The 57,257-nt window shown below is 67.4% G+C and carries 55 protein-coding genes and 1 pseudogene (1 of these 56 running past the window's edge); 41 read left to right on the forward strand and 15 right to left on the reverse strand.

From position 1 onward, the window contains the following. Window positions 1–12 precede the first annotated feature (12 nt). On the reverse strand, window positions 13–207 hold the full coding sequence (locus IPN47_14625; GenBank protein MBK9409249.1) for a hypothetical protein: 195 nt from the start codon (window positions 205–207) through the stop codon (window positions 13–15). Window positions 208–623: 416 nt separating this feature from the next. Here IPN47_14625 and IPN47_14630 point away from each other — a divergent pair, with 416 nt between their 5' ends. The 10 genes from IPN47_14630 (at window position 624) to IPN47_14675 (ending at window position 9,085) form a co-directional block, all read left to right on the forward strand. After that, a complete protein-coding gene (locus tag IPN47_14630; GenBank protein ID MBK9409250.1) occupies window positions 624–1,136 on the forward strand; it encodes a hypothetical protein in 513 nt (170 codons plus the stop codon). Window positions 1,137–1,435: 299 nt separating this feature from the next. Then, complete coding sequence (locus IPN47_14635) at window positions 1,436–1,816, forward strand: DUF4145 domain-containing protein (GenBank protein ID MBK9409251.1); 381 nt, start codon at window positions 1,436–1,438, stop codon at window positions 1,814–1,816. Between the two features lie 809 nt (window positions 1,817–2,625). Beyond that, window positions 2,626–2,754, forward strand: a complete 129-nt coding sequence (locus IPN47_14640) for an addiction module protein (GenBank protein MBK9409252.1) — start codon at window positions 2,626–2,628, stop codon at window positions 2,752–2,754. 170 nt (window positions 2,755–2,924) lie between these two features. Next, complete coding sequence (locus tag IPN47_14645; protein ID MBK9409253.1) at window positions 2,925–3,113, forward strand: type II toxin-antitoxin system RelE/ParE family toxin; 189 nt, start codon at window positions 2,925–2,927, stop codon at window positions 3,111–3,113. A 104-nt stretch (window positions 3,114–3,217) separates the two neighbouring features. Then, entirely contained in the window at window positions 3,218–3,409 is a 192-nt protein-coding gene (locus tag IPN47_14650) for a DUF4304 domain-containing protein (protein ID MBK9409254.1), read from the forward strand. Window positions 3,410–4,860: 1,451 nt separating this feature from the next. Continuing rightward, complete coding sequence (locus IPN47_14655; GenBank protein MBK9409255.1) at window positions 4,861–5,607, forward strand: hypothetical protein; 747 nt, start codon at window positions 4,861–4,863, stop codon at window positions 5,605–5,607. Window positions 5,608–5,615: 8 nt separating this feature from the next. Continuing rightward, window positions 5,616–7,121 carry a CHAT domain-containing protein gene (locus tag IPN47_14660; GenBank protein ID MBK9409256.1) on the forward strand — a complete coding sequence of 502 codons (1,506 nt, stop codon included), beginning with the start codon at window positions 5,616–5,618 and terminating at the stop codon, window positions 7,119–7,121. After that, a complete protein-coding gene (locus IPN47_14665; protein ID MBK9409257.1) occupies window positions 7,082–7,711 on the forward strand; it encodes a hypothetical protein in 630 nt (209 codons plus the stop codon). Before IPN47_14660 ends, IPN47_14665 begins: the two co-directional genes overlap by 40 nt. Window positions 7,712–8,300: 589 nt before the next feature. After that, on the forward strand, window positions 8,301–8,645 hold the full coding sequence (locus IPN47_14670) for a hypothetical protein (GenBank protein MBK9409258.1): 345 nt from the start codon (window positions 8,301–8,303) through the stop codon (window positions 8,643–8,645). Then, window positions 8,642–9,085, forward strand: coding sequence for a hypothetical protein (locus tag IPN47_14675; protein MBK9409259.1), 444 nt, complete (start codon window positions 8,642–8,644; stop codon window positions 9,083–9,085). The genes IPN47_14670 and IPN47_14675 overlap by 4 nt, the downstream gene beginning before the upstream one ends. Before the next feature lie 867 nt (window positions 9,086–9,952). Here IPN47_14675 and IPN47_14680 read toward each other — a convergent pair. Beyond that, window positions 9,953–11,506: an IS1182 family transposase gene (locus tag IPN47_14680; GenBank protein ID MBK9409260.1), complete on the reverse strand. Its 1,554-nt coding sequence runs from the start codon at window positions 11,504–11,506 to the stop codon at window positions 9,953–9,955. Between the two features lie 840 nt (window positions 11,507–12,346). Here IPN47_14680 and IPN47_14685 point away from each other — a divergent pair. Both IPN47_14685 and IPN47_14690 read left to right on the forward strand, forming a co-directional pair. After that, window positions 12,347–12,718: a lipocalin-like domain-containing protein gene (locus tag IPN47_14685; protein MBK9409261.1), complete on the forward strand. Its 372-nt coding sequence runs from the start codon at window positions 12,347–12,349 to the stop codon at window positions 12,716–12,718. Window positions 12,719–12,817: 99 nt separating this feature from the next. Then, window positions 12,818–13,012 (forward strand): annotated as a pseudogene (locus IPN47_14690) (HipA domain-containing protein). A 165-nt stretch (window positions 13,013–13,177) separates the two neighbouring features. Here the strand turns inward: IPN47_14690 and IPN47_14695 are convergent. Both IPN47_14695 and IPN47_14700 read right to left on the reverse strand, forming a co-directional pair. After that, on the reverse strand, window positions 13,178–15,937 hold the full coding sequence (locus IPN47_14695) for an ABC transporter permease (GenBank protein MBK9409262.1): 2,760 nt from the start codon (window positions 15,935–15,937) through the stop codon (window positions 13,178–13,180). Beyond that, on the reverse strand, window positions 15,921–16,289 hold the full coding sequence (locus IPN47_14700) for a PadR family transcriptional regulator (protein ID MBK9409263.1): 369 nt from the start codon (window positions 16,287–16,289) through the stop codon (window positions 15,921–15,923). The genes IPN47_14695 and IPN47_14700 overlap by 17 nt, the downstream gene beginning before the upstream one ends. A 342-nt stretch (window positions 16,290–16,631) precedes the next feature. On the opposite strand from IPN47_14700, the gene IPN47_14705 reads away from it, so the two are divergent. The 8 genes from IPN47_14705 (at window position 16,632) to IPN47_14740 (ending at window position 22,692) form a co-directional block, all read left to right on the forward strand. After that, window positions 16,632–16,856, forward strand: a complete 225-nt coding sequence (locus IPN47_14705; protein MBK9409264.1) for a hypothetical protein — start codon at window positions 16,632–16,634, stop codon at window positions 16,854–16,856. Window positions 16,857–17,484: 628 nt separating this feature from the next. Then, the gene (locus IPN47_14710; GenBank protein MBK9409265.1) at window positions 17,485–17,784 is read left to right on the forward strand and encodes a HigA family addiction module antidote protein; all 300 of its coding nucleotides are present in this window, start codon (window positions 17,485–17,487) and stop codon (window positions 17,782–17,784) included. A 91-nt stretch (window positions 17,785–17,875) separates the two neighbouring features. Beyond that, window positions 17,876–18,253, forward strand: a complete 378-nt coding sequence (locus tag IPN47_14715; protein ID MBK9409266.1) for a lipocalin-like domain-containing protein — start codon at window positions 17,876–17,878, stop codon at window positions 18,251–18,253. Between the two features lie 1,150 nt (window positions 18,254–19,403). Continuing rightward, window positions 19,404–19,661: a VOC family protein gene (locus IPN47_14720; GenBank protein ID MBK9409267.1), complete on the forward strand. Its 258-nt coding sequence runs from the start codon at window positions 19,404–19,406 to the stop codon at window positions 19,659–19,661. 638 nt (window positions 19,662–20,299) lie between these two features. After that, window positions 20,300–20,674, forward strand: coding sequence for a hypothetical protein (locus tag IPN47_14725; GenBank protein MBK9409268.1), 375 nt, complete (start codon window positions 20,300–20,302; stop codon window positions 20,672–20,674). Between the two features lie 164 nt (window positions 20,675–20,838). Continuing rightward, entirely contained in the window at window positions 20,839–21,270 is a 432-nt protein-coding gene (locus tag IPN47_14730) for a hypothetical protein (GenBank protein MBK9409269.1), read from the forward strand. 250 nt (window positions 21,271–21,520) lie between these two features. After that, a complete protein-coding gene (locus tag IPN47_14735) occupies window positions 21,521–22,306 on the forward strand; it encodes an alpha/beta hydrolase (protein ID MBK9409270.1) in 786 nt (261 codons plus the stop codon). A gap of 44 nt (window positions 22,307–22,350) precedes the next feature. Then, window positions 22,351–22,692: an alpha/beta hydrolase gene (locus IPN47_14740; protein ID MBK9409271.1), complete on the forward strand. Its 342-nt coding sequence runs from the start codon at window positions 22,351–22,353 to the stop codon at window positions 22,690–22,692. A 101-nt stretch (window positions 22,693–22,793) separates the two neighbouring features. Here the strand turns inward: IPN47_14740 and IPN47_14745 are convergent, their stop codons facing one another. Beyond that, window positions 22,794–23,885 (reverse strand): hypothetical protein, encoded by a 1,092-nt coding sequence (locus IPN47_14745; protein ID MBK9409272.1) that lies wholly within the window; start codon window positions 23,883–23,885, stop codon window positions 22,794–22,796. Window positions 23,886–24,100: 215 nt separating this feature from the next. Here IPN47_14745 and IPN47_14750 point away from each other — a divergent pair, with 215 nt between their 5' ends. Beyond that, window positions 24,101–26,047 (forward strand): CocE/NonD family hydrolase, encoded by a 1,947-nt coding sequence (locus IPN47_14750; GenBank protein MBK9409273.1) that lies wholly within the window; start codon window positions 24,101–24,103, stop codon window positions 26,045–26,047. Between the two features lie 222 nt (window positions 26,048–26,269). Here IPN47_14750 and IPN47_14755 read toward each other — a convergent pair whose 3' ends face one another. Beyond that, window positions 26,270–27,742 (reverse strand): beta-lactamase family protein, encoded by a 1,473-nt coding sequence (locus tag IPN47_14755; protein MBK9409274.1) that lies wholly within the window; start codon window positions 27,740–27,742, stop codon window positions 26,270–26,272. Between the two features lie 739 nt (window positions 27,743–28,481). Between IPN47_14755 and IPN47_14760 the strand changes: the two genes are divergently transcribed. The 6 genes from IPN47_14760 (at window position 28,482) to IPN47_14785 (ending at window position 32,725) form a co-directional block, all read left to right on the forward strand. Then, window positions 28,482–29,198, forward strand: coding sequence for a hypothetical protein (locus IPN47_14760; GenBank protein ID MBK9409275.1), 717 nt, complete (start codon window positions 28,482–28,484; stop codon window positions 29,196–29,198). Window positions 29,199–29,487: 289 nt separating this feature from the next. Next, window positions 29,488–30,318 carry a methyltransferase domain-containing protein gene (locus IPN47_14765; GenBank protein ID MBK9409276.1) on the forward strand — a complete coding sequence of 277 codons (831 nt, stop codon included), beginning with the start codon at window positions 29,488–29,490 and terminating at the stop codon, window positions 30,316–30,318. A gap of 353 nt (window positions 30,319–30,671) precedes the next feature. Beyond that, on the forward strand, window positions 30,672–30,848 hold the full coding sequence (locus tag IPN47_14770) for a hypothetical protein (protein ID MBK9409277.1): 177 nt from the start codon (window positions 30,672–30,674) through the stop codon (window positions 30,846–30,848). Window positions 30,849–31,033: 185 nt separating this feature from the next. Beyond that, a complete protein-coding gene (locus tag IPN47_14775; GenBank protein ID MBK9409278.1) occupies window positions 31,034–31,243 on the forward strand; it encodes a hypothetical protein in 210 nt (69 codons plus the stop codon). 70 nt (window positions 31,244–31,313) lie between these two features. Then, on the forward strand, window positions 31,314–32,186 hold the full coding sequence (locus IPN47_14780) for a CPBP family intramembrane metalloprotease (protein MBK9409279.1): 873 nt from the start codon (window positions 31,314–31,316) through the stop codon (window positions 32,184–32,186). Between the two features lie 77 nt (window positions 32,187–32,263). Further along, window positions 32,264–32,725 (forward strand): VOC family protein, encoded by a 462-nt coding sequence (locus IPN47_14785; protein ID MBK9409280.1) that lies wholly within the window; start codon window positions 32,264–32,266, stop codon window positions 32,723–32,725. Between the two features lie 563 nt (window positions 32,726–33,288). Here IPN47_14785 and IPN47_14790 read toward each other — a convergent pair. Next, on the reverse strand, window positions 33,289–34,824 hold the full coding sequence (locus tag IPN47_14790; protein ID MBK9409281.1) for a serine hydrolase: 1,536 nt from the start codon (window positions 34,822–34,824) through the stop codon (window positions 33,289–33,291). 277 nt (window positions 34,825–35,101) lie between these two features. Between IPN47_14790 and IPN47_14795 the strand changes: the two genes are divergently transcribed. From IPN47_14795 to IPN47_14815, 5 genes are all read left to right on the forward strand, one after another. Further along, on the forward strand, window positions 35,102–35,437 hold the full coding sequence (locus IPN47_14795; protein MBK9409282.1) for a hypothetical protein: 336 nt from the start codon (window positions 35,102–35,104) through the stop codon (window positions 35,435–35,437). A gap of 485 nt (window positions 35,438–35,922) precedes the next feature. Next, window positions 35,923–36,291 carry a hypothetical protein gene (locus IPN47_14800; GenBank protein ID MBK9409283.1) on the forward strand — a complete coding sequence of 123 codons (369 nt, stop codon included), beginning with the start codon at window positions 35,923–35,925 and terminating at the stop codon, window positions 36,289–36,291. Between the two features lie 184 nt (window positions 36,292–36,475). Further along, a complete protein-coding gene (locus tag IPN47_14805) occupies window positions 36,476–37,021 on the forward strand; it encodes a beta-lactamase family protein (GenBank protein MBK9409284.1) in 546 nt (181 codons plus the stop codon). A 203-nt stretch (window positions 37,022–37,224) separates the two neighbouring features. After that, window positions 37,225–37,599 carry a hypothetical protein gene (locus IPN47_14810; protein ID MBK9409285.1) on the forward strand — a complete coding sequence of 125 codons (375 nt, stop codon included), beginning with the start codon at window positions 37,225–37,227 and terminating at the stop codon, window positions 37,597–37,599. Between the two features lie 125 nt (window positions 37,600–37,724). Further along, complete coding sequence (locus IPN47_14815; GenBank protein MBK9409286.1) at window positions 37,725–38,261, forward strand: dihydrofolate reductase family protein; 537 nt, start codon at window positions 37,725–37,727, stop codon at window positions 38,259–38,261. Here IPN47_14815 and IPN47_14820 read toward each other — a convergent pair. The 3 genes from IPN47_14820 to IPN47_14830 are packed head-to-tail and all read right to left on the reverse strand — an operon-like array spanning window position 38,258 to window position 39,970. Then, window positions 38,258–38,749, reverse strand: a complete 492-nt coding sequence (locus IPN47_14820; GenBank protein MBK9409287.1) for a hypothetical protein — start codon at window positions 38,747–38,749, stop codon at window positions 38,258–38,260. The genes IPN47_14815 and IPN47_14820 overlap by 4 nt on opposite strands. After that, window positions 38,718–39,545: a hypothetical protein gene (locus IPN47_14825; GenBank protein MBK9409288.1), complete on the reverse strand. Its 828-nt coding sequence runs from the start codon at window positions 39,543–39,545 to the stop codon at window positions 38,718–38,720. The genes IPN47_14820 and IPN47_14825 overlap by 32 nt, the downstream gene beginning before the upstream one ends. A 5-nt stretch (window positions 39,546–39,550) precedes the next feature. After that, on the reverse strand, window positions 39,551–39,970 hold the full coding sequence (locus tag IPN47_14830; GenBank protein ID MBK9409289.1) for a hypothetical protein: 420 nt from the start codon (window positions 39,968–39,970) through the stop codon (window positions 39,551–39,553). 478 nt (window positions 39,971–40,448) lie between these two features. Between IPN47_14830 and IPN47_14835 the strand changes: the two genes are divergently transcribed. Continuing rightward, the gene (locus tag IPN47_14835; protein ID MBK9409290.1) at window positions 40,449–41,078 is read left to right on the forward strand and encodes a dihydrofolate reductase family protein; all 630 of its coding nucleotides are present in this window, start codon (window positions 40,449–40,451) and stop codon (window positions 41,076–41,078) included. Between the two features lie 49 nt (window positions 41,079–41,127). Here IPN47_14835 and IPN47_14840 read toward each other — a convergent pair whose 3' ends face one another. From IPN47_14840 to IPN47_14850, 3 genes are read right to left on the reverse strand one after another with little or no spacing between them, the layout of a single operon-like run. Next, window positions 41,128–41,277, reverse strand: a complete 150-nt coding sequence (locus IPN47_14840) for a hypothetical protein (protein MBK9409291.1) — start codon at window positions 41,275–41,277, stop codon at window positions 41,128–41,130. A 2-nt stretch (window positions 41,278–41,279) separates the two neighbouring features. Beyond that, window positions 41,280–41,615 (reverse strand): SRPBCC domain-containing protein, encoded by a 336-nt coding sequence (locus IPN47_14845; GenBank protein MBK9409292.1) that lies wholly within the window; start codon window positions 41,613–41,615, stop codon window positions 41,280–41,282. After that, window positions 41,612–41,953: a helix-turn-helix transcriptional regulator gene (locus IPN47_14850; protein ID MBK9409293.1), complete on the reverse strand. Its 342-nt coding sequence runs from the start codon at window positions 41,951–41,953 to the stop codon at window positions 41,612–41,614. Before IPN47_14850 ends, IPN47_14845 begins: the two co-directional genes overlap by 4 nt. A gap of 206 nt (window positions 41,954–42,159) precedes the next feature. Here IPN47_14850 and IPN47_14855 point away from each other — a divergent pair, with 206 nt between their 5' ends. The 4 genes from IPN47_14855 to IPN47_14870 all read left to right on the forward strand — a co-directional run bounded on the left by IPN47_14855 (window position 42,160) and on the right by IPN47_14870 (window position 47,188). Next, complete coding sequence (locus IPN47_14855; protein MBK9409294.1) at window positions 42,160–43,089, forward strand: alpha/beta hydrolase; 930 nt, start codon at window positions 42,160–42,162, stop codon at window positions 43,087–43,089. Window positions 43,090–43,287: 198 nt separating this feature from the next. Further along, on the forward strand, window positions 43,288–44,934 hold the full coding sequence (locus tag IPN47_14860) for an ABC-F family ATP-binding cassette domain-containing protein (GenBank protein ID MBK9409295.1): 1,647 nt from the start codon (window positions 43,288–43,290) through the stop codon (window positions 44,932–44,934). A gap of 238 nt (window positions 44,935–45,172) precedes the next feature. Continuing rightward, on the forward strand, window positions 45,173–46,315 hold the full coding sequence (locus IPN47_14865; protein MBK9409296.1) for a beta-lactamase family protein: 1,143 nt from the start codon (window positions 45,173–45,175) through the stop codon (window positions 46,313–46,315). Between the two features lie 324 nt (window positions 46,316–46,639). Then, window positions 46,640–47,188, forward strand: coding sequence for a sigma-70 family RNA polymerase sigma factor (locus IPN47_14870; protein MBK9409297.1), 549 nt, complete (start codon window positions 46,640–46,642; stop codon window positions 47,186–47,188). On the opposite strand, the gene IPN47_14875 is transcribed toward IPN47_14870, so the two are convergent. Then, the gene (locus tag IPN47_14875; protein ID MBK9409298.1) at window positions 47,185–49,980 is read right to left on the reverse strand and encodes a protein kinase; all 2,796 of its coding nucleotides are present in this window, start codon (window positions 49,978–49,980) and stop codon (window positions 47,185–47,187) included. The two genes, IPN47_14870 and IPN47_14875, sit on opposite strands and share 4 nt — an antisense overlap. 265 nt (window positions 49,981–50,245) lie before the next feature. Then, window positions 50,246–51,331, reverse strand: coding sequence for a hypothetical protein (locus IPN47_14880; protein MBK9409299.1), 1,086 nt, complete (start codon window positions 51,329–51,331; stop codon window positions 50,246–50,248). A gap of 280 nt (window positions 51,332–51,611) precedes the next feature. On the opposite strand from IPN47_14880, the gene IPN47_14885 reads away from it, so the two are divergent. The 4 genes from IPN47_14885 to IPN47_14900 all read left to right on the forward strand — a co-directional run. Continuing rightward, window positions 51,612–53,348, forward strand: a complete 1,737-nt coding sequence (locus IPN47_14885; protein MBK9409300.1) for a hypothetical protein — start codon at window positions 51,612–51,614, stop codon at window positions 53,346–53,348. A 1,320-nt stretch (window positions 53,349–54,668) separates the two neighbouring features. Continuing rightward, entirely contained in the window at window positions 54,669–55,259 is a 591-nt protein-coding gene (locus IPN47_14890) for a PadR family transcriptional regulator (protein MBK9409301.1), read from the forward strand. Window positions 55,260–55,333: 74 nt separating this feature from the next. Further along, window positions 55,334–55,831, forward strand: a complete 498-nt coding sequence (locus IPN47_14895; GenBank protein MBK9409302.1) for a hypothetical protein — start codon at window positions 55,334–55,336, stop codon at window positions 55,829–55,831. Between the two features lie 306 nt (window positions 55,832–56,137). Further along, a protein-coding gene (locus IPN47_14900; protein ID MBK9409303.1) for a hypothetical protein crosses the window boundary here: on the forward strand, window positions 56,138–57,257 show its 5' portion. The gene runs 203 nt beyond the window's last position; 1,120 of the gene's 1,323 nt are visible here — the first part of the coding sequence; the start codon lies at window positions 56,138–56,140; its stop codon lies off the right edge, out of view.

Below are 57,257 nucleotides of genomic sequence, written 5' to 3' on the forward strand. Positions count from 1 at the left end.
CTGCCAGAGTATTCAGGCATCGCATACCAGCATATCTGGAACAAGCTTCAGCGCGAGCAGTTCGGAGCGCGCCTTCTCGGCAATTGTTGAGGGCGCCACGGTCGCTTCTTCGCGCAATCCTTTATCGAGCCGATCTCGAACCTGGCGACTTTTTAGGAGGCCGTATCGGCCCTGAGCCAGATAACTAAGATCGAGGCTACGGTCCATCCGCCGAATCCTCTGTTCGGCCGAAGCTGGCGGGACTTCGAGAATACATGAGGTCCGACGCACTTCCGAGGTCCATGTCCGTGAGGTCGCGCTCCCCGAGAGTCGCCTTCAGACCTCTGTGCCGCAGATTGCGTCGAGCCTTCAGGGCACAACCGAAGGCGAGGCGCGAGCCGCACCCCTCGCACCACTCGGCAACTACGATAGCATGTTCGCCGATGCGGCAGTCTTGATGGCAGCGGACGGCTACGGGAAGGCTAGGGTCGAGGGCCAGCGCGCTGGCCGAAGAGTTGTAGTCCGCACACTTGATTCTCAAGTTTCCGAACAGATTGAGCGCGAGATCGAGCCGGAGATGCTGTATGAGCGCGTCCGACCGATCTTCGCACGCATAAGCGAGGACCGCTACATGGAGCACAGTAGTGAAGAAGGTCCTTGAGTGGGCGCGCGCCCTAATTATCTCGCCGGAGTCCGTCGCGGTCGGCTGCGTCGCGCTCGTGTCCTACTACCGGCCTGACTTGACTCAAAGGGTTGGCGCGATCGGTCAGTTCGACAAGCTAGACGGGTGGGTGCTTGCCCTAGCGGCCGCACCGCTCCCGCTTGTCGGCCTCACGTACAGCGCTGCCATGAAGGTGCTCAGACCGGAGATCGGTAGGGCCGACCTGATCAGCTGGCCCGATTACTGGCGACTTCGCATTCAAGTTCTCTCCGCTCTCACGTGGGTGTGCGTAGGTGTGCTCGCGTGGCTCGGAGGCGGCCTTTTGATCAAGCAAGGTGCAGTCGTCGTCGGTACCGCGATATGTGTCAGGATTGCAGCCGCCGCTATCGCTACCGTCACTACTTCGCTTGCGCACCTAGACGTGCAGGACGCGCTTGAAGGTGCACCACCGGCGACACCTAACCTTGGTTCGGTGTACCACATACTCCGCGTATGACGGACCTCAGAGACGACGAGAGCATTCACGCTGCAGCGCCCCGCTACATCGAACGCGTGTACTGTAACGAGTGTGGACAGGACACGAAGCATGCGCGGCTCCAGAAACGGTCGCAGCACGGCTCCGAGCCATACGAGGAGGGGTACTCCGTCTCCTGGACGACCGTCTACACGCTCTATGAGTGCTGCGGCTGCGAGGCAGTTTCACTCAAAAGGGAGTTCTTCTTCTCCGAGTGGAACCGGGAGGATTCTCAAGTCGACTTCTATCCTCCGAGAACGTCGCGGAAGCCACCGTCATGGATGAAGGATCTTCCTGACCTCGAGCAGAAGTTGCTTCAGGAGGTATATCGTGCGATTGCGGCGGACAGCCCGCGGCTCAGCTTGATGGGCGCGCGGGCTCTCGTTGACATGCTCATCGTTCGAACGATTGGCGATACGGGAACGTTTGCCCAGAAGCTCATGAAGCTTGAAGCCGATGGCTTCGTTAGCCGTGTGAATCGGGAGGTTCTTGACGCAGTTCTGGAAGCAGGGAACGCGTCAGCGCATCGAGGATTCGAGCCCTCCTCTCGACAGCTACAAACTGTAATGGACATAGTTGAGAACCTGCTGCAAAGCCAACTCCTCCATGGCAGCGCGCAGGAGCTGAAGAAGACGGTCCCTCCGCGGCCGCCGAGGGCATAGTCCGGCACGCGGACACCTAACGGTAGTTGGAGCAGACGGCCGGATGGAACGCTCGCTTCGCTCGCTCTATCTGATCCGGCCGCAGCTCAACATTGGCGTTAGGCGCACCACCCTGCGAACGCGGAGAGCATGTCATGGCGACGTTTACCGTGACGCTTCACGGGCGCCCATCGCGACGGTTGATCTTCCCGTCGATCGCATCTGGGCAGGCGGGCGCGTCACGCCGCTACCCTCCTTCGATCAGGTCGCCCCCCTCCTCGCGGCGGCGGCCGAGGCTCCGTCGCTCGTGGCCATGCTGCTTGACCTTCCCAGCGGCGACGCCTTCCCCTCTCCGCTACTAACCGGATGGCGCCGGCCGCGGCCGCGGCGTATGAGGCACTGGCCGCGATGACGTTCGACCTGCTGGATGAAGCCGGACTGCCCGCCGGCGCCGAACTCGTGCGTCTCGGACCGAGCGGCGCCGGGACCAGCGCCGTCGTCCGCGTCTATTTTCGCCATGCGCCTGGTCGCGTCGTTGCCCGCATATCGACCGCACCGCACGTCGATGGGGGGGCCGGCGATGCACCGGGCGCTAACTTAGTTGGAGCAGACGGCCGATCTGTTGAACGCGCGCTGCGCGCAGCTCTGCTTTCTTCGGCCGCAGCTCAACAGGAACGTTGGGCGTCCACTCCGTCCGGAAGCTCAGCACGACCGGATCCCGTTGCCCACACATCGGTTTCCGCCGCCGGGGCGCGCAGACACGACCTTGATCCCGCAGCGCCTCCGTAGCAGACTACCAGCGTGGCCTCCCCCGCCTTCGACTACTCCCACTGACCATCGCAGAACGCCTGCAGTTGGTCGAGGAACTCTGGGACAGCATCGCGGCCGACGCCGATGCCGAGGCCCTGCCGCTCACAGACGCTGAGCGGGCGCTGATCGACGAGCGCCTCGCGGACTAGGCGCGAATCCGGCGACAGGGCGTCCGTGGGCCGACGTCCGCGCCGGCATCGTCGGCAAGCACCGGCAGTGACGGCGCTCGTCGTTCGTCCGCTCGCCGAGGCGGACCTCGACGAAACCTTCGCGTGGTACGAGAGCCGCTCGGTCGGCAGGCGTTGATTTCTTACGTGCCGTGGATACGTGCTTCGCCGCGATCGAAGCGACGCCGCTCGCCTATCCCGTGGTGTATCGTGGCGCTCGACGCGCCCTCCTCCGGCGATTTCCGTACGCCATCCTGTACCTCCTCGACGGGGAGCGCCTTCATGTGCTGGCGTGTACCCACACCAGCCTTCATCCGCGGCGCTGGCGACAGCGCGCGTGACGCCCAACAGCGCATGCAGCAGACAGCCGCGCTGTTGTATGCTCGCTTCGCTCGCGTGATTTTATGCGGCCGCAGCTGATGCTCAACGTTAGGCGCACCGACTGATGGCATCCGATAACTCCAAGTGGCTTCAGCATGCTCTCACGCCGGCGCTCAAGGCGGCGGGATTCCAGGAAGGCAGGGAGCAACTTTGGCGGAGGACCAACGCCACGACGGTGGGCGTCCTTAGTCTCCAAGGGTCTCAATGGGGGCCGTCGTTCTACGTCAATCTTGGCGTCTACTTTCGCGCTGGGTGACCGCGAGCAGGCAGCCGAGCAGACCTCCTGCCCATCCGCATCCGCCTCCAGCAAGGCTCGTGCCGAACCGGGAGCGCTTCAACTCCTGCTCGACCGAGAAACCGATGCAGCAGAATGTCAGGGCGCGGGGCTGGAGACTCTTGTGATTGAGCACGCAGTGCCAGCTGGCTGGACGCATTGTCGACTATATCGTGCGCGCGTCAGTACTTCAGCGTCCAGCGCCCAGCCGCAGCTTGGGTCACGAATGAGGCCACAGCCCTGTTGGCTTCGTCAGAGGGCGCCTAACATGGGGTTGGAGCTGACAACTGGCAGGTTGTGCGGAAGGCGGCTACGCCGCCTCTGCTATACGCCAGTTGCAGCTCAACCCGGACGTTAGGCAGTCCGACACATCTTTGTCAGCATGGATTCCCCCCGCCTCTCACCGCCTGCTGACCTGTTGATCCGTCTCGATGCGCTCCTCGAGCGCGAGCAAGGCGATCCAGCCTCCCGGGTGACGCGAGACGACGTGCAGACGTGTCGCATGCGGCTGGTCTCCCAACCGACGAATGGGCTCCGCTTCCGTGGAGCAGGTCAGGTGTCCCCTCCTCGCGCACCTCCGTGCCTGCGCGGCCTGTGAGCCAAACGCCGGGACAGGGAGCCCTCGTCGACAGCCTAGTGGGGCCGGCGTCGCCCACCGCTCGTCCGCCGACGCTCCGTATCCTCCGAGTAGGCCGACCCTACGGTCAGCGAGGGGCACCGGCCCGGCGCGGACACGTCGTCGCCCACTCGCGGCTGCTCGCGAAGCAAGGGATCGGGCCGACACTCGGCGCAGCCCGGCCGAAGTACCAGCCAAGGCGGGGCATTCTTTGGTGACGTCGGACTCGCGTTCCTAGTGCGGTCGCACGATCCGATCGCTGGATTGCGCATCGCCATTGTCCCCCTCGCGCGCGGAGGATACGTACGCGAACGCGAGCGAGGGTTGCAGCCGGACGTCACGAGTTCCCGACGTCGCAATGCACTGGACACGATAGTGTCGCGTCACGAGCACGTTGGGCATGAGCGTCGTTTCGTACGCCGTCCATACGCGCACGATCACGATCTGCAGCCGGGGTGAGGTGGGAACTTGAAGACTTGGTCGCGATGTGTCGCGCTTGTCGCGAGGTTAACTGCTGTCGTTGCAGCTGAACCGTCACTTCTGCGTTCCCAAACTCCACACCCAAGCCACCAGCAACGCGCAAGGCGCCTGCGAAGAAGGACAGCCCCGCTCCGTCAACTGGCGCGAAGGCAGGGCGTGCGACGGAGGAGCAGGCTCCCGTGCTCCTCCTTTCCGAGGAAGAACGGGGGACATCAGCGCGACTCGATGTTCGCCGCGCTCGCCAACGATGTCAGCCTCCGATTCCTGCGCAGCATGGCGAAGGACCGGCGCGAAGGGACGCCACTCTCGCTCTGGCTGGACTCGACCTCCGCGCGATGTGGCCGCATGGACTGCGTCAGGCACGTCGAACTCCCGCTCAATCCGATCAATCGCGCTCGCCTCGAGGCGTCGCCGCCTGCCGTGCCTGCAGCCGTTTCGGCTGATTCAGGTCGCGTGTCGGCAGCTGCTCGACGTCAGCAGCAACTACGAGGGCACTCAACCGCTCGCGTTTCTGGCGGCACATCGCCTGCTCAGCACGTTCGACACAAGAGAGCAGAACGAAGCGCTGTCGATGCTCGACGCGCGTGTCGAAAGCTCAGAGCGGCCCGGCTATCCTTCGCGCAGGCTTTGGCTTCGAGCCGCGACGCAGAGTCACGACGAGCCCGATCGCTTTCGCAGGTACCGCGAACTCCTTGCCAAGGCGCTGAGCGATGCATCCGCTCCACCTCTGGCCGTGCAGCAGATCAAGACTGCCACGTTCCCTGATGAACTCTGGCAGTCGGATTCGACGCGAGTACTGCGTCACCTCTCCGACTCGGTGAACTCGACGCCGCGACAAGCGCTCGCCGACGACTGGGAAACGGCCCAGCGCATCATTGCCGCACGCGGTGGCGCGATCGATCTCGCCATCACCATGGAGACGACGATCTCGACGATCGAGTCGGCGTTCAGCGATCGCTTGCGCTGGCTCTTCGGTGGAGGAGGACAACTCACGCGTCCCAACGCGAACGCCGAACGTGAACCGGGCTTGAACGCGCCATCGAGTCTGCGAAGTACCAGGTGTCAGGGCAGTTCACGCGACTGATGAGCGAGGTGAGCGCCCTCACCTTCCTGCGGGGAGCGCCTAAGGGTAGTGCGATTGAGTTTCTGGAGTTTCAGAACGCACTCCTCACGCGCTACATCCTCGATCGTTGCGGAGGCAACGCACGGTGCGTTGATGCGCTCTACGAAGTGGTACGCTCGAACAAGGGCATGCTCGCCATCGCGTATGGTTCGCGCCTCCCCGCGTCTCGCGCAGTGATCAAGGCTCTCCCGGAGGACGAGCAGGCGGTCACTCGCGCGTATCGCTCGCTTCTCACGAGCGGCAGGGGGTGGGAGAACGCCGATTCGCAAAGATTGCGGGAGCAACTGGCGCCCTTCGCAAAGGCGTTCGGCGGCAACTCACGAAGTGACTCGAGTCGGTCGATGCAACGTGACCGTCTGCTGCTCCGCGATGGTGAGGTGGTGGTCGACATCATGCGTACCACTCCGCTGGTTCGCGGAGAGGCGAGAACATACAACGCGTTCATTGTCTCCAGGGACTCGATGACGCGAGTGGTCGACCTCGGACGCCAGGGAGCGGTCGACTCGTTGGTCGAGGGGTGGCGACGCGCGGCGACGCTCACGGTTCCCGATTCCGCCCGCTGGGCGCAAGCCACGCAGTCGCTTGCAGACTCCATCTGGCGAAAGATTGCTGCCGCGCTACCTCCCAGGACCGCGCAGGTGTTCGTCTCACCCGACGGTCGCATGCTTCGCGCCAACTGGCCGATCATCGCCGCCGCCGGTGGCACGTCGCAGCCGGTGGCCGTCCTCCCGTCGTGGGCGCATCTGGTAGGAGCAAGGCGCACGCAACCTCCTGCCCGCGATCCCGTGGCCTACGTGGCTTCGGCCCCCGCCTTCGGCGAACGCGGGCAGTTTGCCCCCGTCGCGGCAAGGCCAAGCGTCTCGCCGTCGCTAGGAAAGGCACGACTACGTGTCGATTCGGTGCGCTCCGACCTCGTGACGCGAGAATCGATCACGCAAGGGCTGGAGCGTGCGCGCGTTGGCATGCTCGTGACGCACGGCACCACGCCCCAGAATCTGCGCGACTCGCTGTCCACATTCCTGGATCGCACCTACGTTGCGCTGAGTGGAGCGAACACGGATCCCACCGCACGACTGACCGCCACGGATTTCGCGAGGCTCGATCTCCGCGGACTGCAGTTGCTGCTGCTCGTGGCCTGTCGCATGGCGGACGGTGCGGTCGTCGAAGGGCAGGGGATGCTGGGATTCCCCCTCGCGCTGTCAGCGGCGGGTGCGCCGACGTCGCTCGTCTCGGTCTGGCCGGCGCCCAACGATTCATCGACGACAATGCTGGTCGAATCCTTCATGCGCGGAGTGGCTGAAGAGAGCCGCAGCTTCGACGACGCACTGCGCAATGCACAGGACGTCGTACGCAGGAAAGTACCCCGAGCCGAAGTACTGGGCAGGATGGGTGGTGTTCGGCGATGCGTTCGGACGGTTACGGGAGGGAGGCGACCATGTACAGACCGCTCGTGTCACTTCTTGTGTTTGCGTTGAGCGCCTCGGCGCAAGCGCAGAGCGTGGGATACGTCCTCTCCCTACGAGGGCAATGGACACTCGATGGCAAGGTCCTCGCGACCGACACGTATCATCCAGCGCTCTTCGTGAACAATGTGATTGCACGTCGAGCCGGCGTCGGAACGGACAGTGACTATGTGCGAGTGCGGCTCGGCGGCAGGACGTTCACGTTCTCGTGTCGTGATAACGGCTGCATCCGGCCGTTCGTGGTACGCCACGCATCCGGGAATCTTCGCGACTCCGAGACCGTGAAGCGGCTGCGCGAGGCGTTTCCGAAGCAGAACGTGCGTCCATTTCTGGCGAGCAACGCGTCGCTCGCCGACGAATTCCAGCTGGCGGACGGAGTCGTGCGCACGGCGGCGGGGGCAGCCGAACTGCGCCCACTCATGCCGTCGCGCATTGAAGCGGGTTTGGCGGTGCTCGCATGTCCCGTTGCGAATGCGAACTGCTCCCCGGAAGGCGGGGGCGCCAGCGTCTGCGACATCACGTCGAGCGGATGCAATCTGCCCGTCGGCGAGGAGGGCGTATGTGCTGAAGCTGCACCGCTCCATCAGGCGCGGGGCACGTGACGTATGAGACGACCGACGCCCTTCACCATCGCGCATGTCGCGTCGGGTGAACGGTACAAGAAAGATCGTCGCGGCCGCGGAGGCGCTGAAACAGGAAATCGGCAGTGGCAGGATCCTGCGACGCCTGAGGAACTGAGGATGTGGCAGCGCACGCTCCTTCTCACCGAGAGGCGAGATGACGCACATGTCGTCGCATCCGCCGGAATCGCTGCGGGTGCGGTTCGGAAAGATCACCTGGATGAACCTCGTTGTCTGCGGCGCTCTTCACGGTGTCGGTATACGGGTCGCACGTCGACGTCTTCCAACGCATGAGCTTCGTCGTGCTGGATAAGCTGGTGCGACGGTTCAACGACACGTCGAGTACGACGCTGGTGTTGGTGTCTCCGAAGGCACGAGGCGACACGACGTTCGGATATCCACTTCGTCCCGACCGGTTGCTCACGCTCATCGAAGCTGCGGATGCCGCAGGCGCTGGCGGTGATCGGCGTCGATTTTCTGACGGACGACACGACAGTACGCGAGCGTCGACGAACCGAGCACCCGCGCACCTATCGTCTGGGTCATGAGGCCGAGTCCTGACGAGGAGCTCGTGCCCCTGAATCCGCTCGGCAATAGAGCACTCCTCCGGGGAATCGCCGGGCTGTCGATGGTGGGCGTCGATGTGGATAACGTGCAGCGGCGATATCGCGCGTACGAGGAATCCGGCAAGAGTCTCTACGTGAGCTTCGCACGCGCGGTCGCAACGGCGTGGTGCCTGCAGGGGGCGCTCGGCCGTTGGGTCCCGCGAAAGGACCGTGCGTCTTCACACGCGGACAGCACCTCGGAACTCATCGTGCTGAACGAGGGCGTCGCGTCGACCGATGTCGTCGATGCGCTCGATCTCCTGCGCGTGCCTACGAGAGGCGCCATGACACCACCGCCGCGTGGGATGTGATCTCGGGGAAGCTGAAGGGGAGAATCGTCCTGCTGGGCGGCGTGGACCCGGAGGACAAGCACATCGCTCCCGACCGAAGTGTCGACGGCGTGTTGCTCCAGTCGCGCATGATCGAGTCCGAGCTGCAGGGCGGCTTCCTCCGTGAGGCACCGGGGGGCGTGGAGAAGGGCGTCAAATTCGGACTCGCGTTGTTCCTGATGGTCGCGTACGTGGTGTGGTCTCCCGCGATGGCTGCTCTCATCGTGGTCGGCGTGTTCCTCGCTGTCGTCGGCATCGCGACCAGCCCGTCACTCGCAACGGGTTACTGGCTCAATCCCCTTCCCCTCACCGTGGGCATCTTCTTCGAGATGTGGTTCGAGGACACTTCGGGCACCGAGGTTGCGGAGAGGCTTGGCCCGCTGGGGAAGTTGTTCAGGCCACTGTGGCCGCCGATTGGGTAGCGTCAGGCCATTCCAGTGGCTGGTGTAGGCCTACGGGTGCGAGTGTCGCAGGCGCGCCTTGGACGTGTGGGCGGCGGATCGGGCATCGCGCTCGCCCGCATGAAGCCGGGAAAGCCAATGCGGAGGACGAATGACGGCTCCGGACTTTCTCTGGAACGTCCTAGTCGTAGTGGTCGGGCTCGCGATCGGGATTCCCGTGGGCACCTACCGTGCGATACGCGCGGCACGGCAACGAACATCCTCGATCGCCCCGCCGTTCGTGCGAATGGTCAAGCAACTCCGAGAGGACCAGCAGCTCTCTCCGAGTGCTGCGCACACCTGTGTGGAGTGCATCGCGCAGGTGCTCACTCACGAGTTGACGCGCGCCGGGGGCCCAAGTGTGCCACGGCGTGCTGGCGAGCGGTGTACCGTCTGCAGTAAGGACTTCATGACCAAACGCCAGCCTGGCGGAGAGACAACCTGTGCGCGTTGCGGACTACCGGCGAACGTGTGGAACCTGATCGGAGGACTAAGCGAGTAAGCGGGTGCACAGGTAGCAGCACCCCCGACTGCGACGGGCCGAGCGACTGGGGAGACCATGTGAGGAAGAGTTGCGCCAGCGTCGCGTTAGCGAGTAGCACGCCCTGGCCAACATGAGGTTGGAACAGACAACTAGCGAGACTGTCGGAGCGCGGCTCCGCCGCGTCTATTGTACGCCAGTTGCAGCTCAACCCGGACGTTGAGGATGTAGAATAAGCCTGCGTGCACTGCCGGCGACCGCGCGATGCGCGACGTTATCCTCCGTGTGTTGACGAATCGGCGGCTGGTGCGCTCCCCAGGGAGCGGCGGGCCTCGCGCGGCGCGCGATGGCGCGCGTCCGCCCGCGCGTTAGGCGGCGTACCCCGCGTGGGCGAGCTTCTCGATGTTGTGAACCAGGCAGAAGAGCTTCCACTGCCCGTCCACCTTCGCGCGGCCGCGGAGCGTGAAGCGCGCGAGCCCCTTGTTGTGGCGGAGGTTCGCGAAGACCGGCTCCACGGTCGCGAAGCGGCGCCCGTACTGCGCGCGGCCCTCGGGCGTGTCCAAGCGCCGTTGCATCTGCCGGGTGTAACTCTCGGGCCGATTCGGCGCCGGCCCGTCGAAGAACATCACCTGCCGCGTGTCCGTGCGGTTGGGGGTGCGCAGGCACCGCGCGCGATGCGCACACGGCCCGCAATCGCGCTTGGCCCCGCGGAACTGCGCGCCGCGGTAGCCCTTGATCACCAGGTCCTTGCCCTTCCGATACAGCGACTTGCCCGCGGGGCACACACAGGTGCGGGCGACGGGATCGTAGGTGAAGTCGTGGGGCTGGTACACCGGGAGGCGCGTCGGCGTGCGCGACTTGTCGTGCAGCGGATCCGAGCCCTGCTGATGGCGCGCCTGCGTGGCGAAGCGCTCGTCCCGGGCGCGCATGCCCTTGTCCGCGATCAGCGCCGGGCGCTCCTGCGTCGCCAAGGTGCGCAGGTTGTCCTCACTATGGTAGCCCGCATCGGCCGTGATCAGCGTCGTGGCGGTCGCGTGCGGGGCGAGGGCGGCCACCACGGGCAGCAACAGCTCCTGCTCGGTCCCGGTGCCATGCGCCTGGGCGTCGATTATGATCTGGGCCTTGGCGTCGACCGCCGCGACGGCGGTGTAGCCCTGCACCACGCCTTTGCCGGTCGCCATCTTCGCGCTGTCGGGATCCGTGCGATTGCTCAGGCGCACGGCGCCTTTGGCGCTGCGCCGGTCGTCGGGATGCGCGGCGAGCCACGCCCGCAGCTGCGCCGCGTCGCGCTCGAGCCGCGCCAAGCGCTCCGCGTCCCGCGCCCGCCGCGTTGTCGGGGGTCCGTCCGGTGGGTCGGGCGGCCCCTCCTCCGTCGCGTCGGTCGCTTGATGCCGCGTGAGCATCCGCGCGGCGGCGGCTTCCAGCTTCTCGGCCTGGCGTTCGAAGTCGGCGCGCTTCCCGCTGCGCCGCTTGGACGCGTTGCTCGGGAGCTTCACGCCATCGATCGCGAACATCTCCCGGCCGATCAGCCCCTGCTGATCACACACCGCGAGGACGGCCGCGAAGACGTGGGCGATGTCCGGGCCGAGGCCGCTGACGAACGCGGCGATCGTCGTGAAGTGCGGGGTGCGTGTTCCGCAGAGCGCGATGAAGGTCACGTGCTCCTCGCAGAGTCGGGCGATCGCCCGGCTGCTGACGATCCCGCGCGCGTAGGCACAGAGCACCACCTTGAGCAGCACCGCCGGGGGATACGCTGGCGCGCCCGTGGTGTCGTTCCGGAACCGGACGTCGAAGCGCGACAGGTCGATGGCATGGTCGAGCAGGTGGTCGACCGCGTGCTCGAAGGTGCCGGGGAGGAGCTGCGCCGCCAGGTTGACCGGGAGCAGCCGGGGGTTGGTGTCGATCGCCTTGTAGCGGGCCATGGGATCTCGACGGCAGCGGGGAACGGCCACAGATTCGCTGCCGGGGGAACCCGCCGCACCCCGTGAAGTTCCGTGTCCACAGCGCGGGCATCGACGGGGTTTTCCTACAGCCACGTTAGGCAATATAAACACCAATCCGTTTTTCGTACGGAGGTCGTATGAAGACAAGACCGGCAACGCTACTCAAGGCTGCGGCTGGAGTGTGCCTACTTCTCTCAATTGCGAGGGCCGCCGGTGGTGCCATTCTCATCAGGCAAGGTTGCGCAGGGATTCCAAAAGTGCATTGCGCAGGACAACATCACGACGCTCGTGGGCGTGGGACTTCTTGCAGTTTCGTTGCTTGGTATGGCAGGGGCAGTGCTGGCCTTCCGCCTCCATTCCAGAGCAATAGTTGTCACAGCAGTCGGCTTGGTCGCATTCGTCCCCGGATGGACTGATAAATGGAACTCTCCTCTTCGGCCGACCTACTGATGGTGGGACAGTTGCCAATGTACTGGTTGCAACCGTCATCGCGATCCTGCTTCGGGCAGGCAGGTCGGGTGCGCGCGGTGCTGCCTAACCATTCGCTCAATCGGACCCATTGCGGCATGCGGCGAAAGGCCCGCCATTTCCTTTCGGGACTTTAGCCACATGCCGCAACGGGCCGGTTAGCTCACACGTTATGCGGCACACCGGCTTCGGCGAACGAGCGAGCATACTTGGAGAGTCAGATGAACGCGACCAGCGCGCTAACATTCCTACTGGTGATCGGCGGTGCCAAGCCGCGCGTCTGCGCAGTCCGAAGACGCGGTTGCGAAGCAATTCGTAGGCATGTGGCGGCTCGTATCTCAGCCACAGCGAATGGCTGATGGAAGCACAAAACAGGATCCGAAGAGTGCCGCCTATATCATCTATACCGACACGGGCCACATGTGCTACGTCGCCATGGATCCGAATCGGCCCAAATGGAACTCGGCAGGTAGTCCGACTCCTCAGGAAGCGCTGACTGGAGTCGCAGGCTTCGGCGCGTACTGTGCCAGCGTGGAGATCCACGCGAAAGAGGGATTCGTGATCCATCGCGTGGAGATCGCGGGAACTCCTAATTTTGTCGGTCAGACTTGGAAGCGTTGGTTCACCTTCGAGGGGCCGAATCGCGTTTCCCTGCGCGTCGATGGGCCGTCGCCGCCCATGGTCGAGAACACGCTGATTTGGGAGCGGGTTCAAAAGCGGTGAGATTAAGGGCACCTGTCCGCTCATCGGCAGAACAGGCGCGGCGTCTCAGCCCCGTTGCTCACCGCATAACGATGTTTGCTGCTGTCGAGCGGATTGCGGATGGTCTTCAACCTGGCGGCGCGCAACCAGGACGATTGCGTTAAGAATCTCGCCTTTCTCATGCGCCCCGACGGGGTGTGGGCGCTGGCGCCGGCGTACGATGTGATCTGGGCGGTGGGGGGACAGTGGGCACGTTCGCACCAGATGACGGTGCGCGGCAAGGACGACGGCTTCACGCGCGACGACCTGTCGGCGGTGGGGGCCCAGTATGGCGTGCCGGGGCGCGGCGCGCAGATCCTGGAAGACGTCGAGGCGGCGATGACGACCTGGCCCGACGAGGCCGCGCAGGCCGGCATCGCGCCGGCGCTGCGCGACGAGATGCAGGATGCGTTTCGTCGCTTGCGCGCCCGAGCGCCCCCCTCATTCCGCCTTGATCGCCACCACCGGATCGATCCGCCCCGCCCGTCGCGCCGGGAGATAGGCGGCAATGCCCGCCACCACGATGAGTACCAGCGGGACGGACGCGAGGGCGATCGGATCGAGCGCGTTGGTGTCGTACAGCAACCCCTCGATCATCCGCCCGAACAACACGCCGAGTGCAACACCGCAGGCCGCCCCAACAATCACCAGCCGCACGCCGTCCCAGGTGAGCAACCGCACGACGCCGCCGGCGGTGGCGCCGAGGGAGAGGCGGATGCCGACCTCGCGCGAGCGCTGGGCGACGGAATAGGAGACGGTGCCGTACAGACCAATGCTGGCCATGAGGAGGGCGACGACGGCGAAGACCGAGAGCGCGTTGGCGCCCAACGCCAGCGGGAGCGACATGATGCCGATGTGGCGGGCCATGGTGCGCGCCTCGATGACCATGGCATCGGGATTCACGTCGCGCAGGACGCCCAGGGCGCGCGTGACGTCGGCATCGGCGTCGGCGTTGCCGCGGATGATCATCCACACCTCGGAGTTCTCCCGCAGCGGCAGGTAGACGGCTGGGCGGGGGTCCTCGGCCAGGGTGCGGATGCGGGCGGTGTTGACCACCCCGACGACTTCCGTCTCGAGGCCATCGCGTCCGCGGAAGCGGCGGCCGACGGCGTCCAGGCCGGGCCAGAACTTCCGGACAAAGGCCTCGTTCACGATCGCGACTCGGCGCGAGGTATCGGCGTCGGCGGCGGTGAAGTTGCGCCCGCTCGTCAGCTGCATACCCATGGCGGCGATGAAGCCGCTGTCGATGGCGGCCCGATCGATGGCGTGGGTCACCTCGCCCGGGGGTGGTTCGACGCCATCAACGTTGATGGCCGTGCTGCTGTTGCCGAGCAGGTTGAGGTGCATGCTGTTGGTGCGTCCCACATGCTGCACGCCCGGAATGGCAGCCAGGCGTGTGGCGAGGAGGTCCATGCGGCGATTCTGCTCGGCGGGGCTTTGGCTGGAGGGGGGGCTGAGCCAGAGCAGGGCGCCGGGGGCCCGGCCGAAGCCGGGGTCGACGTTGCGCACGGCGCGCACGCTGCGCACGAAGAGCCCGGCCGCCATGAGCAGGACGACCGAGACCGCCACCTGCCCGATGACGAGGGCGCGGCGCAATCGGCCCTTGGAGCGCCCGCCGCCGGTCCCTTCCTCGCGAATGACCGATGCCAGATCGAGGCCGGTGGCTTGCAGCGCGGGCATGAGTCCGAAGGCGATGCCGGCCAGGAGCGAGACGGCCAGCAGGAAGGCGAGGACGCGGACGTCGAGCGAGAGGTCGATGCCTAACGGGAGCGGGATGGGGAGATCGGCGGCCAGCACGCTCTTGAGGATGGCGCGGCCGAGCACGAGACCGGCAACGCCTCCCATCATCGCCAGCAGGAGCGTTTCGATGAGGAGCTGGAAGACGAGGCGTTGCCGACTGGCGCCGATGGCGAGCCGGATGGCCACCTCCTTGCGGCGATCGACGGCCCGGGCGAGGAGGAAGCCGGCCAGGTTGGCGCAGGCGATCAGGAGGACCATCCCCACCACGCCCATCATGACGACGGCGACCGGGCGCAGAAGGCGGTCGATGGGGGGAAAGAGGATCACGTCGCGCGTGGGGAGGACGGAAAAGCTCATGACGCCCTCCCATCCGGTCACCCGCTGCTCGTGCAGCCGAGTGCTGAACGCCTCGAGTGACGCGCGCACCTGCGGCAGGGTGACGCCGCTGGCGAGACGGGCCCGCACGAAGGTGGAGTGATCGCCTCGCGACTCGAGCGTATTCTCAGTACTGGCCATGAGCTGGGCGACCATCGTGACCGGGACGAAGATCTCGATGCCGATGGAAGGGAAGCCGCTCTGGAAGTCGGGGCGGGTGACGCCGATGATGGTGTACTCGCCGCCGCTCAAGCGAATGGAGCGACCGACGACCGACGGGTCGCCACCATAGGCACGGCGCCAGTAGCGGTCGGAGAGCACGGCCACGGGGCTGCGCCCGGCGGCGTCGCCGTCGTTAGGCTCGATGAGGCGTCCCCGGGCCGGCCGTAGTCCCAGCACCTGAAAGTAGTTGCCCGACACGAGCTGCACGGCCAGGCGCTCGGTGCGGTCTCCCTCGCTTCGCACCGCGTAGCCCATCCGAGTGGCCGCGACCCCGGAGAAGAGCTCGGTCATCCGCGCCAGGTCCTGATACTCGGGGTACGCGAGCGGGTTGAAGGCGGCGTCGGGGTTGGAGCCATAGATGTCGACCAGTTCCTCCGGGCGCTCGAGCGGCGGGCGGCGGAGAATGACCTCGTTGACCAGGGTGAAGATGGCAGCGTTGGCGCCGATGCCGATGGCCAGCGAGATAACCGCGATGGCGGTGAAGGCGGGGCGGGCAAGCAAACGCCGGGCAGCATACCGCACATCGCGGAGCGTCATGCGCAGCACGCCATCACCGCCGCCGCTCCCGCCCATCGACTCCGGCGTCACCACGCGCTTCTCGGCGCGGATGAGGGTCGCCGCATGGCGTCCGTCGCCGAATGACTGGCTCAGATCTTCCGGCGAGCGGCCGGCCGCCAGTCCGTCCTCGAAGTGGCTGACCATCTCGCGAAAGACCTCGGCGCGGCGCTCATCGCTGAGATGGCTGCCGTCGACCACATCGGCCACGCGCTCGGCCAGCAGGTCTGGGAGCCCCTGCGCGCGCGCCTGGCGTACGAGTTCGCGCCGCTCGAGACGGCGCGGCAGGGCATCATCCGGTCGCGTCATGGGTCAGGACTCCCGCGGCAATGGGTGACACCAGCCCGAGTCCGATCATTGCCTCGAAGAGCTCCTGCCAGCGTGCGCGATGTTCCTTGAGTTCGGCGGCGCCGGCCGACGTCAGGCGATAGTAGCGACGCTTGCGTCCGGACTTGTGCTCGAGCCAGCGACTCTCGACGAGTTCCTTGGCTTCGAGATTGTAGAGCAGGGGATAGAGCGTGGACTGCCCCATGGCCAGGACGCCGTCGGAACGTGCGCCGAGCGCTTCGGCGAGTTCGTAACCATACATCTCGCGTCGCTTGAGGAGCTGCAGCACGGCTGCCGGTCCGGCGCCGCGCATGAGTTCGCGCTTCAGATCCATGGTCGCAATCCCCGGGGTGGATACCTCGTCCAGAATAGTAGGGTGAGGGAGGCGTCGGCAAGGAGGGGTGGGCGGGAGAGGACGATTGGAGCGCGATGTCCAACGAGGAGCAGCGCGAGGCTTTCGCCGCGGACGAGGCGCTGAAGGCTCGCGGCGCGGAGCGATCGAGATACGGCAGCGTTGGGATGCGGGGAGGGAACCAAGGAGGGAACGGGCATCCAGGACGCGGTGCGGGGCAGCGGTGGAGTCCCGTCCAACATGCCCGGGCGGCAATTCTCCCCGGGGTGCCGAGGAAGGCACCGGGAGAGGTCACGGCGGTGCTACCCTTTGCGCCCGCAGTAGTTGGCGAACACACCGAGCTCACGCGCCACCTGTGGGCACTGGTACCGAGGGTGGCGCCGCCGCCAGCGGGCGGCGCGGGTGCTGCATGTGGGGTGCGGGCAGGGGCTAGCGCTGGAGCTGTTCAGGGACGCGGGGCTCAAGGACGTTGGCATCACCATCGGCACCGAGGACCTCGCGGCGTGCGCTGCGTCGGGCTACGAGGTGCTCGACATTGATCAGTCGTAGCTCGACTTTGCCGACAGCAGCTTCGACCTCGCCGGAGAGGGATTACAATCGGAGTCGGTGGACTATCGGTCGAGCATACGGCGCGATCGCCGACCTCGCGAGCGCCGCGTGACGGGCGGTGCCGTGCCCTCCGTCTCGCTCGGGCGCGGTGAGCGCCGTGCGAACGGCGGTCGAGGTGGGGGGCCGATCCCGGCGGGACCAATCCGACGCACCCGCGTGGGCCGCCGGCGCACGGCGGGCGCGGAGGTGGGCGAGGATCTGGTCGATCACCGACGCCTGGGGGCGTCGCGGCTTCCAAACGCCATGCGCCGCCGATGCCGCGTCGGGCATGCGCGCTCCGGGACCGAGGAGCGCCGAGCATACCACCACCGACCGCACCTCCTGTCACCGTTCTGCTGCGCGGAGGGCCGTTTGGACGCCACGTCCGCGATGCGTTGGCCTAACGTTGCTTGCTGCAGACTGGCGTTTTCGGAAGCGCGCTGCGCGCGCATTCTGTTGGAGCGCCCGCTGCAGAAGCCGGCGCTGGGCCGCCGCCGGACGGTGAAGCCACCGGTAGTCACGCTTGCCGTGAGCACGCGCGGCGTTACTATTCGGCATGATCGTGTCGTTCCGTTAAGCTGAGTCCTCAATGTCCGCGCGCAAGCCTGTCACGCCTGGGAAACTCCTGCTGGAAGAGTTCCTCGTGCCGATGCAGCTCTCCCAGTACCGCCTCGCCAAGGAGATCGGCGTGCCCGCCCAGCGCATCGGGGAGATCATCGCCGGCCGCCGCGCCATCACCGCCGACACCGACCTCCGCCTGTGCCGGTTCTTCGGGCTCTCGAACGGCTACTGGCTCCGCGCGCAGGCCGCGCACGACACTGAGGTGGCGGCGAAGGCGCTCGCGCCCGTGCTGCGGCGCATCAAGCCGTGGGCCGGGAGAGTCGCATAGACGCGCACGCTCGGCCCAACGGGGCGTTAGGCGGCGGATTACACGACACCAGCCATCGGAGATTGTTGTGCAGACAGTTCAACGCGTCGTGATGGCATCGCTCATCGTTGCGGCTGGGTCATTGGGCGCCCGCTACCTTCTCGCGGATGCTGCGGTGCCCGTCGTGCGCACTCACACGACAGCGCTAATCGGCACCTGGCGCCTCGTTGAGTTTTGGGACCGTGAAACGCCATCGAGCCCGTTGGTGTATCGGTACGGACAGAAACCGACGGGCTACTTCACGTACGATCCGACCGGACACGTGTCGATTCAGATCATGCGCGGCCCGAGCACCTTCCGGGTGGATAGTGCCCGAGGCGAGCAGTGGTTCGACGGCGACGCCCGAAGAACTCCGGCGCGCCACCGAGGACTACCGGGCGTACTTTGGCACGTATGTCGTCGACGTGGCGCAGAGCGCTGTCGTGCATAAGGTGGAGGGAGACTCCCGGGGCCTGTATACCGGCACGGACCAGCGACGACAGTATCGCCTCGCTGGCGACACGCTCGTCATCGGCAACAGTACGACATCGCATCGTTTGCTCGTTCGCGTGCGGTAAGCGGATATCCCTCGCGGCCTCACAACGGTCGCGACCGCCAGCTGCGCTTTCGCGTGCTCGCTCCGCTCGCTTGATTGAAGCGGCTGATTTTGAACCGTGACGTGATACCGACTGCGAGGAAGCACATGGCGAAACGGAACGGGCCACAGTAGTCGACGTGAGTTCGTCGAAGATGTCGGCAAGCTCGCTTCCCTGGCGTTCATCCCTCCCGCCGTGAGTGGCGGGCTACCCCGGCCCATCGCTGCGGCGGAGGCATCGGCGCAGGCAGCAACGTGGGACCTGTCCTAGATTGCGCGGCTCACGGACGCCACCGACCGCGCCGTCTTCGATTGGCCCCCCGGGTGATCCCGCCGATCCGACCATCCTGCAGTTCGCGGGGACGCTATCTCGACAACTGCCGCGGCCGTATCCGAGCGGGTCATACGTCGCTCGCGTGGTCTTCAACATTCGCACTCGCCGTGCCCGCGGCCCTGAACGACGAGATCGGCCCGCTTCTGAACTCGGCGCCGAGTATGGGGTCAAGGACCCCACCACGCAGCAACCCGCGACGCGCAATCCGTTCTGGCACCGAGCACCGAGTCCCGTCCCGGATTACGTGATGCCGACGCTGAAGGACTTCTTCGACGGCGGTGGGTTCGGTCTCGTCTGCGACTTCGCGCTTGGACACTTGGCGCGCCGTCTGGCGACCAAGCGTGGCACGGACGCTTCGGCGGTACACGCCGCCCCGCGGGCTGGGTTCGTGCCGCACGCCTGGCGTGCCCTCCGGCATGTTTGACTGGCCCGGCACAGAACGCGGGATGCGCCTGCATGCGGTTCTCAGTGCACCCGCGGGAAGGCCGGCTTGGCCGCGTGCGCCATGGGCGGCATGTTGCGGCCGTTGCCGCGTTGGGCCGGCGGCGTGGGCCGGCGCCACTCATTGTGCGGGCAGGGCATCGCGCCGGCCCACCTCGCGTTGGTTGGATGCAGCGCAGCAGAACGCGGACGCTAGGCCGACGACAACGGCTAGTTCATGGATGAGTGTCAATGAAGGCTGTCTTTCTTGCCGCTGTGCCCTATGCCGACGACGCGCTTGCGCTCCCTGTCGCCGATGTCGCCGCAGCGATTCCATACTATGAGCAGGCCTTCGGGTTTCGCGTCGCGGCGCGGCGCGAGACGCCACATCCCGCTGCTGTACTGCACGCGACGGTATCGCACCGGGGCTCGCTCAGAATGGCGGCGATCCGACGCAGGAGGGGTGCTTCTTCGAAGTCGACGACCTCGACGCCGCATTCGCCGAACTGATGGCGAACGGAGCAAAGCCCGGAACTGTCGACGAGCAGGAGATCAACGGTCAACCCTATCGCGCGTTCTTCGTCGTCGCGCCGGACGGGTTGTGCTTCATGATCGCTCAACCGCGCTAGTGCGCGGGCTCAGGAATCGATGCGCACGCGGCATCACGCCGTTTCGTTCGCGAATCCACCGCAGCATTCTGGTCCGCATGGCAGACACGTCCGACTACAGAGCCGCACGCGGGTTCGAGCGCACTGCTTGCCCGCGCTCTTGCTACTCACCATGGGCGCGACGGCGCTCGCGGCGGCTCGCGAGTGGTTCCAGACGCCCCCACCCCCGCGACGTCTCCGGCGCGTTTCTCGTCTTTTGTGTGGCCTGCCTTCCAGGGCTGTCGCGCCTTTTTCTGACAAAGTCGGCGATGGGGCGACTCGTGGCTGCCGCCTTCGGCTCGGTCGCAGCGCTAATCAGCTTCTTTCTCGCTCGCTGACGGAGAATCTTGCGGCTTCCGAACACACGTGATGAGGGGGTTATGATGGCGAGGACGGCCGCCGTGGCGCAGTTCGTCAGCGACCCAACTGGCATCTGCGACTCCGAGACTTCCTGAGCACCTCGTGCCCATCGCTCCCTTGCTCCGACGCTCACCTACGCGCTTGGCTATCGGCGTAGCGATCAATCTGCTTGTCGCCGCTTTCCACTTGATCGACCTGCGCGCACTTCTTGACCCGGAGTTGCGGCCGCTGGTCAGCAGCTACTTCTCAGACCTCACGCTGCCGTTCGCGTTCTACTACCTGTTGTGCTTCATCGACGACCGAGTGGCCGCCCTGCGGCCGGCAGCCTCGAAGGCGATCGTGGTCCTCCTGGCATCATCCGGTGCCGAACTCCTGCAGGGCGCCGGCATTGCGGCGCTCGGACGCACCTTCGACCCATGGGACTTCGCTATGTATGCCGCTGGCGTAGGGCTCGCCGCCGCGCTCGATGTTCTGGTGCTATCCCGTCTGGTGCGTGCCTGGCCGCTTGTACCTTGAGCCCGTCCGGCCGGCCACCGGTGCGCGGCACTCTAGCGAGGTTTACTGCTGACGGCTGCGCTAAGCATGGCCCGGACTGCGCCCACAAATACTCTTCGAGTGTCCGCAACAGGCACACGCGTTAGGCTGCGCAACGTCCGGTATATCCTTCACAGGAGGTAGCGATGCACTGGCCCGGGCGACTACTCCCGTTCGCAGCGGTGGCAACACTGGCGACGGCGGCCATTCTCGCCACCTCGGTCATTCCATCCGTCCGCGCCGACACGTTTCCGGGCGCCATGCCGGAACGGGCGGTTCCTGCCTTCTGGGTGAACGTCATCCTGAACCTGTTGGTGGCGGCACAGGCGTTCGGATCGTCTCGCCGTCGTGCCGGTGGCCCCACTCGACGACGCGGCTGGACAGCTGCCGCCGGCGTGGTGGCTGCGTTGCTTGGATTGGCGCTGATCGATGCGGCGATCGCATTCGCAGAACACGGCCCCACAATGCAGGGAGCGATCGTGGCGCTCTGGGTCTCTGTCTGCCTCGACCTCGCTGCCGGGGTGGCGATGATCGTGTCGGCGTTCGTGCGGCGGACGACTTCACTCGGGCAGGACTAGGTGCCGGCGCCGCCTGACCTGCGCTGGAGCAGACAACCGATCTAGTGTCTGCTCGCTTCGCTCGCTCTATTGCGCTCGGCTGCAGCGCAGGTTCAGCGTTAGCCGTACACCGGGGAGGATCCGTTCGTGAAGAGGTGGGTAGAGTGAGCGCATGCGCCTCCTGTTCCTGATTCTTCTCCTCGCGTCGTGTCGGCCGGCCGATCGCGCGCCCTCCGCTTCGTCCGTCGCGACCGAACCAGATACTGGCCGTGTGCGCGTCCCTGGCAGTACGCTGTTCTACGAGAGTGCCGGCACCGGGAGCCCGGTAATCCTCCTGCATGGCGGCAATCTCGACCGTCGCATGTGGGACGCGGAGTTTGGCGCACTTCAGCGCACACATCGCGTCATCCGGTATGACGCGCGAGGCTACGGTCGCTCAGGCGCTTCGGACACCGCATTCTCTGCGCATCACGACCTGCGCGCCCTGATGGACGCGCTGCAGTTGCCACGGGCGTCGCTCGTCGGCCTCTCCCTCGGGGGGCGTGTCGCGATGGACTTCGCACTCGCGCATCCCGAGCGAGTGGATCGCCTCGTGCTGGTCGCGCCGGGCATCAGCGGCGGGACGTGGGCCGAGGACGCCGATACCGCGTGGCTCGCGGTCGCACGCGAGGCAGCGAAGCGGCAAGACTCGGTCGCGGTGGCGCGGGCGTGGCTCGGCAGCGCCTACATTCGCACTGCGCTGCGCGACTCCACCACCGCAAAGCGCGTGCGGCAGTGGGTCGAGGATCAGTCCCCGTTCTGGGCCGGCGTGGTTCGCCATCCGGACCTCGAGGTGGAAGCCGCGCCCCCTGCGGCCGGTCGTCTCGCCGAGCTTACCGCCCCCATCCTGCTGGTGGTGGGCACGGCCGACACCCCGTTCATTCTCGACGTCGCGCGGGCCATCCAGGCGCAAGCGGCCCGCGTGCAGCGTGTCGACATCCCTGGAGTCGGGCACATGGTGAACCTCGAGGCACCCGGGCCGTTCCGGGAAGCGCTTCTCGCGTTTCTCGCCCACTGAGGTTCCGCCTCGCCTGCGCTGGAGCAGACAGTTGAACTGAGGCGTTGCATGCGGCGCTCCGGGCGGCGCGACTGCCGCCACCGTATCTCCTCGTCGGGCATTCTGCCGGCGGCTTGTATGTCCGCGTCTTCGCAGCGACGTATCCGGCCGAGGTCGTAGGTCTCGTGCTCGTTGATCCGGTGCCCGAAGATTTCAACTCGCGCGCGCAACGAGAGTCTCCTCGCGTGTATCAGCGCCTGGATTCGATCAGTGCCGATGACATCGCGAGTGGTTCACCTGGCGAGCAGGCAGAAGCGGCCGAGTGGGAGAAAGCGCTCACCGCCGACGAGCGGGCGGCTCCCCGCAGTGCGTGCGAGGCGCCGCCGCCTCCGCTGCTCTTCCAGTAGTCCAGCGTTAGGGCACGTGCGCCGGCGTCACCGGCCGACGCACGCGCCCCTCGATACCGCAGCCACCTCCTGGACCGCGACGACATCCGCTGCATTCGTCGCTACGCGTCACACTCCGAGCGCATCCACCGCACTGCGCGGTAGCCCGCCGGCGTGAACGCGCGCCCCACGATGTGCCCGCAGCGATTGACGTCCTGCGGCTGGACCGAGCTCCACGTCGCCAGTGAAGGGAGGATGGTGAAGGAGTTCGCCTTCGCCGTGAACGGGGACGAGACACCAGTGGCGGCCGTGGTGCCGATGACGCGATGGGCGTTGGAGATCCCGGTCCCGAGGCTCGGCGCGGGGACACCGGGGAGGAGCGTGGAGGTCCCGGCCGACGTCCACAGCGTGGCGACGTAACCCGTCTGGGAGGGGATGGTCCCGACGGCCTCCCCGAGGTTGTTGATCTCCTCGGCGGCGTAGTTCTTGGTGAGGCCGAGGTCGACCTGCGTCCCGTTGGCCTTCCACTTCCAGGCGTGCGCCCCGTTGGGGAAGTCGGCGCGTCCGACGATGTCGCCGGCGTCGTTGATGCCGTACGCCACGCTGGTGCTCGCCCCGGCCGGATGGAGGTCGGTGATGGCGCCGTTGGCGCTCCACTTCACGGCGTGGCGCTTGATCGCCGCGCCGGAGCGCGACTCGCCGACCGACACGCGCGACATGTTGATGTCGCGGGCGTAGCCGTCAAAGCCTAACGTGGGGAGGAAGGTCACGATCCCCTGCGCCCAGCGGACCGGCTTCCGCACGCCCAGGTACGGCGGGGTCATGAGCTGCCCGCCCCCGACCATCTCGCCGGCGTTGTTGACGCCAAGGATGAAGGTGGAGTGGTCGGAGAGCGGGAGGACGGCGAGGTAGGGGACGCCGTTGACCCAGCGCACCGGGCGCTGGAAGCCGGTGGCATCCACCAGGTGCCCCACCACGATGTTGCTGTCGTTGGAGGCCGCGGCGTCGGACTGGACCCAGCTCCCGGGAGGAAGGGGGAGCTCGGAGGCGCTCCAGGTAGGGACGCCGCCACAGCACATCGCCACCCGTGGCGTGAGGGTGGGCGCGTGGGAAGGGGCGGTGCTATCGTTGCAGGCGGCGAGCGTGAGCGCACCGGCGAGGGAGAGCGTTGCCGCGCCGACGAGGCGCGCAGGGAGGCGTGGCGAGGTGGGCATGGACGGGGGGTGAGTGAGAGGGACGATTTCCGAGCGAAGCACTCCGCTCACCCCGAGAGGCGCAGGCGCCGGGCGAATCCGGCCACGCGTGGCACGAACGAGTTGCGTTCCGCGCAACGCAACCCTCCCGGCGCGCCCCCGCGGCTGACGGCCAGGTTCGACAACCACGACCGGGCGTCGTAGTATCTCGCGATACGCCCAACACGAGTCGCCCCATGTTGCACCTGCCCCAGTTCGAGTCCTGGTCCCTCCCGCGACGCGCCCCCTCCCATCGCCTCGGCGCCGTGACCGCCCGTGCATTGCATCTGGCGGTCGCCCTCTTCGCCCTCCTGCTGACCGTCGCGGTCGCCCCCGGCACGGCCCGCGCGCAGATGGACGAGCCGGCGCGCGTCAAGGCGACCTACGATCGCACGGACGTCATGATCCCGATGCGCGACGGGGTGCGCCTCTTCACCACGCTCTACACGCCGAAGGACGCCAAGGGGCCGCTCCCGATCCTGCTCATGCGCACACCGTACGGCTCCGACACGTACCTGATCAGCATCGGCCCGTCCGTCGACTTCGAAAAGGCGGGATACATCTTCGCCCTCCAGGACGTGCGCGGCACCTACCAGTCCGAGGGCGACTTCGTCAACGTCCGCCCGTACAACCCCAGGAAGCAGGGGAACGAGTTCGACGAGGCGAGCGACACCTACGACACGATCGACTGGATGGTGAAGCACGTCGCCGGCAACAACGGCAACGTCGGCGTGTGGGGGATCTCGTATCTCGGCTTCTACGCGACCATGGCGGCGCTGTCGGGACACCCCGCGCTCAAGGCGGTCTCACCGCAGGCGCCGGTCAGCGACTGGTTCCTCGGCGACGACTTCCACCACAATGGCGCCTTCTTCCTCGGCGACGCCTTCTCCTTCCTCTCGACCTTCGGGCTCCCGCGCCCAGTGCCGACCCGGGCGCGCGCGAAGCCATACGTCTACGGCACTCCCGATGGCTATCGCTTCTTCCTCGAGGCCGGGCCGCTCGCCGACATCAGCGCGGCGAAGATGGCGAATCGCAATCCCTTCTGGACCGAGATGTTCGCGCATCCCACGTACGACGCGTTCTGGAAGGCGCGCACCCCGCTCCCCCACCTCACACAGGTGAAGCCGGCGATCCTCACCGTCGGCTCGTGGTTCGACGCAGAGAACGTGTGGGGGGCGGTGCACACCTACCGCGCGTTCGAGAAGCAGAACCCCGGGCTCTCCAACGCCATCGTGATGGGGCCCTGGTACCACGGGCAGTGGTGGTTCGACGACGGCGCACAGCTGGGTGAGCAACGCTGGGGGGCGAAGACATCGGAGTACTACAGCCGCGAGATCCTGCTCCCCTTCTTCGAGCACTACCTCAAGGGAACGGGCGACGGGCGCTACGCCGAGGCGCAGGTCTTCGAGACCGGGAGCAACCGGTGGCGCGCGTTCGACCAGTGGCCTCCAGCGGGCGTTGCCCGCGAGTCGCTCTACCTCTCGGCGCAGGGGACGCTCAGCGCCGGGCAGCGGAATGGCCTGAGCGGCTTTGACCAGTACTACAGTGACCCCAACAAGCCGGTGCCGTACCTCGACAAGGTCACGACGCGGCGCCCCGGCACTGAGCACCAGTACATGGTGGAGGACCAGCGCTTCGCCTCCACGCGCCCCGACGTGCTGGTCTACCAGACGCCGCCCCTCGAGCACGACCTGACGATCGCCGGCCCGATCACGGCGACGCTCTACGCCTCGACCACGGGGACCGACGCCGACTTCATCGTGAAGGTCATCGACGTCTATCCCCACAACACTCCCGACCCGACGCCAAACCCGACGCAGGTCGTGCTGGGTGGCTACCAGCAGCTGCTGCGCGGCGAGGTGATGCCGGCTCGCTTCCGCAAGGGATTCGAGAAGGGGGTGGCGATGGTCCCCAACCAGGTCGAGAAGGTCGAGTTCGAGCTCCCCGACGTGCTGCACACCTTCAAGGCCGGACACCGGGTGATGGTGCAGGTGCAAAGCAGCTGGTTCCCGCTCGTCGATCGCAACCCACAGACGTTCGTCGACATCTATCGCGCCACGGCGTCGGACTATCGCCCAGCGTGGATGCGGATCCACCGTGCGCCGGGAAAGGAGTCGCGGATCACGCTGGGGGTGCTGCGGTAACGGCCGCATGGCATGACGTGACGGGTGCGCACGAACCGCCAAGGGTGCTCCCGTCGCCTGGGTGCCCCCTCGCGCTCCTGATCACCTCATGCGAACGGGGCGTGTTGGTGCGATTCTCCGTTGCGCGGGAGCGATCGCCCGTCGAGCCCATGCCGCGGGGGACGACGCGGACAGCTGCACGCGGCCACTCGGCGGGCCAGGCTGGCCCGTCGCGAGGCTTCGCTACTTGATGCGCCGCATCATGTAGTTTGTCCTCGCGCGGAACACCTTCCCGTCGCGCCCACGATCGAAGCGCATGATCTCGCCATCCTCGCCGTCCTTCCGGATCTCCTGGAAGGTGTCCTCGCCGACCTTCTTCCACCGGGTGATCGACTTCACCGGTTCATCGCTGGGCACGTACATGGTCGCGAGCGCACCCTTCCAGCGGATCACCTCCATCTCGCCGCCGAAGCTCCAGTACGTCCCGACATACGGATCGAGGGAGGGATCGGCCGCCTTGAGTGACCGCGACGAGTCGGCGAGCGCCTCCTTGAGGGCGGGGCCCAGGAATTCATGACCCTGCTGCGCGAGCGCCATCGCGTCTGCGTCGCCGGCGTTGGTCATCACGATCGAGGCGATCTTGTCCTCGGGCTGCAGCGTGAGCTGCGTGCGGTAGCCGGGGCAGCTCCCGCCGTGCCCGACGAAGGTCTTGTCTCCCTTGCGCCAGACCTCGAAGCCGAGCCCCCACGTGGTTTCCCACGAGGGATCGGTGAAGTGCACGCGCTGCATCTCGCGCAGCGTGGACTTGGACAGGATGGGGCTCCCGCCGGTGCCAGCGAGGACGCGGAACTGCCACGCCGCGAACTTCGCGAGGTCGAGCGGGGTCGACGCGTAGCCGGCCGCCGCCGCCATCGCCTTCGTCTGGTAGGGTGGCATGGGGTGACGGCTCCCATCGCGCTCCGACGCACTGTAGCCGATCGCCAGCGTCTTGCCGCGCTCCGCCGTCGGATACTCCACAGACGTGCTCGTTAGGCCGAGCGGGGCGTTGATGTGCGTGGTGACATAGGTGCTCCACGGCTCGCCCGACGCCGCCGAGACCACGGCGCCGAGCAGGGTGAAGCCCAGGTTGGAGTACTGGAAGTAGCGCTCAGGGCGATACGCGACCTCGCGGTCCTTTACCCCCCGCATGACCTCGTCGAAGGTGGGGAACATCATGCCCGGCTCGAGCCAGAGCGTGTCGGCGAGCTCGCGTTGCAGCCCTGAGGCGTGCGTGAGGAGTCCCTCGACGGTGATCGCCCCCTCGTCCGCATAACGAGACCTCGGCGTGAACCACGGCAGGTGCTTGGACACCGGGTCGTCGAGGCGCAGCTTCCCGGCATCGCGCAGCTGCAACGTGGCGATGCTCGTGAAGAGCTTGGAGATGGAGCAGATGCTGTACGCGGTGCTGGCGGTCGCCGGGATCCGCCGCTCGACGTCCATGTAGCCGCTCCCCCCCTGCCAGAGGACGTCCTGGTCGACGACCAGCGCCGCCGACGCCCCCGGGATCCGCTTCCACGCGCGCTGGGCGTCGAGCCACTTCTCGTAGGCGGCGAGCGCTTCCTGGACGCGCGGGTGCTGGGCGATGGACGGCGCCTGCGCGCGCGCGCCCGAGGTGGCGATGGTGAGCGCGAGGGAGGCGGCGACGGCGGCGCTGCGCGCGCGACGGCAATGCGGCATGGGGGACTCGTGGAGGGTGGGCCTGGTCGCCCTAAGCTCCCGGTTACGGCCGCGGGCGCAAGGAGGGCGAGGGCGGCTGACCGAGGCACGCGGAGACGCAGCGCGCATTTGCCCTCGCCATTCACATGAGTACGGGGCGCGCACGAGCACCTGGACCGTGGCAACCTGAGCGGACCAGTGGCGAATCGTGAAGGAGATGGTCGACTACTCCACCGATCGAGGTGACTACGCACCACCCGAGTAGGGCCGCGCGGGTGGGACGTCGCGCGGTGCGCCACACTCGGGTAGCCGCAGCCACCTGCGCAGCCGAGTCGCATTCGCAGCCGCGCTCCTGCTTCTGAGCACGAGTGCCTTTCGTCAGGCGCTGAGTGAGTTGCGCGACACGGAACCGGGCTCGCTACTCTTCGGTGCGCTGCAGCTGGTGATCGGTACGTCGGCGGTGGTGGCGGCTATCGGATTGGTGAAGCGCGCGCAATGGCAGGGCGGGCACCCGATCTGCCACCGACACCGGTGCTGCTGGCCGAAGCTCCGCGACCAGCCGAACCCATCGACTCTCGTGCTCCCGAGGCGCACGTAACTCGTGGCACCCAACGCCACGATGACCGATCGCAAGCATCAGGCGCGCCGAACAACGAGTAGCGTGGTCAGGAAGCGGCCGCACTGGCCGTGGCGACGCAGGTCGTCCGCCATCGCTGGGCCCCGCCCCGGCAGCGCGCGGATGGGGGCCACCGTAGAATTGATGACCATGACGACACGACGATACGGGGACGATGAGGTGCGAGAGATCTTCCGTCTCGCGACCGAGGGCGAGCGGCGCGATCCCTCGTTGCCCGTCGACCCGGGCGGACTGCGTCTGGCGGAGCTCCAGCGCATCGGGCAGGAGGCAGGTATCGAGCCCGAGCGCGTCGCCGCCGCGGCCGCGGCGCTCGCCGCCCGCGGAAGGCCCTTGCCGGTGCAGCGCGCCTTTGGGCTCCCGATCGGGATCGCGCGCGTGGTGGATCTGCCGCGGGCGCCCACCGATCGCGAGTGGGAGCAGTTGGTGGCACAGTGCCGGACCACGTTCGCGGTGCAGGGCCAGGCAACGATCGAGGGCGGGCTCCGCACGTGGTCGCACGGCAATCTGCATCTGTCCATCGAGCCAACCGCAGACGGCGAACGGCTGCGACTCCATAGTCGTAGTGAGGCCGCGGAGCTGCTCAACGGTATCGGGACGGGCGTCGGCGGCCTGTCGCTGCTGATGAGCGGCGTGGTGGCCGCGGCCGGCAAGCCGGAGAAGGCCCTCGCGGTACTTGGCATGTTCGGCGGCATCGCCCTCGCCGCCTTCCTCACCAACGTTGTGCGCGCGCCACGGTGGGCCCGGGAGCGCGATCGCCAAATGACGGCACTGGCCGCGCACGCGGTGCATCTGCTCTCGCATCCCGCGGTCCACGCCCCGTCTACGCGCGAGAAGCCGTGAGGATGGACGGCGGGGCTGACATGGCCTTCAGAGATGAAAACCGTGTTCGCGGCGCGCACTGGCCACTACGTGTTGCAGGGCCCTGCAGCAGAACGCGAGCGGTCGGGCCGCATCACGAGTTCCCTGCACGGCAGTACACGTGCACGGTCCTGCGTGCCAAGGAGAGAGTCGGCTAGAGTGGCCCCGCGTGCGGGCGAGCTCCGTACCTTCCATCGCGTACGCCCAGACGTAGCCTACTCGCTCGTGCCTTTCGGTACCCTTCATCGCCCATGGTCGACGTGATTTCCTCATGACGTCCTACAATCCGGCTTCGGTCGCTCGGTACTTTGACGCGCTCGGCGCGCGAGAATGGACCCGTCTCGTCGAGACACCGACGGCGGAGGTGAAACTCCACGTGCATTCCCACTACCTCCGTCGCTATGTCACGCCAGGTATGCGGGTGTTGGACATCGGTGCCGGCGCCGGTCGATTCACTCAAGTGCTCGCGACGCTGGGCGCGTCGGTCACGGTCGCGGATCTTTCGCCGGTGCAGTTGTCCCTGAACAAGCAGCACGCGGCGGAGCATGCGTTTGCGCACGCGGTAACCGACTGGGTGATGGCGGACATCTGCGACCTGTCTGCGTTCCCCGATGAAGCGTTCGACGCCGTCGTGTGCTATGGCGGCCCGCTCAGTTACGTGTTCGAACGGCGGCAGGAGGCGCTCGACGAGTTGCGTCGAGTGACCGCACCTGGGGGCTATCTCTTTCTGAGCGTGATGTGCCTGTGGGGATCGATTCATGAGAAGCTGCCCGGTGTCTTGGCCACGGATGCGATGGAGAACGCGCGCATCATCGCGACCGGGGAACTGCGCCTAGGTGCCGATGACGGCACGCGACATCAGTGTCACTTGTACCGGGCACACGAGTTCCGGGTGCTCCTCGAAGCGGCGGGCTGCGAGCTACTGGCGCTCTCCGCATCCAATAGCCTGTCATCCGGCTGGGGCGCATCGTTGGACACGATTCGGGCTGACGCGGCGAGGTGGGAGGAACTTCTCGGCATGGAGGTCGAGGCTGGTGCGCAAGCGGGCTGCCTGGACCTTGGCACGCACCTCATCGCCGTCATCCGGCGTCCAGTGGCCTAACACCCAGATTGACTCTCGGTGCTTCGGCACGTTCACCACGGACGTGCGAGCAGGCTCTGGTCGAGACGCTCTGGCGAGATGTGGCCTAACAGTACGTTGCGCTTCACCGGGCCGCTGCGCGCACGCGCGACCCGAAAGGTCGGTGCAGACCTGCCCTCTGCTCCCGCTCCACCATCGTCAGCGCATGTGCCGCCACCGGCAGCCGCGCGTTGCGCTGTCGTCCTCGACCACGCTCCGTGACGGCGCCGTCGGCGCTATTCTCCGCGGGGCGCAGACGGCGCATTGGGGGGAGCCGCCTGTCCACGTCACCACGCGGAAGAACGTCTGCCATACGCGCGAGGCGCCGAGGGGCTATGCCGATCCTGTTCTCCGCCAAGTCCGTCGATTCCGGTGGGCTGTCGCACGTCTCGCCCGACGGATTCACGCTCGACGCCGTGCGGTGGGCGAGCGTGGAGCACTACTGTCAGGCCCGGAATTTCGCCGGGACGGCCGTCGCCATGCGTACCCGCCGGGCGGAGTCCCCGCGTTAGGCGCGCAAGACGGGGCACGATCGGTCGCTGCTCCTGGCGTGTACCACACGGGAGTCACCGCGCGAGGGCGCGGAGAGAATTATCGTCGCGCTGCAGGCGGCGCTGCGAGAGCGCCTGGCCGCCGATCAGGCGGCACCTGGCGATGCGGCTCCAGCACGGCAGCGCATCGGCTCAGGGGCCAAGAAGTGGCACTGCTGACCGATCGACTCGCCAGCGCTCGGGGACTCCCGCAGGAGTACGTCACGCGGGCGGACCTCCGCGACGGGCAGATCGCCCTGAAGCCGATCCGCGACTCGGCGCAGGTGGATGCACGTCGCGCCACGATGGGCCTCCCGCCGATGACGGAGTATCTGCGCGTGCTCGATTCGGTGTATTTTGGCCGGATCCCGCGATGACTCGCGCGGACCACCGCCCACCCTGCGCCGCTTCAGACAGCGCAGTGTCGGAAGCGGGCGGCGCGCGCATGTGTTGAGCGCGCTGGGGCAGCGCTGGCGCGTCGGGCTCCAACACAACAATTCACTCGCGGCGAACGCCGGTTCGTTCAACCACTACCTCATGCAGCAGCGAGCTACAGACCGTAGCCCCGAGCGTGCACCGGCAGGTACCACCGAATCGCCGCGGCGACTCGGGTGGCCGGCCGTGCTGGCGCTGAACTTCCTCCCCGGCGTCGCCACGGTCGCGCTGGTCGGTGTGCTCCACCCGGCGATCGAGTCGCTCCGATGGCCGCCGGTGGTGGCGTACACGTGCGCGATCGGACTCGTGACGCTCGGCGAGGTCGCGGTGCTCGCCCGGCAGGCGCAACGCCTGTCCAGCACGTGGGATCCGCGCCGCGCCGTCGCCCTCACGGCACGCCTCCCCTTCCGCGCGGCCGTGATCCCGATCGTCGGGTTCATCCTCGTCGCCGCCGGTCTGGCAGCGCTCCTCGATCCGGTGGCAAGCGCGATCAGTGCGCGCCTCGCGCACGTAGTACCAGGGTGGCTCAGCGCCGACACCGATGCCACGACGGTGGCAACCTACGGGCGCACAGCCGTGATGGTCGCCCTGTCGTTCAACTTCCTGATCGATGTCATCGCCAGCCCGTACGTCGAGGAGCTCTACTGGAAGGGTTACCTCATGCGACGGATCCCCGCCCGCGTCGCGCTTCAGCCGGTCGCACTCGCGATCCTCTTCGCGGCGCAGCATTTCTGGCAGCCAGGTGAGTTCCTGCTGGTCGCGCTCCTCCAGGCCGCGATCGGCAGCCACGCCCAGAGGACGAACTCGCTGACGGTGGCCATCTGGACCCACTGGCTTGCCAATGGCATCGTGACCGTCCTTACGATCCGTGAAGTACTCGCCTGAACAGGCAGGGGGCGGATTGGTTCCCCACGATGACCCTTGCCTCAGCCACAATCTCCCGCAAGGAAGGAGCGCCTCGCATGACCAAAGTCACGCCGTTTCTGATGTTCAACGATCAGCTCGACGCGGCGATCGCGTTCTACACCGCCACCTTTCCTGACTCTGAAGTGCGGAACGTCGCCCGCACCGGCACGGATGGGCCGATCGTCTCTGCCGAGTTCGTTGTTGGCGGTCAAGTCTTCATGGGCTACAACGGAGGTCCGTACTTCGCGTTCTCCGAAGGCTTCTCGCTGTACGTTGACTGCGAAGATCAGGCCGAAGTCGACGCGTACTGGGACAAGCTCGTCATGGCCGGCGCGACGCCGACGGCGTGCGGCTGGATCAAGGATCCCTTCGGCCTCTCCTGGCAGATCGTCCCGCGGCGATTCATGGAGCTCATCCGCGACGAGGATCCCGGCAAGGTCAAGGCCGTGATGGACGCCATGATGACGATGGTGAAGCTCGACGTGGCGGCGCTCGAGCGGGCATACAACGAGGCGTAGCAGTCGTCCCACCTGTCCGGAGAACGAGGTGCCGGCATTTCGAACGATCGGCGGGGATCGTGCCGACGCGGGGCTGACCAACATGGAAACCACGATGACGGACGTGAATCAGGGGCGGATTCGAGTTCAACGACTGTCGGCTGTCGTCGCCCTCGTGTTTGGCCTCACGACGCTCGGAGCGGGAGTCAGCGTGCTCGCTGGACGCGACCGGGCCACCTGGTGTATCGACCGCTCCTGCTCTTCAACACGTGCATGGGACTCGGCTACGTGGCTGCTGGGATGCTCGCGTGGCGTCGCGCGATCGCTGGCCGGATTGCTTCGCTGCTGATCGTCGGTCTCAACGCGCTCGTACTGGCTCGTGTCCTGTATCTCTACCGTGTGGGCGGTGTGGTCGCGCTCGACAGCGTGCGCGATGTTCTTGCGGACTGGTGTCTGGCTTGCGCTCTTCCTTCTCCTCTGGTGGGCCGGCAGCCGCCGCCACGCTGCCTAACGGGGAGTGCTGCGGGCAGCGGGACGGTCGACATAGCATCGTCCCGCCTCCCAGCATTCTGAGAAGGCGCAGGTTACCGGTGTCCCGCGATTCCGGTTTGATCGGCATTGCGATCTTCCTCGCGCCGGTCATCGAGGAGATCTCCCGGCGCGGCTGCGGTCATCGCGGGGGAAGCGGATACCTCGCCCGCGCGCTTCCCGCAGCAGCACGACCCTACCGCTTGACCCAGTCGGCAGAGGCCAGCGGGAACTGCATGGCGACGACCTTGCCGCTGGTGCCGATCTTGAAGGTCACCGGCATCTTCCCCATGATCGCATCGTTCATCGTCGCGACAAATGAGTCGAAGTGGAAATGCTCGGAGCTCACCGACGATCGCGCTCTTGTCGTACTTGATGAAGAGCTTCCCGCCGTCCAACCGTACGGTGGCCGTTCCCATGAAGCTGTCCGTGTAGGTCCCGGCGTATGCCTCGAGCGGAAGCGACGGCTTGGTCCCCTCGACCTTGACCGGAGGCTTCGCGGCGGCCCGACGCCGCGCCTGGTCGGCCTGCTCGGCCGCGTAGTACTCGGCGTTGTAGTCCTTGGCTGGGGATATCCCCAGGAGCCGATCGAAGGCGTTGGCCATCAACGGGAGGGTGACGTCGGACTGGTTCATGTTGGTGAGGATGACCATCCCGATCCTGCTTTCGGGGAGGAATCCGACCATGGCCGCCATCCCGTCGATGTTGCCGCCGTGGTTCACCCAGCGCTGGCCGCGGAAGTCCTCGACAAACCACCCGAAGCCGTAACCCAGAAAGCGGGGCGACATCAGGCGGGCGATCATGTCTGGATCATCGACGGTGAACTGCGGGGCCGTCGCCTCGCGCACCATCGCGTCGCTCAGCAATCGCTTCCCCTCGAAGGAGCCGTTGTTGATCCACAAGCGGAGCCACTGTGCCATGTCGGCAGCGTTGGAGTTGATCGACCCGGCTGCCCCCGCGTTGTCGATGTTCCGATACGGGATCGCCGTGACCACACCGCCGAGTTCCGCGTGTGGGGTGGCGACGTTCGGATTGCCTGCCAGCTCCCGCACCGACGTGTTGGACGACGTCATGCGGAGGGGAGCGAAGATCCGGGACTTGATCAGGTCGTCCCAGCTCTGTCCCGTCACCGCGTGCGCCACTTCACCGGCGGTGATGTACATCAGGTTCTGGTACTGGAAGTGCGAGCGAAAGCTGGTGGTCGGCGCGAGTCGTCGGATCGACCGGACGATGTCCTCCCGGCTGTTCGTGGTGGCATACCAGATGTTGTCGCCGCGGCTCATCCCGCTGCGATGCAGCAGGAGATCGCGCACCGTGATCTCGCGGGTGACCCACGGGTCGTACATCTCGAACCACGGGAGGTACTCGGTCACGCGATTGTCGAAGCGGATTCTCCCCTCGTCGGCGAGCATCTCGAGCGTCGCGGCGGTAAAGGCCTTCGAGGAGGAGCCGATCGCGAACATCGTCTGGGCGTTCACCGAGTCGGTCCCGCCGACCGTGCGGACGCCGTAGCCCTTGAGCATGATCACCGAGTCGCCCCGGACAGCCGCAATCGCGAGCCCCGGCACCTTCCACTGCTTCATCGCCGCCATGACGTACTGGTCGAATCCGGTCAGCGGGTTCTTCGTGGCGGCGCGTCTGGGCGTCCGCCGACGTGGTCCACGGCGCGACGAGGGTGAACGCGAGAATCGCAAACCACGAGAGGGGAAAGCCGGGTGAGCGTCGTCCGTGCGTCATGCGGTCGTGTCCGTAAGGGGTCGAGTCCTGTCGCATCGCGGGCGCCATTGAGACTACCTCTCGAGATCGCATCGTGCCAACGTTCGGCCGCAACTCAACCCGGCCTTCGGTCGCACGTCCACACGATTGCTCATGTCCCTGCGTCTGCTACTCGCCGTGACGCTCTTCGCGCTGGCCGCCTGGTCCCCCGTCGGCCTTGCACAAGCCACGCATGACAGCGCCGGTGTGCGCCTCGCCACCTATTCCCGGAGCGCGAAGCCGCGCGCGACCTGGAGCCTGAGCGCACAGCCCCTTCTTGAACTCGGCGTGACCGACGACCCCGCGAGCGAGTTTGCAGCGGTGCGTGGTGTGGTGCGTCTCGCGGATGGCGGCGTCGCCGTCGCGAACGGCGCCAGCAACGGATCCGCGTGTTCTCACGCGATGGGCGGTTCGTGCGTGCGTTGGGACGGGCGGGAAGCGGCCCGGTGAGTTTCGCCCGGATCACCTGACTGCTGCGGCGGGGCGACACGCTGGTCGGCGTCGACGGGGACTCGCGGCCAATCTTCGAGCCATCCGGCCGCTTGGTTTCGTAGCGCGCCGGCGCGCCGCGCCGGGAGTGCACCCCGCAACGCATCGGTCTTGGCGCGGGGCGCGACGTCCTACGTACTCGTCACGGATGGCGCGCCGATGGCCGAGCGTGAGCGCCAGATCATCTTCTACACGCTCACGGTCGCCGACGCCGCGGGCGACTCGCTGCTCCCCTTGTCACGATGCCCGGATACCGGCAAGCCCGATCACGGCTTTCGCCCGCCAGCTGCTCGAGGCAGAAGGCGTGGTCGCGCGTCCGACTCCAGCGCGTGCGCCGGATACTCTGATCGGCTGGTGCTCACCTGCCACGGGCCCAGGGGCGTGCGCGCGTCCGCATCAGCCGCGACATCGCGCCGCGCGCGATTCGCGAGGAGGAACGCGCGCTGGTGCGTCAGGCGTACCTCGACGCCAACCGGGACGCCCCGCCGGCCGTACGCCAGCAGATGACGACGGCGGTGCAGGCGTTCCCATTCGCGAGCACCGCTCCCGCCTTCAGTCGTCTCGCGCTCGGGCCCGATGGTGAGTTGTGGGTCGGTCCCTTTGATCCCGGCTTCGGCCTGCCGGGTCCCGGGGCGCCCCTCGCCCCCACCACGCCGCAGACGTGGAGCGTGTTCGCACCGGACGGTACGTGGCGGGCCGAGGTGACGCTCCCGCGGCGGTTTGCGCCGTTCGAGTTCGGGCGCGACTATGTGGCCGGTGTCGCGTTCGATGCCGATGACGTCGAACGCGTGGTCGTGTGGGGCGTGCGTCGTTAGGGTGCTCGCGTGATGAGGCCGCAACAGATGCTGGAGGATCAAGGATCCCCATGGTGAAACGCGCCGGCGTGACCGTGCTGCTGGTCATCTTGTGGGCCGCCGGGATTCTCGGTGGCGCACTCTTTGGCTGGTGGCGGCGGCCGCTTACGCCCACGGATGATCCCCGCGCCTTCAGCAAGCCGCCATCCCCATCATCAACGCGGGGAATCGCGCCAACACTGCCGTCATCCTTATCAGGAGAGGCGCCATCGGCGCTGAGTTCTATTCCGCGAGTCGCGACTCCATCGACCGAAATAGCGTCTTCGCCACCGCGTCATTGAGCAAGTGGATCACGGCACATGCCGCCATGAAGCTGGTGGAGCAAGGCAAGCTGGACCTCGATCGACCGGTTGAGGGCTACCTCACGCGATGGCACCTTCCATCAACCGCGTTCGATTCGCGTGAAGTCACCGCGCGGCGACTTCTCAGTCACACGGCCGGGCTGACCGATGGCCTTGGCTTCGGGGACTATCGACGAGACGAGGCCCTTCCAACATTGGAGGAGGCGCTGGCCGCGCCTCGGGCATCCAGCGGCCGCCCTTCCTCGCCCATCGCCGTGGGGATCCAGCCAGGCTCTCAGTTTCGGTACTCGGGCGGTGGCTACTTGCTGCTCGAGCTGCTGGTGGAAGAACTCTCGGGAGAGCGGTTCGACACCTTCGTCACTCGCGAGGTGCTCCACCCCTCGGCATGACGCGCTCGGGATACGCCGACCTTTCTGCAACGACCAACTCGGCCAAGTCATACTACGCCGACGGCCGGCCAGCACCGATCTACCAGTACGCGTCACGGGCAGCGACGGGGTTCACTACGTCTGCCAGCGACATGGTCAGTTTGGTCCTGGCGCAGCTGCGAACGGTCGAGGGGAGCCCACTCGCCAGGACGACGCTCGAGTCGATGCGCATCGCCGAGGCACGATCGATGGGCGCCGACCTCTGGGGGTTGGGCACCGTGCTGTACGCGCCGACGAAGAATGGCGGCGTCATCTTCGGCCATGACGGAGCCAATGAGCCAGCGATCAGTGCAACCGTCCGGATCAACCCCGACACGGAGGACGCGATCATCGTCCTGGCGACCGGCAGCAAGGCACTCGCGTCGCAGCTCGGCGCGGAGTGGGTGTTCTGGCAAACCGGCCTGCCTGACGTACTCACCATCCCCTCCGAGATTCGGCGAGTGATGCCTCTGATTGGTTGGGGGGCGTGTGGCATCGTGCTGCTCGCCTTCGCGTCAGCCTGGCGTACGCGGGGCAAGCGAATCACGGGCGGCACCTAACGACCGGTGGTCGCGGACGGCGCCGAATGTCGGCCGTGCGCCGCGAGGGCGCATCGCCTCCCGTAGGTCGCACGGGTGACTCACCTCGCGAAGGGCCGCAGGATTCACATCCAAAGGAGGACGGCATGGCGAAGCTCGTGTTCGGAATGAACCAATCGCTGGACGGGTATGTCGACCACATGGCGTTCGCGCCAAGCCCAGCGCTGTTTCGCCACTTCGTCGAGGAGGCTCAGGGGCAGGCAGGCAGTGTGTACGGCCGCCGTATGTACGAGATCATGCGCTACTGGGACGACGACCATCCTGAATGGGGTGCAGATGAACGCGCCTTCGCGGCGGCGTGGCGGAAGCAGCCAAAGTGGGTCGCCTCGCGCACGTTGACCGAGGTCGGCCCCAACGCCACCCTGCTCGACGCCAATCTCGAGGGCGCGATCCGCGCGCTGAAGGCCGAGCGCGACGGGGAGATCGAAGTGGCCGGCCCTGTCCTGGCGCACTGCCTAACCACTCTTGGCCTCATCGATGAGTATCGCATCTACCTGCATCCCGTCGTGCTGGGGCACGGCGCGCCATACTTCGCCGGACCCCGGCCGCGACTTCGCCTGATCGCGAGCGATCGGATGGACGATGGGGTGATCAGGTTGAGCTACGCACCTGTCGGGTCTTAACGCCGAGTGTAGCCGCTGTAGACCTGGCCGGCGTCCTGCGGGCACGAGAGGAAGCGCCAGGCCGCCCGACGATCCGCCCAGTCGCCGCACAACAGGTTGAGCTGCTCGCCCTGGCTGCCGCTCATCTGCCAATGCAGGTGGCGCGGCGCGAGCGACAGGTCAGCCGTACGCTGCACGCTCTCGGAACCGCACTGCAGGATGCGGTCGGTCAGGCTCGACGACGTGGGCTGCAACACCAGGTTGCCACCGTTGGGGTTGTAGGGCGAGGTGGTCACCCGCACCACACCTTGCTCCACGAGCAGCAGGTCACGCGTGCACACCGGCGCGCTCAGCACGTCAGGACGGCGCACCACCAGTTCATAGCGCCCGCCGTCCAGGATGCGCAGCCCGGCCCGGTAGCGCCGGTCGTCGTAGTGCGTCTGCGGCGACAGGAAGCCGGCCGCGTCCAGCGGCGCATCATGCGACGCCACCAGCCAGGTCCCCAGCATGCGTGGTGGCGGTGGCTGCGTGGGTGGCGTGCTGTTGGGCAACATGTCGGCGGCTTCTGGCAACGGCCGCCTGCAGGCGCTCGAAGCTCTTGATGGTCTCCGACACGTCGGCGTTGGTGAGCGCCAGGTGGTAGGTGGGCAGGCCGTACACGGACTGCAACTCGGTCAGGTCCACCTTGTAGCGGAGCGGCGCCAGCGAGCCCGCACCCTCCCGCTCCACGCAGCTCCTGGGGGCGCTGGACGTGAGGCGATGCGTGGCCTCGTGCGCGCGCTGCGGCTGCATCACGAGCAGGCGGCCCTGCAGCGTGAGCGTACCATCGTGGCTGATCGTGCGGCTGCATTGCTGGTCGCGAAAGCCGTAGAAGTAGCGATAGTGGCCGTCCGGTTCCACGCGCAGGTAAGTGCCGCCGCCTCCGTCCATGGTAGTCATGGAGGTGGTCATGGTCTCGTAGGTGCGCCCCGATGCCATGGTCTGCGTGCCGAAGGAGACGCGGAAGTCGCGCTTGATGGTGTCGAACACCCAGATGCCTTGCAGCTGCTCCACGCTGGGCTCGCGGCGCAGGTCCAGTGCGCGCCCGGCCAGCGCATCGGCTGGGACACGTCCCGCCCCGGCCCCGGCCGCCACGGGCGCAGGGCCTGCGGGCCCTGGCGGCGCCGCCGGCGTGGGGGACGTGGCCGGCGCCGGGGGCGGCGCGGCCGCCGCAAGGCGGGCCGCGTCTGGCGTTAGGCGCATCCCGTTGAACATCTGTGTGGCCCGTTCGGCGAAGCGCTGATAGCCTGCATCGGAATCGGCCATGAATATCATGGTTCCGCAGGCGCGCCACGCTCGGCGCGCGCCAGATAGGAGAAGTGCCGCGTCCCCTGGCTGGTCGTGTACGTGGCGAACCAGGCGGCGAATTCACCCGCCGAGCCAGTGCCGCGCTTGAGCGGGTACGCGCGCACCAGGGAGAGGGCGAGCGATGCTTCCAGCTGCTGGCGGTTTGCGGTGAATTGTGCCGTGAAGTCCGGTCCCTGCGGCTGCACCGGCAGGAGGAGGATGTACACACTCCCCGGCGCGACGCCCGGTGGCGCGAAGAGCGTGGCACCGTCCTGCGCGGCGCTCACCCAACCTGCAGGCGGCGTGACACTGTAGGCGGTGGGCTGTGCCACCGCCGGTGTGAACCGCGCGGCGCCCGCCAGCAGCATGAACGGCGCGATGAAGCGGAGCTTCGTTCCAGTCACCGGCATAGAGGTTCGGCAATTACGTGCGAATGTCGCGGAGGCCGATCATGCGTTGCGCCCCGCGGCGATCGGTGGTGCCGCAGCCGCTCGATCGGCGTGCTTCGAGTATAGGCCGCGCCCACCGGGCACGGAGAGCCCGCGGGTGCAACGTCGCGATCCTCGCCGCGCCGTCGCGTGTTGCCTCCGGACCGCCGAGCTCGAGTAGGGCCGTCCTCTTCTCCCTCACCTTCCTCCCGCAGGTTGTCAACACTGCCCGGGCCTAGCTGTGGGCGCGGCGCCGCCGAGTGGGCGCAGGCCCGTTGGTGTGGATGTGCCCGTCGCGGGCACAACGGACTCGACGCAGGGGAAGGCGACGCACAGATTCACCGCCAGCCCACACTCGATGCCCGGCCTCGCCACCCGACGCCACATCACGAGCGCCACTCGGACCCTCCGATGGCTACGTTAGGCCGTCACCCGCACAGGAGAGGGGCGCCGCATGAGTCGCGTATTCGTCAACATCGGGTTGAGCCTCGATGGCTACATGGCACCGGACGGCATGACCATGGAGAACTTCGAGTACAAGAACTGGGGGGCCAAGTGGGGGGCGATGATGGCGTGGATCCTCAACCAACAGTACTTCCGCGAGAACCTCCAGCTCGGAACCGGGGGAGAGACCGGCCCGGTCAATGACCTGGTTCGTCACACCACGGAGCGCATCGGGGCGAACATCATGGGCAAGCGCATGTTCGACCAGGGCGAACGCGTGTGGCCAGAGAACGCTCCGTTTCATACCCCGGTCTACGTCCTCACGCATGAGCAGCGCGAACCCTGGGTACGCCCAGGCGGGACGACCTTCTACTTCATCAACTACGGGCCAGAGCGGGCACTCGAGCTGGCTCGGGAAGCCGCCGGCAGTCGTGACGTCCGTCTCGCGGGTGGAGCAGATGTGATCCAGCAGTACCTGAACCTGGGTGCCGTCGACGAGTTGGAGATCGCCTTGGCCCCCGTGTTGTTCGGCGGTGGGCGGCGTCTCTTCGAGAACCTGCGCGACCCCGGGCCGCAGTTTCGCATTGACCGGGTGCTCGATGGCCCGGCCGCCACGCACTTGCGCTATGTGCGTGCGTGATGATGGCCTAACTATCGGTGGCAGGGCGCGCCCTGCCACCCACCCGGCACTACTTCATCGCGAGCACGTGCGCCACGAACTGATCGACGGCGATCTCGGTCCCCTGGTAGAAGCCCGACGTCTTGTTCGTCTCGAGGTCCGCTTCACTCCGATGCAGCGCCGTGAACACGTAGCGTGTGCCGGTCCCAACCGACTCCATCGTCACGATGGCCGTGATCGGAATGTCGTCGAAGACCGCCGGGCGATACCCGGGAACAGCATGGAAGTCCAAACCAGTCGCTGCATCGGGACGACGTCGAGGAAACAACCGAGGTTCGGAATCTCCGGACCGTCTCCCACGGCGATGTCGATGCTGAAGATGCCCCCCGGCAACACATCCATCTCGGTTCGCGCCACACGCCCCCACGGCTTGGGCATGTACCACTCCATGAGGTGTTCCGGTTTCGTCAACGCTTCCCAGACGAGCCGCGGGGGTGCGTCGATGAACCGTTCGATGGCGAAGTCGAGCTTCGGATTGAAGGCGAAGTGCGTGCTCATGATCCGGATTCCTTCTCCTTGAGTTGTTTGACGTAGCGATCGAACCGGTCCAGTCGAGATTCCCACTCCTGCCGACGCGCGCGCAGCCAGTCTTCCACGACCTTGAACCGTTCGGGTGCGAGCTCATACGTCCGCACACGCCCGTGCTTCTTCGACTTGACCAGTCGGCTCTGTTCGAGCACGGAGAGGTGCTGCACGAACGAGGGGAGCTGCATGTCGAACGGCGCCGCCAGTTCGCTGACGGTGGCGGGTCCGACAGACAGTCGCTCCAGGACCTGTCGCCGAGTCGGGTTGGACAAGGCGTGAAAGACTTCGTCAGCGGCTGCGAATTGCACCATGTCCAACTCCGTCGCGATGCGCGGGTGATCCGAACTGCCGGAGGGATAGTACAACCCGAAATCACTTTGGTAAATACCTAAGTATAGGAAATCTCGGAATCGCCGAACGCGTCGTTCCGATCAACCGGGGCGATCGAAGGCGGTGGCGGCCGCCGCCGCATGCCCCCGACTCGTGTACCTTCCGTCAACCTCTACCCGGCCCCATCATGCGAATCGCGACCGCTACCTTCGCCGCAGCGTCGGCGTGCCTATCGGCCCTCTCCGCGGCGCCCGTCGACGCGCAACGACTCGAGCCTCGTCCCGTTCCGCTGCAGCAGGTCGAGGCCTTCACCTTCCAGTCGCCGTCGATGGGGGTCCGGTTCTCGGTGAGTGTCGGACTCCCCCCGGGCTACAAGGCGGGCGACGGCAAGAAGTATCAGGCGTTGATCTCGACCGACGGCGACTGGGCCTTTCCGGCGGTCAACACCGCCGCCCGGAGCCTGGCGGGTGTGATCGAGAGCCCGTTCGTGATCAGCATCGGGACGGGGGCCGATGAAAGCGAAGCGCTCTGGACCCAGCGCCGGATCTACGAGTTTTCGCCGCCCGACTGGGACATGAAGGACGTCTTCGGCCAGTTAGTCGGCGGGCTGTGCGCACAGATGAAGACGGAGCCGGCAAAGTGCACCGGTGGCGCGCCGAAGTTCCTGAACGTCATCGTGTCGGAGCTGATTCCGCTGGTGAAGGCGAAGTATCCGATCGACCCCGATCAACTGGGCCTGTTCGGCGTGTCGGCCGGCGGCTTCTTCGCCTCGTGGGCCATCTTCCAGCCGAATTCGCCGTTCAAGAAGTACGTGATCTCGAGTCCCGCCATGGCGTACGGCGACGGCGAGATCTTTCGTCAGGAGGCCCGGTACGCCAAGGACCACAAGGATCTCGCGGTCGGGATCTACTTGTCGGCCGGCGTGCTCGAAACGGGTGACGCCGATCTCGAAGGCGTCGGGCGCATCGTGAGTGGGACGGCCCACTTGGCCGGCGTACTCGCCGGGCGCAAGTATCCGGGGCTCAAGGTCGTGACGGAGTTCCACCCCGGCATGGGCCACGTGGACGTGGTGGGGACGGCGGTGGTGCGAGGGCTCCGGACACTCTACGGCAAGTGAGCGAGTCGCTCGTGCCGCGCGCGCACGTTCGCGGCGACGACGGGGCTTTCGAAGCGAGTCGAGCAGCAGGGTCCGGGCGCTCGCCTACGTCGCGGGCAGTGTGGCGGGCTTCCGAGGACGGGCTGGACCAGGTGCTGTCGGGATCGTGGGGCTCGCGTCTTTCGCCGACGCCTCTCCCTCGACTTCGTCCATTTCCGCGTGACCCTCCTCTCCTGCTCCAACGTCGGCATCTCCTTCGGTGCGACGGAACTCTTCAAGAACGTCACCTTCACCGTCGCCGACGGCGAGCGGTGGGGAATCATCGGCCGCAACGGCGCCGGGAAGACGTCGATCTTCAAGGTCATCACCGGTGACCTGCAGCCCACGGTCGGGAGCGTCGCGCGCAAGCCCGGACTCAGGCATGCCCTCCTCGACCAGCACCGAGCCTTCGAGGGAGCGACCACGGTGTGGGAGGCAGGGGCCGCCGCGTGGCGCGAGGTCATCGCCCTCGAACACAGCATCGCCGAGCAGGCGATGCAGCTGGGCGAACTGGGCGATCGCATCACCGACGAGATCCTCGAACGGTTCGGGCACGATCAGGAGCGATTCGCCGACCTTGGCGGCTACATCTACCACGCCCGCGTCGACGCCGTGCTCCAGGGGTTGGGATTCGACGCCGAGGAATCGAAGACGCGGCTCGTCTCGTCGCTCTCGGGTGGTGAGCGCGGACGCGTGGGACTCGCGGCACAGCTCATTGCCCCCGCCGACCTCCTGCTCCTGGACGAACCCACCAACCACCTCGACCTCGATACCACGACCTGGCTGCAGGACTGGCTCAAGGAGGCCGACGAGACGGTCATCGTCGTCTCGCACGATCGTGCCTTCCTCGACGCCATCTGCACGAACATCCTGCACGTGGAGGCGCGCACGAGCGAGTCGTACAAGGGGAACTACAGCGCCTTTGTCCCGCAGCGTGCCGAGCGCCGCCTCACGCGCGAGCGCGAGATGGAGAAGCAGCGCGCGTACGTGAAGAAGGAGGAGGAGTACATTCGGCGAAATCTCGCCGGGGTCAACTCCTTCCAGGCGAAGGGGAAGCGCAAGCGGCTCGAGCGCCTGCCGCGCCTGGCGCCGCCACCGGGCGATCCAGCTGCAATGACCCTCCACTTCGAGCCGGCGGAACGCGGCGGCGACCAGGTCGTGGCGATCAAGGATCTCCGCGTGGAGGTCCCGGGGCGCGTCCTCGTGGAGGACTTCACCGCCGTGCTGCGTCGGAACGACTTCGTCGCGCTCATCGGCCCGAATGGCGCCGGCAAGTCCTCGTTCATCTCCACCCTGCTCGGCGATCGCGCGCCGGCCAACGGCGAGGCTCGCGTCGGCAGCTCGATCACGGCGGCGTGGTTCAGGCAGGATCTCGCCGACCTCCCGCTCCGCAAGTCGCTCTCGGACGCGATCAACGACCATCGCCCCCTCTGGAATCGCGGTCAGGTGCAAAACCACCTCGGCGCGTTCGGCTTCAGTGGCGATGAGGTGTTCCGCGAGATCGGCTCGCTGAGCGGGGGCGAGCGGGCGCGCATGGCGCTCGCGCTCATGACGCTCAAGGGGGCCAATCTCCTGGTCCTCGACGAGCCGACCAACCATCTCGACGTCGAGAACATCGAGGTGCTCGAAGACGCGCTGGACGAGTACGAGGGGACGGTGCTGCTGGTGAGCCACGACCGCGCCTTCCTGCGCGAGGTGGCGACGCGCGTGTGGGCGTTCGACGGGGCGCGCCTGATCGACTTCGATGGCCCCTTCGTCGAATGGGAGGAGGATCGCGCACGTCGCGCACAACGGAGCAAGCGACCGGCGGGCGCATCAGAACGATAGGGCGGGGCGGCGACCCGCGTGTTCCGGGGGGGACAGGAAGCGGTCGCCTCCGGCACGCCCCCCTCGGGCGGCCCGGCGTGGAAGAGCTGGCGGCGCCCCCCCCCCGGCCGCTCCGCCAGCAGCCGCGCAGGAGCCTTTTAGGCGGCCACCATCTCGACTGCTGAGGCGGCTGCGTCGACCGCGCGCGGTGTGCGGAACACCGTGGAACCTGCGGGTCGATACGCACGTAGGCTCGGGCATGACTCCCACTCCGCGACTTGTTGCCCCTGCGCTCGCCCTCGCCCTGTGTGTCGCGTGCGCGCGTTCGCGCCCCAACGCGCCGGTTCGCGCCACTGCACCCGGCGACCGGGAGACCGCCGAGGCGCTGTTCTCGCGCCTTGACTCGCTGCGACGTGCGCAGCGCATCCCGGGGCTCGCCGCGGTCGTCCTGCGTGATACCACGGTCATCCTCGCGCGCGGCTTCGGCTTCGCCGATGTGGAGCGCCAGGTCGCGGTGACTCCCGACACCCCGTTCGACATCGCGTCGGTGGCGAAGCCGATATCGGCAGTCGTGGCGCTCCGGCTCGTGGAGGACGGACTGCTCGATCTCGACCGACCGATGCGCCGCTACCGCGACTTTGTCGACTTCTGCTCGGCGACGCGCGGCGAGGGCGGGATCTTCTTCGGCGACTACGCGTGCGAGGACGACCGGCTCACGCTGCGGCACGTGCTGTCGATGACCGCCAACGGGGCAGCCGGGACGCGCTTCTGGTACAACCCACCGTCCTACTCCTGGGCGTCGCGCCCGATGGCCGAGGTGACGGGGCGCGCCTTCTCAGCGCTGGTCGATTCGCTCGTCTTCCGCCCCGCCGGCATGCGTCACTCGGCTCGACGAAATCGGCGGCTCCCCCTCCCTGCCGCGCTAGCGGCGGCGCTGGCGAAGCCCTATCACCAGGACTCGGCCGGCCGGCTGGTGCCGTCGGCTCCACCGCCGCCTCAGGGTGACGGCGCGGCCGGTGGAGTCATCGCCAGCGCACTCGATCTGGCGCGCTTCGACGTGGCCCTCGCGGACGGTCGTCTGATCACCCCGGCCTCGCGTGCGAGCCTGTGGGCGTCGACACGCACGCCGTCAGGGGCAACGTTGCCCTACGGGCTGGGCTGGTTCCTCGGCAACGACGCGGGACGACCACTCGCCTGGCACACCGGGCTGTGGGATGGGCAGTACTCGGCGCTGTACCTGAAGGTGCTGGGGGAGACACCCGCCGAGCGGCTCACGCTGATCCTGCTGGCCAACAGCGACGCGCTGAAGTGGAATACGCGGTTGGACGAGGCGGCGGTCGAGCGTTCTCCCTACGCGACGGCCTTCCTCGAAGCGTTCCCCGCACGCCGTAGTCCTCGCTGACGGGACGGGGCCGGCGCGCCGGCGACTCGCCATCGCGTATTGCAGCTGCCCGGTCGGGTGATGACGACGCATCCCGGCATTCGCATGGAGGCACCTGCGGACCACCCGGCCGGGAGGCGCGAGTCACGCACGCCGCGCGCGAGGGGCCGGCAGCAGGCGCCCTGACGGAGGCGTCCAGCCGCTTGAACACTCGCCATGCATGACCAGCGCGCGGGTCGGTCGTCTGGCAAGAGAATCGCGAAAGCCGGGGCTTCCCCACTTGCGGGGCGGTCGGGCCGGTCGTAACAACGCAGCGTCTCAATTCCTTCCACTCCCGCCCGGACCGTGCAGGACGTCACCTCGCTCGTCCTCTCGGGGGACGCACGCGCCCCCGTCGTCGAGCAGCTCGTTCCGCTGGTGTACGACGAGCTGCGGCGCATCGCGCGGCGTCACCTGCGCGGCGAGCAAGCCGGGCACACGCTCTCGACCACGGCGCTGGTACACGAGGCCTATCTCCGTCTCGTGCACGTGCGCGACGTCCCCGACGAGAACCGCGCCCGCTTCCTCGCCGCGGCCTCGGTGGCGATGCGGCGCGTGTTGCTGGACTACGCGCGCTCCCGCAAGGCCGACAAGCGCGGCGGGGGGGGACGGGCGGTCACGCTCGACGACGCCCTCGCGGTAGCGGCCGATCAGACCGACCGGATCCTGGAGCTGGAGGAGGCACTGCAGCGGCTGGCCGAGATCGCCCCACGCCTGGTGCAGGTGGTGGAATGCCGATTCTTCGGCGGGTTGACGGAGGAGGAGACGGCGCTGGCGTTAGGCACCTCGGAGCGCACGGTGCGGCGCGACTGGCTCAAGGCGCGCGGCTGGCTGGCGGCGGAACTCGGCGGCTAGCGCCCGGTGCGCCTGACGGGCGGATCCTGCGGTGCGCCCGCGGGTCTCCCCGCGCCGCTGGTCCCGCGCGCCGCCGCCCCCCAACGCACGCGCCACTGCTCGTACTCGGCGCGCGCCGGCTGGCTGCGCCACGCCAGCCAGCCATGCCCCTCGAGCGTCGCCAGCGCCCGCACGTAGAGTGACTCGGCGACCGCACGATGGCCTTCCTGCGCGCGCAGGCGCGCGAGGAGGAGGATCGGCTCCATTGCCTCGAGCGACGCGGCGCCACCGCTCGCCACGTGATGATCGATCGCCTGCTGCAAGGCGCCCGCCGCCACGGCCGTCTCGCCCGTCGCCATCGCCGCAGCGCCGATGGCGGTATGCACTTCGCCAAAGCGTGGATGCGCCGGCGGGAGCGTGCGTTGCGCCATGTGCAGCGCCGAGTCGAGGAGCTGGCGGGCCTCGCGCCCCCGACCCTGGGCCAGGAGGGCGCGTCCCATCCAGTGGACCGGTTGTGACACAAAGCCGTGTTTCTCCCCCAGCACGCGACGCGCGTCGGCGAGGACGGCGCGGAATTTCGCCTCGGCCTCGACCGGGTGCCCAGCCAGGAGCTCGGCGCGCGCAACGTTGTTGCGGCAGATGAGGACCCCGAGCCCGTCGTGACCGTAGCGCCGCTCGAGCATCGTGACGGCTTCACGGAAGAGCGCATCGGCCGCAGCAAACTCCCCGCGGTCCATGCGTGCGAAGGCCAGGTTGTTGAGCGCCTCGGCCACGCGCTCGTGCCCGTCGGGGTAGTTGAGGCGCTGGATGCGCAGGACCTCCTCCTCGATGAGGGCCACGCTGTCCTTCTCGCCGAGGTAGTCGAGCGACAAGGCATGGTTCATGAGCGTCAGCGCATGTGACGGGTCGTTGGCGGGGACGCGCCCCCCTTCCAGTGCGAGGGCGCGCCGGAACGCGCTGTCGGCCGCGAGGTAGCGCCCGCCGTCGAGGAGGGTGACGCCGAGGTCGTTCCAGTGTGACGACAGGCGCAACGGGTCGACCTGGGCCCGCGTGGCGAGTGTGATCGACGTGCGGTAGGCGGTCTCGGCCTCGCGGAGCTCCGAGCGCTGGCGCAGGATGGCGCCGAGGATGTGGTAGGCCTCGGACAGCGTGGTGTCGCCGACACCGACCCGGCGATAGCGGGTGATGGCGGCCTGCGCGAGCGAGTCGGCGGAGGCGAGCTTGCCTGCATTGAGGCGCACGCTCGCCAGCTGCATGGCGGTGGTGGCCCGCGCCCGCTCGGGGTCGACGTCGACGCTGTCGGCCAGGCGCAGCGCGCGCACGAGGATCGAGTCGGCCGAGGCGATGCGTCCGAGGTTGCGGTAGATCTCGCCTAACGTGAGCATCAGGTCGAGCTTGAGCGCGGGCTGCGAGGCGAAGGTTGCGTCGAGGCGCCGGGTGGCGCGGTCGAGCATCTCGCCGGCGGTGAGCGAGTCCCCGCGCGCCTTGGCCGGGTCGGACTCGCGGAAGACGTCGGCGAGGAACTGCCGCGCCGCGATGGCGCGCGCCGCCTCGCGGCCGGCACGCCGCGCCTGCCAGGCGATGCCGGCGCTTCCCGCCAGCAGGGCGAGCGCCACGACCGCACCGGCACCGACGCCGACACGATTGCGCGCGACAAACTTGCGCGTGCGATATCGCCACGTGTCGGCGCGGGCGGCAATCGGATGCCCGGCGAGGTGACGCCGCAGGTCGGCGGCGAACTGGTCGACCGTGCGGTAGCGCCGCTCCGGCTCCACCCGGAGTGCGGTCTGGACGATGGTGTCGAGGTCCTCGCGCAGGGTGCGGCGCAGGCGCTCCAGGCTCGTCCCCCGTGCCGCGGCCGCCGGCGCGTCGACCACGTGCGAGGGGAGGGCCACGGGGCGCTGCAGCACGATGGCGGGCCACTGCGCGGTAGGGTGCGATCGCAGCTGGTGCGGGAGGACCCCGGTGAGGAGCTGGTAGAGCACCACACCTAACGAGTAGGCGTCGCTCCCCGTGGTCACCGGCTCGTCGCGCCACTGCTCGGGGGCTGCATACTCGGGGGTGAAGGCGCGCACCCCGGCCTGCGTCAACCCGGCGTCGCTGTCCTCCAGCAGCTTGGCGATCCCGAAGTCGAGCAGCTTCACCTGCCCATCCGCCGTCACCAGGATGTTCGACGGCTTGAGGTCGCGATGGATCACCAGGCGCTGGTGCGCGGCCTGCACCGCATCACAGACGGAGAGCAGGAGCGACAGGCGTGCCTCGATACCCAGCTTTCGACGATCACACCAGCTGTCGAGCGGTTCTCCCTCGACGTACTCCATCGCGAACCACGGTTGCCCGTCGTCGCTGATCCCGCCGTCGATGAGCCTCGAGATGTTGGGGTGTTCGAGCCGCGCGAGGATCTGGCGCTCGCGCAGGAAGCGCTCGCGCCCCTCGTGATCGCCGCGCGCACGATGCCCCATCTTGAGGGCCACGCGTTGTTCGAACTGCCCGTCGGCCCGTTCCGCCAGGTACACGGCGCCCATCCCCCCCTCGCCGATCTGTCGCACCAGGTGATACGGGCCGATGCGCTCCCCGTCCCCATGCGTCGTGGACTCGCTGTGCGCCATGGCGCCAGCGACCACCTCGGGCGAGAGCGCGACCGGGAAGTCATCGATGGCGCCGTCGAGGAAGCGCTCGGCCCACTGCGCCAGCCCGCGATCGTCGCCGCAGGCCTGGGCGACCATGGCGCGCGCCGCCTCGCGCGGGAGGTCGAGCGCCGCCTCGAGCACGGGCTCGAGGGTGATCCACTCATCCTTGGTGGGCGAACGCATCTCGGCGGAGGAAGGGGCGGAGTCGGGGAACGCCTGCCCCCGGGACGCATGGAGGAGGGACCCGGGGACAGCGACCGCGTGCGGCGAGCGAAGATGCACGGCGCCCGGCGGCGGCGGGAGGGCGAGCGGGCGCGCGAATCGGGACGCCGCCACGTCGACCAGCCGGAGGGTGGGAGGGGTGTGACGTGCGTCGGCACGTCGGCCGGGCGCACGACCGACCGCCACCTGCAATGGTGACGGCCGGTCGCGATGCCCGTGCGACCGCCTAGTTCATCGCGCAGCCGATCTGGGACAACCGGCTGGACCCGATCTTCCAGTTCTGCTGCACGAGGAAGTGCTTCACGCCGACCTTGATGTTGGCCTTGGCACCGTTAGGCGTCGTGTACGTGGACCCGAACTTCCAGGCACACTTGTCGGCGTTTTCCTGTCCCGGCGACTGGGCGTCGTACCACGCATTGAACTGCGGATCGGTGACCGTTTCCACCAGCTCGTGCGCCAGCGCCGACACCTCCGCGTCCACCCCCAGGTTGTCGTTGGGGCTCTTGTTTTCAATCAGGTTGGCAGTGCAGATCGCCTTCGAGGCCGCATACGGCATCACGGCGTACTTGATGACGTAGTTGAAGCCGCCGTAGATGTACGAGAACTTGCTGTGATAGGCGCAGTAGCCATCCGTCACGCCGAACTTGCCACCGAGATTCACCCCTGGCCCCGTAAAGACGGTGTAGATCGTGCTCACGTCGGGGGCGTACTTCGACCAGAATCCCGACTTGATCATGTTGCGGATCGCCGCGTCGCTCGGGGCCGTCCCGGGATTGCTGGCATTGGCCCAGAAGCGGGTGTAGTAGAGTGCGTTAGGCACGCCGCGGCCCTGCGCATCGGTATAGTCCTGGTTGATCTTCCAGTACGGGGTCTGCCCGATGTTGCGCATGAAGTAGCCGAGGAGCGAGTAGTCATTGTTTCCGCTCCCGACCGTCCCGGGGGTGGGGCCGTTCGTGTAGATGGTGTTGGGCCCCCAGTAGATCGCCACGACCTTGTTGGCGCTGTGCATGATCGGGCCGCCGTGATAGAGGATCGGGTAGGTCTGGGCCGCCGAGGAGACGTCGCCGAACTGCGTCGGCCCGCCCAGGCGCAACGCCTCCCGCGCGCGAATCGCCTCGGTCTGGGGAATGGTCGGGAACCACCCACGCCGCTCCATGGAGGCGTCCGAGTCGGCGGTCACGTCGATGCTGGCGTCGATCGGGTTCTCGCCGGCGGCCTGGCGTGGGGCCGTGGTCGCCTCATCCGAGCAGGCGGCGAGCGTGGCGACCGCCGCAAGGGCGGCGACGCGAACGAGCAGGGTACGGAAGTGCATGGTCTCCTCTCCAAGGTTGGCGGCGCGACGTGCGCCCACACGGGGAGAGGCGCAATTCGGCCCAAGAAGCGGCCACGCCCGCCGTCGGATCGTGCGTATGCGATCGTCCGCCCCCTCGGCAGGGGCGACGAGGCGAGCGCGCGAGGCCGATGGTGCGATGCGAGCGCGCTTGCGCCCTCGAGCGATCGGCCGCAACGTCACCGCCCGACGCACGCCCGATGACTCGTCCCCTCGCATGGCATAGGCAATGACAGGCGCAACGTGGCGGTTGGCCGTACTGATGATGCTGGGTGTCACTCCCCTCGCCCTGCACGCGCAGGGACGCACCATCCCGGCCGAGGCGTTCCCCAGGCCCACCGGGCCGTACGCGGTGGGGACGCTCGACACCGTGTGGGTCGACTCCTCGCGCGCCGAGACGCTCACCAAGACGCCTAACGACAAGCGCCACGTCCCGGTCCGCATCTGGTACCCCGCCGCAGCGACGGGACAGGCCCCGGCCCGCTACGTCCAGCGTCCAGAGGAGTTCGGCTCGCCGTCGCCCTTCGCCGAGGTGTTGCACGTGACGACGCACGCGGTGTCGGGGGCCCCGATCGCTGCGGGCAACACCCGGTATCCGGTGCTGCTCTACAACCCTGGCGGAGGATGGAACCGCTTCACCGCCACCTTCCAGGTCGAGCAGCTGGCGAGCCTGGGGTACATCGTGGTGAGCGCGGACCACCTTGGTTTCAACCAGAGCAGCGCACTGGCCAACGGATATCACTTCAAGGGCGATACCCTCGGCTTCCCCGAGCCGTCCAACACCGACGTGCGGGGCGACGCCCTCGCCAGCTGGGACTACCTCGAGCGTGTGCTCTTCCCCATCTGGGTGGCCGACGCACAGTTCGTGCTCGACCGGATCGGCGCGCTACAGCGCGATGCAGCCTCGCCGCTCAGGGGGCGACTCGATCTCGGGCGCATCGGCGCGTTTGGCTGGTCGTTCGGCGGCGCGACATCGGTCGACCTCCTGGTGCGCGACGCGCGCATCAAGGCGGCGATCGACCAGGACGGACAGCTCTTCGGGCTGGGGCGCGTGAAAGGGAGCGCTCGTCCGGTCATGCTGGTGCACAGCACCGACGACCCGCGGAAGACCGTGCCGGAGAGCCAGCACGGGATCCTCGCGGAGTTGCTGGCGACGGTGGAAGGATGGGACGAGAAGTTCCGTAGCACATCCACGCATGACGTCTACGACCTTCGGATCGCCGGCACCGCGCACGGCCACTTCTCGGACCTCACCCTCTTCTTTCCGCAGGACTCGACGGCGCTCGCGCCCCGGCGTGCGCACGAGATCATCACCGCGTACACCGTCGCCTTCTTCGACCAGTACCTCAAGGGGGAGACGAGCACGCTGCTGAAGAGTGAGGGGGCGGGCTTTCCTGAGGCGACCCTGGTGAGGAAGTCGGCCAAGCGATATGCCCGTCGGGGGTGGCTGGGCGCTCGAGCAACCGCGTGCGCACGCTCGGCACTACGCCGGCGACAGCACCGGCAGCACGAGCTGACACTGCCGCCCATCCAGCACGAGGCGCTGTCCCCCGGCCGCCGGCACGCGCTCGAACGTCGAGGCGTCGGCGCCCGCGATCGAGAAGCGGAGGGCCCAACCAGCCGGAAGCTCGAAGGCCACGGGGCGAATGCGTACCTCGACGTCGAGCGACTCCACGGCGTGTTGCAGCCGCTGCGTCCCTTCGGTCAGCAATCGGACGTGACCGCCCGGGTCGATGGATTCAACGTAGACGTGCAGCGCGGCATCCGGTGCGTCGGCCGAAAGGCGGCAGGTGAACCGGCCGGCCCCGAAGACGCGAAGCGGCGTAGCCAGAGTCGCCGAGGTCCACGAACGCAGCCCCACGGCACGCGCGCGATCGGGGGCATCGACGGGGCGCGCGAGTCCCGAGGTCCATCGATTCAACCGTCCGGTGGTCGCGTCGTAGTTCACCACCAGGGGCATCATCGCGTCGCCGATGCGCAGGCTCGTGTCGCCTTCTGACATGTTGTCATTCAGGCGGTTCCCGGCGACCGTCCACGCTCGCTCCTGCGTGGTGGGCCACGCCGTCGCGCGCTGCCACCGCTCGGTCCCGGCGACGAACCACGCGTACGTTGGTGCCGGCCGACCACGCGGTTCGCCGTTTGCCGCCGATGGGGAGAGGTGTCGCGAGAAGAAGGCAACCACCGAGTCGAGCGAGACCGTCGGCGTCTCGCTGGCGCCCCGCCGCAGCGGGCTGGCGTTCGCGGTGCCTTCGTGGTCCCACGGGCCGATGCGCGCTTCGAGAATCGGCATGGCACGCGTCGCGCGAAAGACCGCGTCGGCAGTGGCGCCGTCCCACCAGCTCCCCCAGATGCCGACGACCGCAGAGGTGGTGGCCAGGGCGCTGACATGTCCCGCCGGGCCGAGCGAGTCGGTCGGCGGTCCGTCCGGGCCAAAACGATCGTGCGCCTGACGGACCGCCGCGGCACGCTGCGCCACGCTCGAGGCGGGGCGCGCCGCCTGGAGCGCACGCAGCGCCACCCCGTCACGATCGTCGTCGCGTCGCTGCACACCACGGGTGACCCACCGGGCGAACGACGGAAACATCTCGGGATAGGTGCCGTGATCGAGATCGTGCACGGCGCGGCTCCACACATCGACAAACGCGATGTTGCGCACGCCCCCCGGGGCCAGCGTCTCGTCGACCAGCTCCCATTCGATCTGCCTGGCGAGGACCGCCTTGAGCGCCGGGCGTCCCGCCGCCGCGGCGAGCAATGCGGTGGTCCCCTCGTACGACACCCCGGTCGCTCCCACGGCGCCGTTGGACCACGGTTGCGCGACGATCCAGTCGATGATCGCCCCCATGTCCCCCACTTCGCCTGCCGACCACGGCCACGGCCACTCCCCTTCCGACGCTCCCGTCCCGCGTACGTCGGTCACGACAACGGCGTAGCCGGCGGCGTGCAGGCGAGCGACGATCCCGTCGCGCGGCCCCTGCGGAATGCGGCCACCGCCTCCGCCGCCAATCAGGCGAAAGCTGCGCCAGTACCGCGTCTGGATCAGGACGGTCGGCACCCCCGTCGCCGGGACGCCGCTCGGAAGGATGAGATCGGCCGCGAGCCCGATGCCGTCCGTGCTCCTGATCGTGGGGTGCGTCACTGCCACACTCGACGAACGGCATCCAGCGATGATGGCCAGAGACGAGAAGAGAGCGGCACCGACAACTGAACGGCCGATTCGCATGACCCGGAGCTCGAGATTGATATATGCGTACACATATATTCCGCTGAGCCTATGTTATCGGCGCTCGGGTCGTGCCGTCAACTCCCTCCCCTGACCGACATGTCGCTGCGCCACGCGATTCTCGGCTTTCTCTCGCTTCGGCCGCTCACGGGCTACGACCTGAAGCGGTACTTCGATAACTCGATCCGACACTTCTGGTCCGCCGATCAGGCGGGGATCTATCGCGCGCTCAACGACCTGTCGGACGAGGGGTTGGTGACGCATGAGCGCGTGGCACAGCAGACCCGCCCCGATCGCAAGGTGTACCACGCCACGCCGGCCGGCCTCGCGGCGCTCGACGCGTGGCTTGCCGCACCGGCCCCGGCGGTCGTGCGTCGAGAGCCGCTGCTCATCAAGCTCTTCTTCGCCAAACGGCTGGCACCGGAAGCGCTTCGCCAGCTGCTCGAGGAGGAACTCGCCAGCGTCGAAGCCGAGTTGGAGACCTTTCGCGGGATAGTCGCGAGCATCCGGGCCGAGCCGAACACGAGCGACGAGTCGGAGCTGCTGGGGCCGCTGATCACGTTGACCAACGGCGTCCGGACGGTCGCGGCGCAGCGCGATTGGCTGCGCGCACTGCTGGGCATGCAGGTGGCCGGGGCGCTCACAGCGGGGGCGCTGTTCGAGGAACTGGCGGAGCAGTTGCAGCCGTAGTTTGCTGTCGAGCACGGGCGACGCGTGTGGCGTCGCCCGACGTCACGTCCACTTCTTGCGCACGGACATTCGACATGGCGCGCCTCACGCTCCGCTCGCTGTTGCTGGCTGCCGTCTGGCCGTCGGCGACCGGCTTCGCCATTCACGACCTCACCAAGGCCCCGTTCGACCCCACCACGGCGCTCGGCATGGGCTACATCGCGCGCGTCGAGCCGACGCGCCTGACGATGATGTGTCCCGACTGCATCGGCAGCCCGACGATCGACGTGCAGCTCGGCCGACAGGACGACGGGACCGAGGGGCGCTTCCGTGCGGGGACGACGACGGTGTCTCAGCTCGAAACGGCGTGCCGAGCGCGCGAGGCGTCGTGCCGGATCGAGCGACTGCAGGTGGAGCCCGCCGTCGGATGGATGAGCAGCTATCGCATGGGCGCGCAGTTCGCGCACACGACCGTCGTGCTCCGCGATGGTGACCTGCTCACGGTGCGCACGCAGGCCAGCGATTCGGCGTCCGCCAGGCGCAACGCCGACGCCATGGTGGTGAAGCTGGTGCGGGGCGTCGTCGGCCAGTGAGCGAGGCCTCGCGCGAGCGGGAGTGCACGGGCTCCCACCCGTGGGCATCGCAGTGGGTGACGGTGGAGAGGGCCGGCGCAGGGGGTGACGGCTGGCCGGCCACTCGACTGGTGTGGAAGCGTGCGAAAGCGGGGCGCCGCGAACCGGTCGGGCACGTAGTTTAGCCGGGTCTTTCTGTACCAGGGCGGTGCCGTGACGGTGCGATGACGGCTGGCTCGTCACCCCGCCTCGTCCGCCGCATGGCCCGCGCGTCTCCCTTCTCATCCGTCCACCATGACCGTACCCACGTCGACCGGCGACGCGGCGATCGAGGCAGCGCCGAGCACGGCGACTGGCCCTTCGTGGCCGCTCTGGCAGCGCGTGCTGCTGCGCTTCTTCTTCGTGTATCTGCTCCTCCAGATCACGCCGTGGAACTGGTTCGCGATCGTGCCGGGGGTCGAAGCGTTAGGCAACCTCTGGTCCCGCGGGGTCGACGCCGCGGTCGTGGCCGCCAATCGCGCGCTCTTCCACGTCGCCGATCCGTTGGTGGCGGTGAATGGCAGCGGCGACACGTCGTGGGCGTGGGCGGAGTTGCAGCTGTACCTGGTGGTCGCCGCTGCGGCAACGCTCGTGTGGAGCGTGATCGACCGGCGCCGTCCGCACCATGAGCGGCTCGCGTGGTGGCTGCGCCTGGTCGTGCGCTACTACATCGCCACCTTCGCGCTGAGCTACGGGATCATCAAGCTGTTCGGCCTGCAGATGCTCTTCCCCACGCTCAGCCAGCTTGCCACCCCGCTCGGCGACTTCCTCCCGATGCGCTTCAGCTGGATGTTCATCGGCTATTCGTTCAAGTACCAGTTCTTTTCCGGTGTCGCCGAGACGGTGGCCGGGGTGCTACTGCTGTATCGGCGCACCGTCACCGCCGGGCTGCTCGCCGCCACGGGGGCATTCCTCAACGTCGTGATGATCAACCTGTCGTACGACGTGCCGGTCAAGCTGTTCGCCAGCCACCTGCTGTTGGCCTGCCTGTTCCTGCTCGCGCTCGACGCGCCACGACTGCTCGACTTCTTCGTCTTCAATCGCCCGACAGCAGCCACGGTGGCGTACGACCTGCCGTTCACGCACCGCTGGCAGCGTTGGGGGGCGCGCGCGGTGAAGGCGGTGATCGTCGTCCAGATCCTGATCCTCCCGCTGTGGAACGGTTGGACGCGCTACCAGGCCGCCGCAGGGGCGCAGCCCACGGGCCCCTTCGCGGTCGGCGTGTACCAGGTGCGTCGCTTCGTGGTGAACGGTACCGAGGTGCCGTACACGATGGGCGACTCGCTGCGCTGGAACGACGTGATCTTCGACAACAGCTCGGCCGGGAGCGTCGGGACGCGCGATCCGGTCTTCTGGCAGCGATACCGGCGCGGGTACTTTCGCTACGCGACCGACACCGCGGCGAAGG

The sequence above is a fragment of the Gemmatimonadota bacterium genome, assembly GCA_016719105.1.
Lineage (GTDB): Bacteria > Gemmatimonadota > Gemmatimonadetes > Gemmatimonadales > Gemmatimonadaceae > SCN-70-22.

Excerpts from the sequence above, each read along its gene's own strand:
- IPN47_14625 (MBK9409249.1), bottom strand. The coding sequence starts at position 207 with ATGGACCGTAGCCTCGATCTTAGTTATCTGGCTCAGGGCCGATACGGC.
- IPN47_14700 (MBK9409263.1), bottom strand. The coding sequence starts at position 16,289 with ATGGATCTGAAGCGCGAACTCATGCGCGGCGCCGGACCGGCAGCCGTG.
- IPN47_14760 (MBK9409275.1), top strand. The coding sequence starts at position 28,482 with ATGACCATGACGACACGACGATACGGGGACGATGAGGTGCGAGAGATC.
- IPN47_14810 (MBK9409285.1), top strand. The coding sequence starts at position 37,225 with ATGCGCATCGCCGAGGCACGATCGATGGGCGCCGACCTCTGGGGGTTG.
- IPN47_14880 (MBK9409299.1), bottom strand. The coding sequence starts at position 51,331 with ATGCACTTCCGTACCCTGCTCGTTCGCGTCGCCGCCCTTGCGGCGGTC.
- IPN47_14820 (MBK9409287.1), bottom strand. The coding sequence starts at position 38,749 with ATGCTGGGGACCTGGCTGGTGGCGTCGCATGATGCGCCGCTGGACGCG.
- IPN47_14835 (MBK9409290.1), top strand. The coding sequence starts at position 40,449 with ATGAGTCGCGTATTCGTCAACATCGGGTTGAGCCTCGATGGCTACATG.
- IPN47_14845 (MBK9409292.1), bottom strand. The coding sequence starts at position 41,615 with ATGAGCACGCACTTCGCCTTCAATCCGAAGCTCGACTTCGCCATCGAA.
- IPN47_14895 (MBK9409302.1), top strand. The coding sequence starts at position 55,334 with ATGGCGCGCCTCACGCTCCGCTCGCTGTTGCTGGCTGCCGTCTGGCCG.
- IPN47_14755 (MBK9409274.1), bottom strand. The coding sequence starts at position 27,742 with ATGCCGCATTGCCGTCGCGCGCGCAGCGCCGCCGTCGCCGCCTCCCTC.
- IPN47_14770 (MBK9409277.1), top strand. The coding sequence starts at position 30,672 with ATGCCGATCCTGTTCTCCGCCAAGTCCGTCGATTCCGGTGGGCTGTCG.
- IPN47_14665 (MBK9409257.1), top strand. The coding sequence starts at position 7,082 with ATGTACAGACCGCTCGTGTCACTTCTTGTGTTTGCGTTGAGCGCCTCG.
- IPN47_14785 (MBK9409280.1), top strand. The coding sequence starts at position 32,264 with ATGACCAAAGTCACGCCGTTTCTGATGTTCAACGATCAGCTCGACGCG.
- IPN47_14890 (MBK9409301.1), top strand. The coding sequence starts at position 54,669 with ATGTCGCTGCGCCACGCGATTCTCGGCTTTCTCTCGCTTCGGCCGCTC.
- IPN47_14885 (MBK9409300.1), top strand. The coding sequence starts at position 51,612 with ATGATGCTGGGTGTCACTCCCCTCGCCCTGCACGCGCAGGGACGCACC.
- IPN47_14865 (MBK9409296.1), top strand. The coding sequence starts at position 45,173 with ATGACTCCCACTCCGCGACTTGTTGCCCCTGCGCTCGCCCTCGCCCTG.
- IPN47_14720 (MBK9409267.1), top strand. The coding sequence starts at position 19,404 with ATGAAGGCTGTCTTTCTTGCCGCTGTGCCCTATGCCGACGACGCGCTT.
- IPN47_14715 (MBK9409266.1), top strand. The coding sequence starts at position 17,876 with ATGGCATCGCTCATCGTTGCGGCTGGGTCATTGGGCGCCCGCTACCTT.
- IPN47_14815 (MBK9409286.1), top strand. The coding sequence starts at position 37,725 with ATGGCGAAGCTCGTGTTCGGAATGAACCAATCGCTGGACGGGTATGTC.
- IPN47_14695 (MBK9409262.1), bottom strand. The coding sequence starts at position 15,937 with ATGACGCGACCGGATGATGCCCTGCCGCGCCGTCTCGAGCGGCGCGAA.
- IPN47_14685 (MBK9409261.1), top strand. The coding sequence starts at position 12,347 with ATGGCTGATGGAAGCACAAAACAGGATCCGAAGAGTGCCGCCTATATC.
- IPN47_14650 (MBK9409254.1), top strand. The coding sequence starts at position 3,218 with ATGGCATCCGATAACTCCAAGTGGCTTCAGCATGCTCTCACGCCGGCG.
- IPN47_14745 (MBK9409272.1), bottom strand. The coding sequence starts at position 23,885 with ATGCCCACCTCGCCACGCCTCCCTGCGCGCCTCGTCGGCGCGGCAACG.
- IPN47_14840 (MBK9409291.1), bottom strand. The coding sequence starts at position 41,277 with ATGGAGTCGGTTGGGACCGGCACACGCTACGTGTTCACGGCGCTGCAT.
- IPN47_14680 (MBK9409260.1), bottom strand. The coding sequence starts at position 11,506 with ATGGCCCGCTACAAGGCGATCGACACCAACCCCCGGCTGCTCCCGGTC.
- IPN47_14750 (MBK9409273.1), top strand. The coding sequence starts at position 24,101 with ATGTTGCACCTGCCCCAGTTCGAGTCCTGGTCCCTCCCGCGACGCGCC.
- IPN47_14710 (MBK9409265.1), top strand. The coding sequence starts at position 17,485 with ATGTCCGCGCGCAAGCCTGTCACGCCTGGGAAACTCCTGCTGGAAGAG.
- IPN47_14730 (MBK9409269.1), top strand. The coding sequence starts at position 20,839 with ATGCACTGGCCCGGGCGACTACTCCCGTTCGCAGCGGTGGCAACACTG.
- IPN47_14850 (MBK9409293.1), bottom strand. The coding sequence starts at position 41,953 with ATGGTGCAATTCGCAGCCGCTGACGAAGTCTTTCACGCCTTGTCCAAC.
- IPN47_14790 (MBK9409281.1), bottom strand. The coding sequence starts at position 34,824 with ATGGCGGCGATGAAGCAGTGGAAGGTGCCGGGGCTCGCGATTGCGGCT.
- IPN47_14635 (MBK9409251.1), top strand. The coding sequence starts at position 1,436 with ATGAAGGATCTTCCTGACCTCGAGCAGAAGTTGCTTCAGGAGGTATAT.
- IPN47_14875 (MBK9409298.1), bottom strand. The coding sequence starts at position 49,980 with ATGCGTTCGCCCACCAAGGATGAGTGGATCACCCTCGAGCCCGTGCTC.
- IPN47_14795 (MBK9409282.1), top strand. The coding sequence starts at position 35,102 with ATGTCCCTGCGTCTGCTACTCGCCGTGACGCTCTTCGCGCTGGCCGCC.
- IPN47_14855 (MBK9409294.1), top strand. The coding sequence starts at position 42,160 with ATGCGAATCGCGACCGCTACCTTCGCCGCAGCGTCGGCGTGCCTATCG.
- IPN47_14825 (MBK9409288.1), bottom strand. The coding sequence starts at position 39,545 with ATGGCCGATTCCGATGCAGGCTATCAGCGCTTCGCCGAACGGGCCACA.
- IPN47_14765 (MBK9409276.1), top strand. The coding sequence starts at position 29,488 with ATGACGTCCTACAATCCGGCTTCGGTCGCTCGGTACTTTGACGCGCTC.